The 57,671-nt window shown below is 28.2% G+C and carries 41 protein-coding genes, 2 pseudogenes and 3 riboswitches (1 of these 46 running past the window's edge); of the genes and pseudogenes, 8 read left to right on the forward strand and 35 right to left on the reverse strand.

Annotated elements, in window-relative coordinates; all coding sequences use genetic code 11:
- Positions 1 to 62 precede the first annotated feature (62 nt).
- The 10 genes from CNEONATNEC86_RS14010 to CNEONATNEC86_RS14055 all read right to left on the reverse strand — a co-directional run bounded on the left by CNEONATNEC86_RS14010 (position 63) and on the right by CNEONATNEC86_RS14055 (position 10,492).
- The gene (locus CNEONATNEC86_RS14010) at positions 63 to 1,022 is read right to left on the reverse strand and encodes a tRNA dihydrouridine synthase (RefSeq protein ID WP_125148658.1); all 960 of its coding nucleotides are present in this window, start codon (positions 1,020 to 1,022) and stop codon (positions 63 to 65) included.
- Positions 1,023 to 1,126: 104 nt separating this feature from the next.
- On the reverse strand, positions 1,127 to 1,594 hold the full coding sequence (locus CNEONATNEC86_RS14015) for a GNAT family N-acetyltransferase (protein ID WP_394372073.1): 468 nt from the start codon (positions 1,592 to 1,594) through the stop codon (positions 1,127 to 1,129).
- A gap of 173 nt (positions 1,595 to 1,767) precedes the next feature.
- Positions 1,768 to 2,250: a DUF2798 domain-containing protein gene (locus CNEONATNEC86_RS14020; protein ID WP_058295818.1), complete on the reverse strand. Its 483-nt coding sequence runs from the start codon at positions 2,248 to 2,250 to the stop codon at positions 1,768 to 1,770.
- 348 nt (positions 2,251 to 2,598) lie between these two features.
- A complete protein-coding gene (gene gltA, locus CNEONATNEC86_RS14025) occupies positions 2,599 to 3,993 on the reverse strand; it encodes an NADPH-dependent glutamate synthase (RefSeq protein ID WP_159116536.1) in 1,395 nt (464 codons plus the stop codon).
- Positions 3,993 to 4,883: a sulfide/dihydroorotate dehydrogenase-like FAD/NAD-binding protein gene (locus CNEONATNEC86_RS14030; RefSeq protein WP_159136256.1), complete on the reverse strand. Its 891-nt coding sequence runs from the start codon at positions 4,881 to 4,883 to the stop codon at positions 3,993 to 3,995. The genes gltA and CNEONATNEC86_RS14030 overlap by 1 nt, the downstream gene beginning before the upstream one ends.
- Before the next feature lie 17 nt (positions 4,884 to 4,900).
- The gene (locus CNEONATNEC86_RS14035) at positions 4,901 to 5,974 is read right to left on the reverse strand and encodes a 2,3-butanediol dehydrogenase (RefSeq protein ID WP_058295821.1); all 1,074 of its coding nucleotides are present in this window, start codon (positions 5,972 to 5,974) and stop codon (positions 4,901 to 4,903) included.
- A gap of 231 nt (positions 5,975 to 6,205) precedes the next feature.
- Positions 6,206 to 8,146 (reverse strand): sigma-54-dependent Fis family transcriptional regulator, encoded by a 1,941-nt coding sequence (locus tag CNEONATNEC86_RS14040; RefSeq protein ID WP_125148662.1) that lies wholly within the window; start codon positions 8,144 to 8,146, stop codon positions 6,206 to 6,208.
- A gap of 207 nt (positions 8,147 to 8,353) precedes the next feature.
- Positions 8,354 to 8,749 (reverse strand): hypothetical protein, encoded by a 396-nt coding sequence (locus CNEONATNEC86_RS14045; protein ID WP_125148663.1) that lies wholly within the window; start codon positions 8,747 to 8,749, stop codon positions 8,354 to 8,356.
- 76 nt (positions 8,750 to 8,825) lie between these two features.
- The gene (locus CNEONATNEC86_RS14050; protein WP_058295823.1) at positions 8,826 to 9,371 is read right to left on the reverse strand and encodes a glutathione peroxidase; all 546 of its coding nucleotides are present in this window, start codon (positions 9,369 to 9,371) and stop codon (positions 8,826 to 8,828) included.
- 779 nt (positions 9,372 to 10,150) lie between these two features.
- The gene (locus CNEONATNEC86_RS14055) at positions 10,151 to 10,492 is read right to left on the reverse strand and encodes a winged helix-turn-helix transcriptional regulator (protein ID WP_058295824.1); all 342 of its coding nucleotides are present in this window, start codon (positions 10,490 to 10,492) and stop codon (positions 10,151 to 10,153) included.
- Between the two features lie 126 nt (positions 10,493 to 10,618).
- On the opposite strand from CNEONATNEC86_RS14055, the gene CNEONATNEC86_RS14060 reads away from it, so the two are divergent.
- Positions 10,619 to 11,437 (forward strand): nitroreductase family protein, encoded by an 819-nt coding sequence (locus CNEONATNEC86_RS14060; protein ID WP_159116538.1) that lies wholly within the window; start codon positions 10,619 to 10,621, stop codon positions 11,435 to 11,437.
- A 166-nt stretch (positions 11,438 to 11,603) separates the two neighbouring features.
- Here CNEONATNEC86_RS14060 and CNEONATNEC86_RS14065 read toward each other — a convergent pair whose 3' ends face one another.
- The 3 genes from CNEONATNEC86_RS14065 to CNEONATNEC86_RS14075 form a co-directional block, all read right to left on the reverse strand.
- Positions 11,604 to 12,074, reverse strand: a complete 471-nt coding sequence (locus CNEONATNEC86_RS14065) for a pyridoxamine 5'-phosphate oxidase family protein (RefSeq protein ID WP_125148667.1) — start codon at positions 12,072 to 12,074, stop codon at positions 11,604 to 11,606.
- A 182-nt stretch (positions 12,075 to 12,256) separates the two neighbouring features.
- Complete coding sequence (locus CNEONATNEC86_RS14070) at positions 12,257 to 12,631, reverse strand: hypothetical protein (RefSeq protein WP_125148668.1); 375 nt, start codon at positions 12,629 to 12,631, stop codon at positions 12,257 to 12,259.
- Between the two features lie 42 nt (positions 12,632 to 12,673).
- Positions 12,674 to 13,153 carry an NUDIX domain-containing protein gene (locus CNEONATNEC86_RS14075; RefSeq protein WP_159136257.1) on the reverse strand — a complete coding sequence of 160 codons (480 nt, stop codon included), beginning with the start codon at positions 13,151 to 13,153 and terminating at the stop codon, positions 12,674 to 12,676.
- Between the two features lie 260 nt (positions 13,154 to 13,413).
- Between CNEONATNEC86_RS14075 and CNEONATNEC86_RS14080 the strand changes: the two are divergent.
- Positions 13,414 to 14,882, forward strand: a pseudogene (locus CNEONATNEC86_RS14080) (IS1182 family transposase).
- Between the two features lie 71 nt (positions 14,883 to 14,953).
- Here the strand turns inward: CNEONATNEC86_RS14080 and CNEONATNEC86_RS14085 are convergent.
- Positions 14,954 to 16,429 carry a protein adenylyltransferase SelO gene (locus CNEONATNEC86_RS14085; RefSeq protein ID WP_159136258.1) on the reverse strand — a complete coding sequence of 492 codons (1,476 nt, stop codon included), beginning with the start codon at positions 16,427 to 16,429 and terminating at the stop codon, positions 14,954 to 14,956.
- Positions 16,430 to 16,878: 449 nt separating this feature from the next.
- On the opposite strand from CNEONATNEC86_RS14085, the gene CNEONATNEC86_RS14090 reads away from it, so the two are divergent.
- Entirely contained in the window at positions 16,879 to 17,628 is a 750-nt protein-coding gene (locus tag CNEONATNEC86_RS14090; protein WP_159136259.1) for an acyl-[acyl-carrier-protein] thioesterase, read from the forward strand.
- A 265-nt stretch (positions 17,629 to 17,893) separates the two neighbouring features.
- Here the strand turns inward: CNEONATNEC86_RS14090 and CNEONATNEC86_RS14095 are convergent, their stop codons facing one another.
- Positions 17,894 to 19,066, reverse strand: a complete 1,173-nt coding sequence (locus tag CNEONATNEC86_RS14095) for a phosphoribosylaminoimidazolecarboxamide formyltransferase (RefSeq protein WP_159136260.1) — start codon at positions 19,064 to 19,066, stop codon at positions 17,894 to 17,896.
- Positions 19,067 to 19,111: 45 nt separating this feature from the next.
- Positions 19,112 to 19,191, reverse strand: a riboswitch (ZMP/ZTP riboswitch).
- Positions 19,192 to 19,935: 744 nt separating this feature from the next.
- Between CNEONATNEC86_RS14095 and CNEONATNEC86_RS14100 the strand changes: the two genes are divergently transcribed.
- Both CNEONATNEC86_RS14100 and CNEONATNEC86_RS14105 read left to right on the forward strand, forming a co-directional pair.
- Positions 19,936 to 21,402 (forward strand): DUF4317 domain-containing protein, encoded by a 1,467-nt coding sequence (locus CNEONATNEC86_RS14100; RefSeq protein WP_159136261.1) that lies wholly within the window; start codon positions 19,936 to 19,938, stop codon positions 21,400 to 21,402.
- A gap of 279 nt (positions 21,403 to 21,681) precedes the next feature.
- Positions 21,682 to 22,307: pseudogene (locus CNEONATNEC86_RS14105) on the forward strand (flavodoxin family protein).
- A gap of 130 nt (positions 22,308 to 22,437) precedes the next feature.
- Here the strand turns inward: CNEONATNEC86_RS14105 and CNEONATNEC86_RS14110 are convergent.
- The 7 genes from CNEONATNEC86_RS14110 to CNEONATNEC86_RS14145 form a co-directional block, all read right to left on the reverse strand.
- Positions 22,438 to 23,973, reverse strand: coding sequence for a WD40/YVTN/BNR-like repeat-containing protein (locus CNEONATNEC86_RS14110; RefSeq protein ID WP_159136262.1), 1,536 nt, complete (start codon positions 23,971 to 23,973; stop codon positions 22,438 to 22,440).
- 407 nt (positions 23,974 to 24,380) lie between these two features.
- Positions 24,381 to 25,370, reverse strand: a complete 990-nt coding sequence (locus CNEONATNEC86_RS14120) for a GGDEF domain-containing response regulator (RefSeq protein ID WP_058295834.1) — start codon at positions 25,368 to 25,370, stop codon at positions 24,381 to 24,383.
- Positions 25,354 to 25,938, reverse strand: coding sequence for a chemotaxis protein CheB (locus CNEONATNEC86_RS14125; RefSeq protein WP_058295835.1), 585 nt, complete (start codon positions 25,936 to 25,938; stop codon positions 25,354 to 25,356). Before CNEONATNEC86_RS14125 ends, CNEONATNEC86_RS14120 begins: the two co-directional genes overlap by 17 nt.
- Positions 25,939 to 25,986: 48 nt before the next feature.
- On the reverse strand, positions 25,987 to 26,835 hold the full coding sequence (locus CNEONATNEC86_RS14130) for a CheR family methyltransferase (RefSeq protein ID WP_159136263.1): 849 nt from the start codon (positions 26,833 to 26,835) through the stop codon (positions 25,987 to 25,989).
- The gene (locus CNEONATNEC86_RS14135; protein ID WP_159136264.1) at positions 26,832 to 30,467 is read right to left on the reverse strand and encodes a response regulator; all 3,636 of its coding nucleotides are present in this window, start codon (positions 30,465 to 30,467) and stop codon (positions 26,832 to 26,834) included. The genes CNEONATNEC86_RS14130 and CNEONATNEC86_RS14135 overlap by 4 nt, the downstream gene beginning before the upstream one ends.
- Positions 30,468 to 30,733: 266 nt before the next feature.
- A riboswitch (cyclic di-GMP riboswitch) is annotated at positions 30,734 to 30,816 on the reverse strand.
- Positions 30,817 to 31,009: 193 nt separating this feature from the next.
- Positions 31,010 to 31,468, reverse strand: coding sequence for an ATP-binding protein (locus tag CNEONATNEC86_RS14140; RefSeq protein ID WP_230132061.1), 459 nt, complete (start codon positions 31,466 to 31,468; stop codon positions 31,010 to 31,012).
- 334 nt (positions 31,469 to 31,802) lie between these two features.
- Complete coding sequence (locus CNEONATNEC86_RS14145) at positions 31,803 to 35,606, reverse strand: multicopper oxidase domain-containing protein (RefSeq protein ID WP_159136265.1); 3,804 nt, start codon at positions 35,604 to 35,606, stop codon at positions 31,803 to 31,805.
- Between the two features lie 378 nt (positions 35,607 to 35,984).
- Here CNEONATNEC86_RS14145 and msrB point away from each other — a divergent pair, with 378 nt between their 5' ends.
- Positions 35,985 to 36,941 (forward strand): peptide-methionine (R)-S-oxide reductase MsrB, encoded by a 957-nt coding sequence (msrB, locus tag CNEONATNEC86_RS14150; protein WP_159136266.1) that lies wholly within the window; start codon positions 35,985 to 35,987, stop codon positions 36,939 to 36,941.
- Positions 36,942 to 37,440: 499 nt separating this feature from the next.
- On the opposite strand, the gene CNEONATNEC86_RS14155 is transcribed toward msrB, so the two are convergent.
- Entirely contained in the window at positions 37,441 to 38,319 is an 879-nt protein-coding gene (locus CNEONATNEC86_RS14155) for a VIT1/CCC1 transporter family protein (RefSeq protein WP_159136267.1), read from the reverse strand.
- Positions 38,320 to 38,781: 462 nt separating this feature from the next.
- On the opposite strand from CNEONATNEC86_RS14155, the gene CNEONATNEC86_RS14160 reads away from it, so the two are divergent.
- Complete coding sequence (locus CNEONATNEC86_RS14160) at positions 38,782 to 39,420, forward strand: DUF305 domain-containing protein (protein WP_159136268.1); 639 nt, start codon at positions 38,782 to 38,784, stop codon at positions 39,418 to 39,420.
- Between the two features lie 334 nt (positions 39,421 to 39,754).
- On the opposite strand, the gene CNEONATNEC86_RS14165 is transcribed toward CNEONATNEC86_RS14160, so the two are convergent.
- The gene (locus CNEONATNEC86_RS14165; protein ID WP_058295842.1) at positions 39,755 to 40,090 is read right to left on the reverse strand and encodes a rubredoxin-like domain-containing protein; all 336 of its coding nucleotides are present in this window, start codon (positions 40,088 to 40,090) and stop codon (positions 39,755 to 39,757) included.
- A 386-nt stretch (positions 40,091 to 40,476) separates the two neighbouring features.
- Here CNEONATNEC86_RS14165 and CNEONATNEC86_RS14170 point away from each other — a divergent pair, with 386 nt between their 5' ends.
- Complete coding sequence (locus tag CNEONATNEC86_RS14170; protein ID WP_159136269.1) at positions 40,477 to 42,273, forward strand: urease accessory protein UreH domain-containing protein; 1,797 nt, start codon at positions 40,477 to 40,479, stop codon at positions 42,271 to 42,273.
- 264 nt (positions 42,274 to 42,537) lie between these two features.
- Here CNEONATNEC86_RS14170 and CNEONATNEC86_RS14175 read toward each other — a convergent pair whose 3' ends face one another.
- The 11 genes from CNEONATNEC86_RS14175 to CNEONATNEC86_RS14225 form a co-directional block, all read right to left on the reverse strand.
- A complete protein-coding gene (locus tag CNEONATNEC86_RS14175) occupies positions 42,538 to 43,920 on the reverse strand; it encodes an amino acid permease (RefSeq protein ID WP_159136270.1) in 1,383 nt (460 codons plus the stop codon).
- 108 nt (positions 43,921 to 44,028) lie between these two features.
- Positions 44,029 to 44,118, reverse strand: a riboswitch (glycine riboswitch).
- Positions 44,119 to 44,355: 237 nt separating this feature from the next.
- A complete protein-coding gene (locus CNEONATNEC86_RS14180) occupies positions 44,356 to 45,468 on the reverse strand; it encodes a 5-methyltetrahydropteroyltriglutamate--homocysteine S-methyltransferase (RefSeq protein WP_159136271.1) in 1,113 nt (370 codons plus the stop codon).
- Between the two features lie 186 nt (positions 45,469 to 45,654).
- Positions 45,655 to 46,563 carry a LysR family transcriptional regulator gene (locus CNEONATNEC86_RS14185; protein WP_159136272.1) on the reverse strand — a complete coding sequence of 303 codons (909 nt, stop codon included), beginning with the start codon at positions 46,561 to 46,563 and terminating at the stop codon, positions 45,655 to 45,657.
- A 326-nt stretch (positions 46,564 to 46,889) separates the two neighbouring features.
- A complete protein-coding gene (locus tag CNEONATNEC86_RS14190) occupies positions 46,890 to 48,299 on the reverse strand; it encodes an MATE family efflux transporter (protein WP_058295847.1) in 1,410 nt (469 codons plus the stop codon).
- Positions 48,300 to 48,867: 568 nt separating this feature from the next.
- On the reverse strand, positions 48,868 to 50,997 hold the full coding sequence (locus CNEONATNEC86_RS14195) for a glycoside hydrolase family 3 C-terminal domain-containing protein (RefSeq protein ID WP_159136273.1): 2,130 nt from the start codon (positions 50,995 to 50,997) through the stop codon (positions 48,868 to 48,870).
- Positions 50,998 to 51,024: 27 nt separating this feature from the next.
- A complete protein-coding gene (locus tag CNEONATNEC86_RS14200; RefSeq protein ID WP_159136274.1) occupies positions 51,025 to 52,350 on the reverse strand; it encodes a glycoside hydrolase family 30 protein in 1,326 nt (441 codons plus the stop codon).
- A complete protein-coding gene (locus CNEONATNEC86_RS14205; protein WP_159136275.1) occupies positions 52,347 to 53,909 on the reverse strand; it encodes a response regulator transcription factor in 1,563 nt (520 codons plus the stop codon). The genes CNEONATNEC86_RS14200 and CNEONATNEC86_RS14205 overlap by 4 nt, the downstream gene beginning before the upstream one ends.
- Positions 53,909 to 55,678: a sensor histidine kinase gene (locus CNEONATNEC86_RS14210; RefSeq protein WP_159136276.1), complete on the reverse strand. Its 1,770-nt coding sequence runs from the start codon at positions 55,676 to 55,678 to the stop codon at positions 53,909 to 53,911. Before CNEONATNEC86_RS14210 ends, CNEONATNEC86_RS14205 begins: the two co-directional genes overlap by 1 nt.
- Before the next feature lie 60 nt (positions 55,679 to 55,738).
- Positions 55,739 to 56,581: a carbohydrate ABC transporter permease gene (locus CNEONATNEC86_RS14215; RefSeq protein WP_159136277.1), complete on the reverse strand. Its 843-nt coding sequence runs from the start codon at positions 56,579 to 56,581 to the stop codon at positions 55,739 to 55,741.
- Between the two features lie 5 nt (positions 56,582 to 56,586).
- A complete protein-coding gene (locus tag CNEONATNEC86_RS14220; RefSeq protein WP_159136278.1) occupies positions 56,587 to 57,486 on the reverse strand; it encodes a carbohydrate ABC transporter permease in 900 nt (299 codons plus the stop codon).
- Between the two features lie 131 nt (positions 57,487 to 57,617).
- A protein-coding gene (locus CNEONATNEC86_RS14225; RefSeq protein WP_159136279.1) for an extracellular solute-binding protein crosses the window boundary here: on the reverse strand, positions 57,618 to 57,671 show its 3' end. It continues 1,260 nt past the right edge of the window; the window shows 54 of its 1,314 coding nt (coding positions 1,261-1,314); the start codon falls outside the window, past its right edge; it ends in the stop codon at positions 57,618 to 57,620.

Below are 57,671 nucleotides of genomic sequence, written 5' to 3' on the forward strand. Positions count from 1 at the left end.
CCCTGTTAAAATTATATAATCTATTTAAAATATTTCACATTTATAATATTAATCAATGTTTATTATTTAAATCCTCTTAAATTATTTTCTTCTATATTTAAATCATTAAACATCATGGATACAATAGCTTCATATTCATTTGCCCTATTTACTTTTCTTATCTTCTTTGCATATTTATCACTTTCTGCAAACATATGTATCATATAGAACCAAAATTCCTTCATCTTAAATAGTACATTTTTATCTCCTGAAAGAATTCCTTTATACCCAGTATAAACTGCATCATGAAATGCTTTTAAGGTCGCTTTATCAGCCACTTTATTATTTTTAATTTCTCCTATTAATCCTGGATTTGCAATAATTCCTCTTCCAAGCATAATACATTCTAAATTTGGACATTCTCTTATCAATTCTTTATATTGGCTAAAATTAAAAATATCACCATTATAACAAACTGGATTTTCACTTGAAGATAATGCAGCTTTAAATATTTCCCTATTAGGTTTATTCTTATAAAAATCCTTTTGTATTCTTGGATGAACTATAAGCTCTTCTAAGGGATACTTATTAAATATTTTTATTAATTCATAGAATTCATTTGGATCATCTTTACCTATTCTTGTTTTTATTGATATCTTTGCATCTGACTTTGAAAATATTTCGTCTAAAAATCTATCCAGATCTTCTCTTTCAGAAAGAAATCCTGATCCTTTATGCTTAGCAACAACTGTACCTGATGGACATCCCAAATTTAAATTGATTTCATCATATCCAAAATCCTTTAAGGCATTTACTATGCGAATAAAATACTCAGCATTATTGGTAAGTATTTGAGGTACTATAGGCAGTCCTTCATTATGTGCTGGTAATATATCATTTAATTCCCTTGTCGTAAATCCTTCATTACTAGTTGGTGAAATAAATGGAGTAAAGTATTTATCAATCTGTCCAAATAAATTATGATATGCATTTCTATATATGTATCCAGTAACCCCTTCAAGTGGTGCAAAATAATATTTCATAATTATAAAACTCCTTATTATATCTTGTGTAATAATTCCACATATATTTTATCTATTAATAATAGTTTTGTATAGTATATAAAACTATTACACATAAAAGTAAATTATAATTCCTTTTTTAGATATATCATATCAACCAATTGCTTCCCACCTTCAAATATTGGATGGTCATAATTATCAATGAAAAACTTCTTAACTCTATGTGATTCAATAAATCCACATTTTTTATAAAATGGTAATGTAAGAGGACTATCTCCTGTTCCAACATACATAACATCACATTTTTCCTTATAGTATTCAAATATATATTGAATTATTTTTTTCCCATATCCTTTTCCATGATATTTTTCATATGTTGCAATATTTTTTAATTCATATATTCTATCCTCTTCCTTTGTTACTACACATATACCTTTTAAATCATCATCGTATAAAGCAAACATATCTCCTCTATTTAAATATTTATCAATCATATCTTCCTGTTCATCTGCTAACAATAACAAATCTAAAAATCTTTTTCTATCATCTTTTATATATTCTACTCTCACTACTTTTAACACCTCTTTATTCATGATTATAAATAAAAATTTTTGCTATAAATATAAGTATAACAGGCATCATATCTAATGAACTACAAATATATATAATTTTCAACCTAAATTATAAGTTCTAGCAAATTAAAATAGTGTATATAAATCAGAAATTTATTAACTAATTTATATACACTATTTATAATATCAATATTTTATGCTAAAACTTTTCCTTCTGGAAATACTTTTCTAAATATAAATCTAACAACTGGTCCTGCAACAATAAGTTGCACTGGTAATGCCATTATGAAATTTATTGGAATATTCTTTAACCAAGTAATAAATAGATTACTCCAGTCGCCTGATTGTATTGTTACTTCTAAAGCTCCATACATAGACATAATTATTACCATAGGTATCACCATGCATGAAGAAACTGTAATAATTTTTCTTAAAGTTGAACTATCAGGCTTTAATAAATATTTAAATGCAACCATTTTAGCTACTCCTGAAACAATAAACCAATCACAAAACATTGCAAAAACATAAGCAATGGGCATTCCCATCCACGCAGCCTTTATCACATCAACTGAGATTTCTCCCATATGTAAGCTAATATTATATATACTCATCCAAAGTACCATAAAAAAACACATCATTACTGTATAAATTAAACTTTCTCTTTTATTTTGCGGCATTAAAATTCTCCTTTATAAATAAATAATTTATCTCGAGACAAACCCTATTATACATATTATTTTTTGTTTGTGTAAGTATTTTTTTATTTATATTTAAATTATTTATATTTTAAGACCTATATTTTGTTTTTAAAATTTTAAATTTACATATAATAAGGCCTCTACAACTTACTTTCATAAATTATAGAGGCCATATCTTAATATTATTGAGATTATGGGTAATTTAAATTTTTTATAAGATCTACTATATATGATCTACTTATTCATAAGTAAATCATATATTATATCCTTTAACTTTATAATTAAATTTTATGTTAATATTATCAAAGATATATTTAATAATATTACTTATTTTCCTTGTAAGTATTCATCAATAGCTGTAGCAGCTTTCTTACCAGCACCCATTGCAAGTATAACTGTAGCTGCACCTGTTACAGCATCTCCACCTGCATATACACCTTCTTTACTTGTAAGTCCAGTTTCTTCTTCAGCTATTATACATCTTCTCTTATTTATTTCAAGACCTTCTGTTGTAGAAGATATTAATGGATTTGGTGATGTACCAAGTGACATTATTACAGTATCTACATCCATAGTAAATTCTGCCCCTTCGATTTCAATTGGACTTCTTCTTCCAGAAGCATCTGGTTCACCAAGTTCCATTTTAACGCATTTCATACCTTTAACCCATCCCTTTTCATCAACTAAAATTTCTGTTGGATTAGTTAATGTATCAAAAATTACGCCTTCTTCTTTAGCATGATGTACTTCTTCTGCTCTTGCTGGAAGTTCTGATTCACCTCTTCTATAAACTATATGTCCTTCTGATCCAAGTCTCACTGCAGTTCTTACAGCATCCATAGCAACGTTTCCGCCACCAACTACTGCAACTTTTCTACCTGCCCTAACTGGAGTTGAATACCCCTCTTCGGCAGCCTTCATTAAATTAACTCTTGTTAAGAATTCATTTGCTGAAAGAACTCCATTTGCATTTTCTCCTGGAATTCCCATAAATCTTGGAAGACCTGCACCAGAACCTATAAATACTGCTTTAAATCCTTCATTATCAAATAGTTCATCTATAGTAATAGTTCTACCTACTATTACATTAGTTTCTATCTTAACACCCATTTTTTTAATGTTTTCAACTTGCTTTGCAACAACCTTTTCCTTTGGGAGTCTGAATTCTGGGATACCATATTCTAAAACTCCTCCTGCTTTATGAAGCGCTTCAAATATAGTAACATCATATCCCATTTTAGCTAAGTCTCCAGCGCAAGTTAATCCTGATGGACCTGAACCTATAACTGCAACCTTCATTCCATTTTTAGGTGATGTTTCACTTAAATCTACATTATATTCTGTAGCCCAGTCTGCTGTAAATCTTTCAAGCTTACCAATTGATACTGGATCTCCTTTAATTCCTAAGACACATTTTCCTTCGCATTGTTTTTCTTGAGGACATACTCTACCGCAAACTGCTGGAAGTGAACTATATTGTGCAATTTCTTTTGCAGCACCTTCAAAATCTTCATCTTTAACCTTTGCTATAAATGCTGGAATATCTATAGATACTGGACATCCCTGTCTACACTTAGGATTTTTACAATTTAAACATCTTTCTGCTTCTTTTACTGCTTCTTCTTCATTATATCCAAGACACACTTCTTCAAAGTTAGTAGCTCTAAGCTTAGGATCTTGTTCCCTTACAGGTACTCTTATCATTCTTTCCTTCATCTCCATTACTTATCACCTCCGCATCCGCAACCACCATGGCTATGAGTGTTTCCTTCTTCTTTCTTTAATTGAGCCTTACCTTCTTCTGTCTTATACATTGCTTGTCTTCTCATTGATTCATCATAGTCTACTAAATGTCCATCAAATTCAGGTCCATCAACGCAAGCAAATTTAACCTTTCCGCCAACAGTAACTCTACAAGCTCCGCACATGCCTGTACCATCTACCATTATTGGATTTAAACTTACTGTAGTTGGTATTCCTAATTCTTTAGTAAGAATAGATGTAAATTTCATCATTATCATAGGTCCAATTATTACTGCATGATCATATTTTTTTCCTTGATTATTAACTAATTCTTTAAGCATATCTGATCCTGTTCCTTTAAATCCATATGATCCATCATCAGTTGTTACATATAGATTTCCTGAAACCTTCTTTAATTCTTCTTCATATATTAATAAGTCTTTATTTCTGCTTCCAAGTATTACATCAACCTCTATTCCATTCTCATGCATCCATTTCACTTGTGGATATACTGGTGCAGCGCCAACTCCACCTGCTATAAAAATAATCTTCTTTTTCTTTAGTTCTTCTATATCTTCCTTAATAAATTCACTAGGTTGACCAAGAGGTCCTACAAAATCACAAACATCTTGTCCGACTTCATATGTAGCTAATTCTTTAGTTCCACTACCTACTGTTTGAAAGACTATTGTAACAGTTCCTTTTTCTTTATTATAATCTGCTATTGTTAAAGGAATTCTTTCACCTTTTTCATCATTTTTTATAATAATAAATTGCCCCGGTTTAGCAGACTTTGCTACTCTTGGCGCTTCTATATCCATTAAAAATATATTATTTGTAAGCTCTCTTTTACTAACTATTTTATACATTTATGTTCCTCCTAATTTTATAAAAGCTCTTTTTCTGGAGTTACTAATATCTTAACATGTTTTTTCTTTTCTGGGCCTGTTAATGCACCAAAACCTTCTTCAACTATATCATCTAAATATACTTTTTTAGTTACATATCCTTCTGCTTTTATTCTACCATCGCTCATTTGAGCAATAATTGCTGGGAATTCATGTCTATATGCTAATGTTCCAATAATTTTCTTTTCACTAAATACTAGCTTATTAGGATCTAATTTAGCATCACTTTCCCATATACTTGTTATAACTAAAGTTCCCTCAAATTTTATACTATCAATACCTGTATCAATACCTATTTGAGCTCCTGTAGTTTCAAATGCAACATCAACCCCTACTCCATTTGTAAGTTTCTTAACTTCTTCTACTATATTTACTTCATTTGGATCTAATACTACATCTGCACCGGCTCTTTTAGCATATTCTTGTCTTATGGATTTTCTTTGTAATACTATTATTAATTTTGCACCAGCTGCTTTTAAGCATTCTATAGTTGCAAGTCCTATTGGACCAGAACCTAAAACTAATGCAGTATCTCCAGTTTTAAAGTTTCCTACTCTAACTGAATGTAGTGCTACTGTCATTGGTTCAACTAAAGCAGCTTGTTCATAAGACATTTCATCTGGTATTTTGTGTATGAATTTTTCTGGAAAAACTGTATATTCAGCAAATCCTCCGCCACTTCCACAAAGACCATGGAATCCTAAAGAGGAACATAAATTATATTTTCCTTCTAAACATGCTGGACACTTACCACACGCAACAATTGGCTCAACTATTACTCTATCTCCAGCTTTAAAATTAGTTACATTCTCACCAACTTCTACAACATCTCCTGAAAATTCATGTCCTAAAACTACTGGAGCTGTTGTTCCACTTAACGGATGTGGTTGTCCCACTGGTATAAATATTGGTCCTCCTAAATATTCATGTAAGTCTGATCCACATATTCCACACCATTTTACTTTAATTTTCACACCATCACTTGTAACCTTAGGTTCTTCGATTTCTTCCACTCTAACATCTTTCTTTGCATACCATAAAGCTGCTTTCATATAAAAACTCCTCCTAAAAAATAATTTGTTAATTAATTCACATATATTATTAGCAAAATCCATACCAAAAATATTATAAATTAAAATTTCTTTACGCTAGATTCTCAATATAATTGGTCTTACCTTTATTTTAAAAATAAAATATTATAACTTTATATTCTTTCTGTAAAGAAAAATGTATCAAAACGATACATTTTAAATTATCATTTTGATACACTATTATTATTTTTATCATTTTGATACATATATTTCATATTTTTTTATCTTTCTATACAATGTGGCTCTTCCTATCTTCAATAATTTTGCAGCCAATTGAAGATTACCATTGCATTTTTCTACTGCATATTTTATAGCACTTTTTTCTACTTCCTCAAGTGGAACTATTTTTATTTCTTCATCTATGACTTTTTCCTCATTAATAGTTTCATCTATATGATTATAATTCAAAGTGTTTATGTTCATAAATTCATCTTCACTTAGATAATAATCTCTTTCAACAACATTCTTAAGTTCTCTTATATTTCCCTGCCAATCACATTTTTTTAATTCATTCATGTATGTCTGACTAACTTTTATAGCTTTACCAATATTTTTAGTATTTAAGTTTTGAATAAACTCATTTACAAGTAAATCTATATCATCTTTTCTCTGTCTTAAAGGAATAGTTTTTATCTCTATTACGCTTAATCTATAATATAGATCTTCTCTAAAATTTTTCTTACTTATTTCTTTTTTCAGCATTCTGTTAGTTGCACCAATCACTCTCACATCTAATTGTTTCTCATGTGTTCCACCGACTCTTGTAATCTTCTCATTATCTAAAACTCTAAGAAGCTTACTTTGAATATCTAATGGTAATTCACCAATTTCATCAAGAAAAATTGTTCCTCCATCTGCTAATTCAAATTTTCCTGGATGTCCTTCTTTAGATGCTCCTGTAAACGCCCCTTTTTCATATCCAAATAGTTCACTCTCAACCAATTCACTCGGAATTGATGCACAATTCACAGCAACAAAAGGTCCTTTTGAACGCTCACTATAGTTATGTATTGATTGTGATATTAATTCTTTACCAGTGCCACTTTCTCCTTGAATCAATATATTACAATCACTTTTAGCAGCTTTTTTAGCAATAGTTATCATTTTCTTCATTTCTTCATTATTTGTAATAATGTCTTTAAATTGATATTTAGCTTTATATCCTGCAAATTTATTTACTAATTTATGTATCATTTTAACTTCTGTAAAAGTAATTACCATACCATTATTATTGCCCTTTACATTCAATGGAAATACATCTATAACACATTTTATTATTTCATTATTTATGGAAAAATCACATTCTAGATTATTTAAATATTCACTTTTTTCTTTAAGTATTTTTTCAAAATCAACACCATTTAAAACTTCACCAATATTCATATTCATTGCTTCTTCTAATGATATGTTTAGAATTTTTAGTGCTCTGCCATTTATACGCTTTACTTTCATATATTCATCAGTAACTATCATGCCTTCTGATATTGAATCAAATGTTACATTAAGTAATTTATATGAAATAGCTAATTCCATCTGTTTTTGTATTGATTGAGCTGCTGCAGTAACTATTCCTAATGTATGCGAATTAGCATCGCAATACTTTCCAGACATATTTATACATCCAATTAAATTGTCATCTTCATCATGTATTGGTGCTGCAGAACAAGTCCATGAATGTTGATTTATTCCATAATGTTCTGCCCCTATGGTTTGAATTGGCTTATTGAGATATAAAGATGTTCCTATAGCATTTGTTCCAACTATATTTTCTGCCCATAGCTCACCTTGTAAAAAATTCAATTCTGTTGCCCTTTCCATTATATCTTCGTCACCTATTACATCTAATATATACCCATCTTTATCTGTTAAAAATAAAGCAAAGCCTGACCCTCTAACCATACTATAAATACTTTCCATAATAGGCCTTGCTACTGAAATAAGTTCACTATTTCTATTAATTAATTCATTTATATTAGAATGTTTTACATTTCCTTTCCCGTTATAAGGATCAACACCATGGTTAATGCACCTTATCCATGAATCACCAATCTCATTTCTAACTTTAGGACTTACTTTTTTAGTTAAAATAAAATTTCTCCATGCTTTAGCAATAAAATCTATATAATTCTCCATATTTATTTCTCCAATACTTATATAAATTACTGATTATATTGGGTTAATTATACCATATTACATAAATAACAAACTATATTAAGAACTATATACTATTTTCTTAATAAACGAAAAGGATGCTGAAAAAAATCAACATCCTAATTTTATATTTTATCTGTATTTAATTTCTATATTATAAATGTAATTTGCATGTTAAAGATTGTAACACTAACTATTAATTTTTTCATTAAGCTTATTTTTCATCCAAAATTGTATTGTTACAAATACGCCAACTAATATTGTAACTTCCACTTCTAATAAAAGAATACTAACATAGTTAATATTCGTATTATTAATTAGTAATCCAATAATTGTAAATATTAATGTAACAATTCCTGAGGTAATCCATGTAAGGCTTATCTTCTTATTAGCAAAACTCACATAATTGCTAATATTACTCTCACGCTTATTATCATCAGAAATTCCAGAGAAAAACATTGCTATAGGTATAAATAAATTCAATACTTTATTAATTCTATTAATAGAATTGTATTTATATAATACACCTATATAAACCATTATCATCGGAATACATATATTTAAAATCAAAATAAATATATTCATATAGACACCTCCAAGTAATTATTATAAGTTTTTACTTTATAATACCACTATATGCCTATATATGGAAGTTATTATATTACAATAATCCTTTTATATCTTTTGCTATATCTATAGGTTCTATTCTTGATTCATATCTATTTATAACTTTTCCTTCTTTATCAATCAAAAACTTTGTAAAATTCCACTTTATACTATTGCCAATAAGATATTCTGGATAATTTTCCTGTGTTATTGAATATAGTAATTTATCAGTAGCATTATCTTTATCAAACCCCTTAAATGGACACTCGTTCACTAAATAAGTAAAGATTGGATCTGCATTTTCTCCTCTAACATCAATTTTTTCTGATAAGTTAAAGTTCACACCATAATTTAATTGACAAAATTTATTTAAATCGTTATTGTTTTCAGGTGTTTGGTTATCAAATTGATTGCAAGGAAATCCTATTATCTCAAGCCCTTGATTTTTATATTCATCATATATCTTTTGTAGGCCTTCTAGTTGTGGTGTAAATCCACATTTACTTGCTATGTTTACAATTAATAATACTTTGCCTTTAAATTCTTCAAGTGATCTTTCCTTTCCACTTATATCTTTAAATTTATAATCATATATACTCATACTTCATTCACCTCATCTTAATTTAATTATAAATAATTTATCTAAATTTAATTTAATTCAATTAATTCTTTTAAAAAATACTTAAGTATTTGTAATTAAAGATCTAAATTTGCTAAAAGAGATTATATGGTTTTATTATTTATCTCTATAATATATTTAGAATTAATCATAACTGATTTTCTAATTTTATTTCACCATATATTATAACCTGATCTTTTTTCGCAATTTAATTTTTCTAAATTCAATTTAACTCAACTGATTTATATCTTTATTATATAACATTTTTTTATTTTGTCAATAATATATTTTGCTAACCATATATAAATCTCTTTGAATATTTTAATCAAATTCCTACAATATTTATCTATAGAATACTCAACTTCATTAGAAATTTTTTCTAACTATTAGCTTATATTCTTTCAATTCTCAATTGCTAAATAAGAGTTTTTTCAATATATACTTTATAATAATTTTTACTTCTTAAAACCTTTTTGTTCAATTTGATAAACTATATAACATTCTTAATTTCCACAACTAAATCCGTATATATCAATAAAATTAAAATATTATTCTTTTAATTTTTAACTGACATAATTTTGTCACATATTATATATATAATTTAAATCATAAAGAGGTAATAAATATATAAATAATCCCCTTTATTTATATAATTTCATTTTCATTATTATTCCCTTATAATAATTTTTTATATCAGCTTATGTCCCCCTACATAAGCTGATATTATATTTTAAAATAAAATATAATATTAAATAATTCATCTAACTGTTAATTTGTATATTATTATCCTTAGCATATTTTATTGACCATATACAAATCTCTTTGAATATAGGGAGTAAATCAGTGCAATATTCAGCCATAGAATATTCAACTCTAGGCGGAACTTCATTATATACTGTTCTAATTATCAGCTTATCTTGCTCAAGCTCTCTTAATTGCTGAGTAAGTGTTTTTTCAGTTATACTACCTAATAATTTTTTTAATTCTCCAAATCGCTTAGTTCCATTTGATAAATGATATAAAATTCTTAGTTTCCATTTTCCACCTATCAGATCCATATATATGTCAAGAGAATAAGAATACTCCTCTTTTAATTTACTCATATAAAAGCCTCCTAAATATCAATACTGTCTTTAATGATAGTATATATCAAAAATGTGCGTACTTGTAATAAATAATATCACATCCTAAAATAAATTCATAAATATATTTTAAAGGAGCAGGTGTGCATGTATAAAGTAGATATTGAAAAATGCATTGGTTGTGGACTTTGCATAAAAGATTGTTTTGTTAAAGATATTGAATTAATTGATAATAAAGCAAATATAAAAAATGAAAGATGCATGAAGTGTGGACATTGTGTTGCAATTTGTCCAAAAGGAGTTGTATCAACAGATACATATAATATGGATGACGTTAAAGAATATAGTGAAATTGACTTTGATATAAAGCCAGATACTCTTTTAAACTTTATAAAATTCAGAAGAAGTACTCGAAACTTTAAAGAAAAAGATGTTGAAGATGAAAAAATCCTTAAAATAATAGAAGCTGGAAGATTTACTCAAACATCAACTAATAGCCAAGATGTATCATATATAGTGGTTAAAGAAAACATTGATAAATTAAAAGAAATGGTATTTGTTACACTTAATAATCTTGGAGAAAATATTATTAAAAATTTAAATGAAGAAACAATAGTGTTTAAACGCTATGCCGAAATGTGGATAAATATGTACGACGCATTTAAGAAAAATCCTAAAAATGATAGCATATTTTTCAATGCACCAAGTGTAATTTTAGTTGTTTCAAATAATCCAATTAATGGAGCATTAGCTTCTTCTAATATGGAGCTTGTAACAAATGCTTTAGGTCTTGGTACATTTTTTAGCGGATTTTTTGTAAAAGCATCTGAAGAAAATCCTGAAATTAGAAACTTTATTGGATTAAAAGAAAATCAAAAAGTAGTTTCTTGTATGGTAATTGGCTACCCAAATGTAACATATAAAAGAACTGCCCCAAGAAAAGATGCTGAAATTTCTTGGAAATAAAATTTTTCTAAAATTTATATGTTATTAGCAGATTACTATTTAAACTGCTTCTTAAAAATGTTTCTAAAAATCATTTTCTAATAAGCAAGCATTTTGAAACTGCTTTAGCAAAAAATGTGTAAATCATTTTTTGATTTACACATTACTATTACTCTAAATCTTTACTTTAATTGTTTTGCTTACATGACATTTCTTCTACTTCAAGTTTTATAACTGCTGTAGCATCAACAATTCTTTCATTAAATTCCCAATCTGATTTTCCTGAATAACGTTTCATCATAAGATTAAATATCTTTATCTTTTCATCTATATCTGTAATTAATGAAATCTCACCTGTTCCAATTACACTTTTATATTTAAAAGAATGATTACATGGGTTTTCACTTGGCTTAAACATCCCATCAGTATCCAGCTCAAAACCCGCATACTTATTTTTATTAATTAAAGTTATTTTTCTTCCTACTTTAGCCCCATGAAAATAAAAAAACTGCTTGTCTCCTTCATGTACATAAGCAAAATTCAAAGGTACTATATATGGCTTATCTCCATCTATAAGAGCTATTCTACAGCACTCACATTTTTCAATTATTTCATCTATTTTTACTGGATCTGTAACTTGTCTATCCTTCTTTCTCATGTTCTTCTTCCTTTCTAATTATTGGTATTATATTTATAACATTATAACATATATTGTAAGAATTCTATTGGCATTTTTCTATTATTGCTTTTAATTATTTAGCTTAATAAAATTACATAATACCAATTTTCATCTATTTCATTATGTTATTCTTTCTATTTATTAAAAATTGAAGAATAATGCTAAACCAAAAAACTAATAATCATGCATACTATTCCTGAAAACAATAATGAGAGCCTGCCTATCCCATTATTCACAATTATTTTAACATCATTCTTAGTTTTTTCATTTTCCATTCTAGTAATTTCAAGATTTGCATTACCTGAATATTGAGCATTACTTTGTCCCATTGATTTTATGGATAACCCTTTAGGATTTCCACTAATAGAAGCAAATCCACCCAATACTACAAATATTATTGATTCTATTAATAATACATCTTTTAGAATATAGCCTTTAACATTTACTAATATAAACGCAATAATAAATAAAAAAGCACTCAATAACATAGATAAAATAATAAATGTTCCTATTGATTTTAATAAAGATTTACTCATACTCTCCCCCTTTCATTAAATTTATATTGTCTCCTAGTATAATTAAGCATGGCCATATAATATATGATCTGAACCATAGAACATGCTATTATGATTATTTATCATATTTACAATATTATTATTTAAAAATTCTGGCATTAATCTTATTTTACTTAACTTATCTATATTAATCCATTCACTATCAATTTGCATATCATCTATTTCTGTTGGTTTTATCAATATATTATCCTTCAATTTGCAGACAAAAATATGATACATCTTATGTGCATATTCTGGATATATTTCTCTTATTTTTGGATCATCACATATTTCTTCATATAATCCTGAAAATCTTAATGGAACAATATTATATCCTGTTTCTTCAAGACATTCTCTTATAATCGCATCATGTAAGGTTTCATATTGGTTTTGTCCTCCACCTGGAAGAGAGTAATAATATCCATTATTCTCATCAAAACATCTATTTAATAAAACTTTATTGTCATTTATGATGATAGCTTTTACTGTACTCCTAATACTCATTTTTTCTCCTAACATAAAATACAAAATTCTTTCTAGATATAGAATACCAATATTTTACCCAAAATTCAAAATTCTTTTATTCATGTAACTTTCTATATAAAGTATATTTTTAAATACTATTACTAATAAATATTGTGAAACATAAAATAAGGCTGCTAAATTAAAGCAGCCTTCAGACTGTTGACAACTAACTTCAAAATGAAGCTAGTTGTTTATTTTTATGTTAAAATATGATAGTAAAAGTAAGGTGGTGTTTCATTATGATGGGAATTAAAAAGAAAGCAGATAGAACACAAATTGAAATGTTAAGTTTAGATGATCTTGTTCCTAAAAATCATTTAGTTAGAAAAATAGATGCAACAATAGATTTAAGTTTTATTTACGATGAAGTAAAAGATCTATACAAGCCTTACGGGCGCGAAAGCATTGATCCAGTAGTTTTAATAAAAATAGTAATGATTCAATATCTTTTTGGTATCCGTTCAATGAGACAAACACTTAAAGAAATTGAGGTTAATTTTGCATATCGTTGGTATTTGGGATATAACATGCATGAACAATTACCTCATTTCTCAACATTTAGTAAAAACTATTCAAGAAGATTTAAAGATTCCGATTTATTTGAAACTATCTTTGCAAGAATATTGTGCGAAGTTAATAAATACGGTTTTATTGATGATGAGAATATCTTTATAGATGGAACACATATAAAAGCTAATGCTAATACTCATAAATATAGAAATGAAGTTATTGAAGAATCTGCAAGAGTATATGAAAAATCATTGAAAGAAGAAATTAATAAAGACAGAGAATTACATAATAAAAAACCACTTAAAGAAAAAGAAACTTCAGAAGAATTAAAAAAAACATTAAAGTAAGCACTACCGATCCTGAAAGTGGATTATTTCATAAAGGTGAACATAAAAAAGTATTTGCATATACTGCTAACACAGCTTGCGATAAGAATAACTATATTTTAGGCTTTGAATTGACACCTGGGAATGTCCATGATTCAGTTTCATTTTGGGGAATATATGAAAAAGTTAAGAAAGAACATAGCAATGTGAATGGTATTGTTGTAGATTCGGGATATAAAATCCCTGCGATTGCGAAGCAAATAATTGATGATGGAAAGACACCAATAATGCCTTATAAACGCCCTATGACTAAACAAGGATTCTTCAAAAAATATGACTATGCTTATGATGAATACTATGATTGTTACATTTGCCCTAATAACCAAATATTAAAATATTCTACAACTAATAGAGACGGTTATAAAGAATATAAAAGTAACAAAAAGACTTGCGCTAATTGTCCATTTCTTAATCAATGTACTCAAAGTAAAAATCATGTAAAAGTAATATGCAGGCATGTTTGGGAAGAATACATGGAGCAAGTAGAAGATATAAGACATATAAAAGGTATGAAAGAAATCTATATGTTACGAAGTCAAACAATTGAACGTGTATTTGCGGATGCAAAAGAAAAGCATGGTATGAGATATACACAATATCGTGGAATAAAAAAGGTTAAGATGGAGCTTAACCTCTTATTTGCATGCATGAATTTAAAAAAATTAGCCACATGGCTGGATCGGAATGGACTATTGCCTATCGGTTCGGACAATTTATTGGCCAATTTAATGAAAAATATAGAAAAAATTCTATTAATAATAACAAAAGGGGTAAATGCAAATTTCATTTACCCTCTTTTGTCTACAAACTGAAGGCTGCTAAATTAAAGCAGCCTTATTTGTGTGTGTTAAATTAATTAATTTATTTAATTTTTCATTCACTTTTATGTTCCACAGTAAGTTTTATAAGGACAGCTTGTAGGCTTAGGTAACTCAGAATAATATTCACTTACATTAGAGTAATCGTAAGGACTATTAATAGCCTCTAAAAGTTTATTCATAACTGTATAATTATTATTATTCACTGCCGCAGATAAAGATTCCTCGACTCTATGGTTACGTGGTATTACAACTGGATTATTCTTTTTCATTAATTCTATCGAGTCTTCCATTGATTCATTTTGTCTCTTTAATCTTTCCTGCCATAACTTATACCAGTCTTTAAAATCTTCTTTACGAAACATTTCAATATTATTTATATTACCTAATGTTAAATTAAGAAAAGTATTTGTATAATCAGCTTTGTATTTCTTCATAAGATTTAAAAGAGTTTCAATTATATGTTCATCTTTGTCTTCTTCATTAAATAATCCAAGCTTTTTCCTCATTCCAGAAAGCCAATTATTTTTATATAAGATTTCAAATCTTGATAATGATTTTTCAGCAATTTTTACAGCTTCATCCGCATCATCATCTAATAATGGTAGTAATGTTTCTGCAAATCGTGCTAAATTCCAAACAGCAATTTTGGGCTGATTACCATATGCATATCTACCATAAGTATCAATAGAACTAAATACGGTGTTTGGATCATAAATATCCATAAATGCACAAGGACCGTAATCAATTGTTTCTCCGCTAATAACCATATTATCAGTATTCATAACTCCATGAATAAAACCAACAAGCTGCCATTTTGAAATAAGCTCTGCCTGCCTTTTTATTACTTCATTAAGCAAATATAAGTATTGGTTTTCACTGTTTGATGCTTTTTTAAAATGTCTGTTTAATGTATAATCTGCTAAAGCTTTAACATCTTCTATGCTTCCATAATTTGCAGCAAATTGAAATGTTCCAACACGTATATGGCTTTTTGCTATACGCGTTAATACTGCACCTTCAAGCTCTGTTTCTCTTATTACACTCTCACCTGTAGTTACAACTGCTAAACTACGAGTTGTTGGAATACCTAGACCATTCATGCCTTCACTTATAATATATTCTCTGAGCATTGGTCCTAAAGCTGCTTTTCCATCTCCTCCTCTTGAATACGGTGTTCTTCCAGATCCCTTAAGCTGAATATCAAATCGCTGTCCATCTTTTGATATATATTCCCCCAAAAGAACTGCTCTTCCATCACCAAGCATTGTAAAGTATCCAAATTGGTGTCCAGCATAAGATTGTGAAATTGGAGTTGTTCCTTCTAAAACTTTATTTCCAGAAAGTATGTCTATCCCATCTTTTCCCTTTAAAAAATCTGCATCTAATCCCAAAACATCAGCAAGTGAATCATTGAATATAATAAGCTTTGGAGATGATATATCATTTGGATTTTGAATAGAAAACATTTTTTTCGGAAGGTTTGCATAAGTATTTTCTAATTTTAAATATTTATTTTGAACTGTATTTTTATTTTCCATTTATCCTCCTTCTATATTTTTATAAATTTATCTTTAGTTTCTTCTTTTAACCTATTATTATTCTAATTTAATATAATTTTTGCATTAGAATAAAATCATCTTTAAACAATCAATAAACTTTTTATTAATATTAATTATTAATTACTATTTATTCTATTATAGTTATTATAACATATTTACCAATACAAACTATCCAATTTTTAAACAACATTATTTTATTAATCAATAACTCTTAATTCATTTTGATATAAATAACATGTCTACTATAAACGGTAGAATAAAAAGTAATACAGCTAAAAAAGTTTAGAATATAAACTTTTGGGGAATAATGTTATTGCTTATTATTTGTATAAATTATCATTTTTTCCAAGAACAATATATAAACTTTTAAATTATGATACAATATTTAATATAAAATATACGAGCTTTATAAAAGGAGGAAATATATATTGAATGATATTTTTAAAAAAGAATACAAAATAAATATTTTTAATGTTGATTCTGAGCATAAATGTAAATTTTCATCTTTAGTGGATTTCTTATGGGATGTAGTTATATCCCAATCTGATTATTTAGGAGAAACTAAAGAAGGCTTTGTTCATAATCAATGTATATGGGTACTTTTAAAATACGATATAACTATATATGAATATCCTAAATTTAGAGATACAATAACTGTTGACACTAAGGTCCTAGGTACAAAAAAGTTCTATGGTTATAGACAAAATACTATAAAAAACTCTGAAGGAAAAGTTATAGGTGAAGTTTTTTCAACAGCTATATTAATAGATTTTGAAAAAAGACGTCCTATGAGAATATCCCCTGCCCAAAGCGAAATATATGGACTTGATGGAGAATTAGATGAGGCACCTCCTTTAGATGATATTCCTAAAATTCAAAAAGAGGACTATATAAAAGACTACCCTGTTAGATATAGTGATATAGACTCTAATGGACATGTTAATAATGTAAAGTATATGGAGATGGCAATAGATACTTTACCAAGGTCTATTTTAAATGAATATAAATTATATAATATTAAAGTACTATTTAAAAAAGAAACAACTGATGGAGATATATTACATATTTCTTCTGAAGTAATTGATAATGATAGCGACAATATTATTACCATTCATAATATCACACGTAATAATGTAACTCTTCTTACAAATTTACAATTTATATGGAAGAAAAAATAGTCTAGTCTTATGTGGTAAATTAAAAATAGTCATGTTTTATGAATTATTATCAATAACATGACCCTATTTAAATTGTTAAACATGTCACTCATACTTGTGGATTCTTTTATGGATTAATGTTAAGTAAGGTTTTTATTCTAAAATATTATTATTTATAGCAATTATATTTTTTACAAAAAATAATTATCGATGAACTAATTAAATGGATATATTATTAATTAAAACTTCAAAATCAAATCAAAATATAACTCATATCAGCATGTTTTTAATGATGAAACAATCGTATTTCCGTAAATGTCATAACTATATTGTATTTATCACATGTTTCTATTACATTATCATCTCTTATTGATCCTCCTGTTTGAGCTATATAAGAAACCCCGCTTTTTTTAGCACTTTCTATATTATCTCCAAATGGAAAAAATGCATCTGATCCTAAAGAAACGCCTTTAAGATTCTTTAGCCATTCTTTCTTTTCATCCCTAGTAAACGGATATGGTTTTTCAGTAAAAATATTTTTCCATGAGCCATCACATAGCATATCCATATAATCATCTGAAATATATGCATCTATTGCATTATCTTTATCTGCTCTTTTTATTCCTTGTTTAAAAGGAAGGTTAAAAACTTTAGGACTTTGTCTTAAAAACCATGCATTTGCTTTGTTTCCTGCAAGTCTTGTGCAATGAATTCTAGATTGCTGTCCTGCACCAATACCAATTGCCTGCCCATCTTTCACATAACACACAGAATTAGATTGGGTATATTTCAATATAATTAAAGATATAATCAAATCTCTTTTTGCACTGTCTGGTAATATTTTATTTTTAGTTGGAATATTATTTAGTAGCTCTTCGCATATTTTTATATTATTTCGCTGTTGTTCAAAAGTTATCCCATACACCTCTTTTTTCTCTATTTCATTTGGAATATAATTCTCATGGATTTGTATTATTAAATAATTGCCTTTACGCTTATTTTTTAATATTTCTAATGCTTCCTTTGAATATGATGGCGCTATTATTCCATCTGAAACTTCACATGATAAAATTTTTGCTGTTATCTCATCACATTCATCTGATAAAGCTACAAAATCACCATAAGATGACATTCTATCTGCACCTCTTGCCCTTACATATGCAGTAGCAATATCTGATAAATTTACATCATCAATAAAGTATGCTTTTTTTAAGCTTTTACTTAGTGGAACTGCTACAGCTGCTCCTGCAGGACTAACATGTTTAAATGAAGCTGCTGCTGCAAGGCCAGTAGCAGTCTTTAATTCTTTTACAAGCTGCCAGCTATTTAATGCATCCAATAAATTAATATAGCCAGCACTACCATTAAGTATTTTTATAGGTAATTCGCCATCTTTTGAAAAAATTCTAGCTTGCTTTTGATTTGGATTACATCCATACTTTAATTTTAATTCCTTCATAATCTTTGTTACACTCCTTTTAAAACAATAAAAGCCCACTACCTGGACTTTTGCCCAGACGGTCGGCTTTTTATTTGTTATACTTCATGTGGTTTATTCCACTTCCGTCAGTCGTATAACCTATATGTAAAAAATATCATTTTAATTTATCCTTGTCAATAAATGTTCATTTCCAAAAATGTTACTACGCCACCTCATTTAATATATGCTGTAACTTTATTAAGAAACTCCTTTTCATTTCTTGATAGTTTCATGTAAAATTCTATTTTTAGATTTCTCCTTTTTAAAATTATTTTATTATATTTTGCAAAAAATATAACGTGATACCATTCACATTATCTCATTCTGACCAATTATGTACACCAATATTTATCTTTGTTAGCATCATAAAATAATCTTTAAATTTTTTCAAATATCTTTTTACAAGTGCCTTTAACCCGCTATAAATAAGCAAATTCTTAAGAATATACATATGAATCTTTATTAATTTATTCATTCAAATATTTAAAAAATACTTTCTTTATAATATTTTCTATTTATAAAAATTAAAAATATATTAATTTTATAAATTTTTCTTTTAAAGTTCAAAGACTCTGTGATCCTCAATTTTGATCCATATATTATGTAATAAATATTTTTATAATACCACCTTCTTTTATATTTTTGAAACATCCTATATACTTTTGAAAACTTTCAATCATTATTTTCATATATGATTCATTTTTTAACTTATTTAGCTTTTATGTTTCCAAAAATTTAATATATATTTTTACTTACTTGAAGATATGCTAATTGAATAATATACTTATATTTGGTAACATGTTCTTTACTATGTACTAATAAAAACTCATGAAATGAGAGGTCATTATATGAAAAAGAAAGATATATTAGAATTAAAAAAACGTCTAAAGAAAGATTACTGCACCTTCACAAAAATGTGTGGTTGTTATGTTAGCGGAGAAAAACATATTATCTTAAAATTTAGAGAAACCTTTTTAAATTTAGACGAGGATGAATACTTTAAATACTTAGAAATTGCTAAAAAAGTACTGTCTGGTTCCATTGGAAATAACATTTTGGAGCTTAACTTTCCAGTTGGTGAAGACCTTATAAATGAAAAGCAAGTTTCCCTTATGCAGCTAAAAAGAAGTCAATTAAAGGATGATGCTCTACTTGACAGTTTTTACAAATCCATTATAGATAATTATGATTATACAGGTAATTTTTTGATCCTTATTTTTCATGATGCTTACGATGTTATTACTAAAACTAATGATAATGCAAAGTTAGATGAATCTGAAGAAGTATATGAATATGTATTATGTGCAATATGTCCTGTTTCACTTTCAGCTCCTGGTCTTAGATACTTTGAAGAAGAAAATAAAATAAAAGCACGTATTAGAGATTGGATAGTTGAAGCACCAATTAATGGCTTTGTTTTTCCTGCTTTTATTGATCGTAGTTCAGATGTTAACTCCATTATGTATTACACAAAAAATGCAAAGGATACACATCCTGAATTAATGGAAAATGTATTAGGTTGTTATTCAAAACAAACTGCTACTATACAAAAAGAAACGTTCCAATCAATTATTAAAGATTCGTTTAGCGCTGATGAAACCAAGGCTGAGAAAATTTTTATGGAAGTACAAGAAAATCTAAATACTATGATAGATGAATACAATGAAATGTATGATGATACAGATTCTGAGCCTAAAAGCTTAACAAAGAAGGATATACAAAACCTTTTAATAGAAAGTGGAGTTCCAGAAGAAATTACTACTAAGATTGAAAAATCATATGAAGAAAACTTTGGTGATGATCTTCCTTTAGCAGAACATTTAATTGATCCAAAGATACTTAAAGCGAATGAACAAAGAAGAAGAGAACAAATACTTGAAAAACAAGTAGAAATATTACAAAATAAGCTTGAAAGAACAAAAATAAATGTTGAAACCAATTCTGAAAAAGAAGAAAAACACGAAATTGAATCGGTACAAAATTCAGATAAAGAGACTTTAGATACAATATCAAACTCACTAGATGAATCTTTTCCACAATCAGACAATATGCTTGAAGAATCAAATTCTGATATAGATTTAGAAACAGCCTCTGACTTAGATTTAGAAAAGAATTCTGATATAGCTTTAAACTCAGTATCAACTGAAATAAAACCAGAAAAACATTCTGATCCAAACTATGATATTATTCTTCAAGTAAAACCTGAAAAATTAGATCAAATAAAATCACAGATAATTGATGGTAAAAAATATCTTGTTATTCCTGTTGATGAAGATGAACAAGCAAATGTCAATGGTATTGATACTTTGATTTAATTTATTATAAATTATATTTTCTTATTATTTATAATAAGAACTTCACTAAAAAACAATATATATAATTATTATAATAATTTAATAGTTTCTTTATAAGACCTACGATTATTCTCGTAGGTTTTATAATAAATATCCTACCTCCTTATACATCTTTAACTACTAACTCTCCTTTTAGATAGTATCTAACTTTTAAGTTAGTTCTATATTTTTTTATTACATTGTTATATATTAGTAATATAAAGACTATAAATAACTATATAAATTTGTGAGGTGTTAAAAATGAAAGTATTGCTTATTAATGGCAGTCCTAAAGCTAACGGCTGTACTTATACAGCTTTAAGTGAAATTGCTAATGAATTAGAAAAGGAAAACATAGAAACAGAAATCTTTCATATTGGAAATAAGCCTATAAGAGGATGCATAGGATGTGGTGGCTGTTATACTACTAACAAGTGTGTATTTAATGATGATGTCGTAAATGATGGGATTGAAAAAGTAAAAAAAGCTGATGGAATCATATTGGGCTCTCCTGTACATTATGCAGCAGCTTCAGGTGCTATAACATCATTTTTGGACAGGCTGTTTTATGCTTATGGCGGTAAATTTCTTGCACATAAACCTGGAGCAGCAATTGTAAGCTGTCGTAGAGGAGGTTCAACTGCGGCTTTTGAACAGTTAAATAAATATTTTACTATTTCTAATATGCCAATTGTATCTTCTCAATATTGGAATATGGTTCATGGAAATACCCCTGAAGAAGTAAAACAAGATTTAGAAGGAATGCAAACAATGAGAGTTTTAGGTCAAAATATGGCATGGCTTTTAAAATCTATTCAATCTGGTAAAGAAGCTGGAATAAAGTTACAGAAAAAGAACCTAGAGCAATGACTAATTTTATACGCTAATATACAAAACTATGGTAATATTTAAACTTCGCTTAAAGAAGGCTCAGTGTTAATATGACTAAGCCTTCCCATTTATATATTGATTTTTTTAGTTAGATACTATCAAAAAGGAGAGTAAAGAAATGGATAATCATTCTCCTTTAACTTCTTTTACATACTCCCATGTGTTCCCTTCATCTTTTGATTCATACAAAGCTTTGCATCCTCCATTATAATCTCCATCAGATCCTTGTCCAATTAAAATTTCACTCTTTCCATCTTTAATGTAAGGCATTTCTGGCAAGTCAAAAGGCTCATAACTTTCTCCATTATTTAATGTTACTTTTATACTTTGAAAATCCACTTTCTTATATGATAAGCCGCCATCTTCTGTTCTATATAGTTCTCCATTACTACCGCCGCTATGAGATAAGCATAAAAATCCAAGTTTTTCATTTAAAAAAGTTATTCCTGATGCTACTCCGATTGCCCCTTCAAATGGATCTTCATTTATTACTTTCCATGTAGCTCCACCATCAGCAGTGGTATTTAATGAATAAGATCTACTTCCTGCTGCAGCAGCAGTTACTTCTAAACGATAACCAACCTTATCTGATAAATAAAATTCATCTATACCATTACTTAATTTTTTAGTACTCTTTTCATTGTCTTTCACTGCCAAAGAATCTGATTTAATATTATTTAAATCATCAGCCAAAATATATCGAACAGGAATATATACATCTTCTTTACCTGGTACAAATACAGAAACAGCATTTCCTATTATCTCTGATGAAGGATTTGAAGCCTCTTTTGTATTTCCATTTCCATTAATATAAACAATTCCATCTGTATTATATCCAAAGTTTCGCTTACCATAATAAAGTATGCCATATTTATTTTCATTCCATTTTCTCACTGTTTCTTTAAGTGGAATAACCTTCATTGTGTTGATTAATGGCTGCAAGCTTTTGTCTTTATTATAATCTGCATTCACATAGCCATTTGAAATTATTATTATATTCTTTGATTTATTTTTATCATACGTAATTAAATAACTTTCTTCTTTGCCATCATCATCTTTTCCATATAGATACGCATTAAAAGCTGTAATTGTTCCATTAGATTTAAATTCAAGACTAACACTATCAGAAACATATAGCTCTTTAGGCAACTGTATTTTTTTATTAATATCTATAAAAATGCCTTCTATTCCACTTTCATATATATTGTTATTTTCAAAACTTATAGTCTTTTTATTCTTCAAATCATTTAAAAACCAAGAAAGTTTTCCATTATAATTTATTGCACTATTATATATTTTTGCTCCATAAAATAATGTTATAACAATCATAATAATTATAGCTATATAATGCCATATAACTTTATAAATCGAATTACCTTTTACGCCTGACTTCAATGTACCACTTTCATCAAACTCATTTTCCTCTACAATCTGTTCTGAAACAGTTCTATTCCTTTTCACAATTTTAATAATAAAAATCACAAGATATGCCAAAAAGAATATCATACAACCAAGTAACACAATAATATTCTTACGTATTCTTCCATATTTACATAAAGTATATAATTCATAAAAGAAAATCCCATATATAGCTATAAATATTGGGTTGCTCAACATTGATATAAATACTTGTCTTTTCATAATTTGTTTATATTCTTTCATTTCAGTCTCCTTCCCATTTTCCTTTTCTAATATATATGAATTATACAACAAATTTACAAGGAAAAATTAAAAAATAGCCTTACCAAATAAATTTATTTGGTAAGGCTATTTTCTTAATGACTATTCTATAATTATTTGACATTTCTTCTCTTAAAAAACTTTTCTAATCCCATTCTTACTTCCTCATCATCAATATTAGGAACTTGAACATTCTCTTCAAATCCATCCATTTCTACCCCATCAAAACAATATAATTTAATCAACAAATTTCATAAAGTTTCTATTTCTTCCTCTATAAAATTTTTAAAAATATCAGCCATAAAATTAACAGTGCCATCTCCTTCCGCACTTAACCATGATATCCATTCCTATATCACTTACATGCACATTAAATAATTATTTAAGTTTTATATAGTGCAAACACTTACTTGATTACGTCCATTGGATTTGGAATTGTACAAAGCCTTATCAGCATGTTCAATAAGTTCGTTTTTTGAGTACTGTATTGAAGATGATTTTGTTGTAATTCCTAAACTTAAAGTGACATAAGCTGATACATCAGAAGATTTATGTGCTATCTCTAGTTCTTCTACATTTTTTCTAATAATCTCTGCTATGATTTTTGCGCCCTCTTCATCCGTTTCAGGTAAAATTACAGCAAACTCTTCGCCACCATATCTTGTTACAAAATCTAATGGACGTTTGACACTTAAAGAAATAGATTTCGCAACATTAATTAGGCAGTCATCCCCTTTAAGATGTCCATAATTATCATTGTAACCTTTAAAGAAATCTATGTCAGCCATTATTAATGAGATTGGCTTATTTAATCTAGTACAACTTTTTATACTCATTTCTATATAATCATCAAAGCTTCTTCTATTTGGTATTCCAGTAAGGCCATCTAAGGTTGAAAGACTCTCTAATTTAAAATTAGCTTCCTGCAGTTCTGATAATTCCTTTACTTTCATCTCTAGTAATCTAGCTTGTTCTTCTATCATTTTCTTTTGGTTGTAAAGTTCTAGAAATACCTTAACTTTGCTTTGTAACATTATTGGCTCTATGGGCTTAAAAAGATAATCAACAGCTCCTATTTCATATCCTTTAAATATACATTTCTGTTCTTTACTTATTGCTGTCACAAATATTATAGGTACATAGCGAGTTTTTGAGTTCATTCTAATATATTCTGCTGTTTCAAATCCATCCATATCTGGCATTTGAACATCAAGTAATACTAATGCAAATTCATAATATAACATTAAACTTAAAGCTTCATTTCCTGATGTTGCTTTTATAATATTACAATCTATATTCTCAAGTAAGCTTTCTAAGACAAGCAAATTTTCTGTCCTATCATCAACAATTAAAATATTAACATCATTTTTGTTTTTCATTTATATTCACCACTAATTCAATTAATTTATTTCTGATTTCATCTAAAGTAAGTATATAATCCACTTCTACAGCCTTTATAGCAGTATTTGGCATAAAAATTGACTCTGCTGTACCTGGATCTTGTACTATTATGATTCCACCAAAATCTTTTATCTTTTTTAGCCCTTTACTACCATCACTACTTGCTCCTGTTAATATAATCCCAATCAGTTCATCTCTATAGACTTCAGCTGCAGATTCAAAAAGAACATCAATGGCAGGCCTAGAGTGATTTACTTTTGGATCAACTGTAAAGGACATAGTTTCATCTTTTTCTACTAATAAATGATAATTAGCTGGGGCAACATATACATTTCCTAAAAGTATTTTTTCCTTTTCATCAGCTTCTTTTACATTTATATTACATACATCATTAAGATGTTTAATCATATAACCACTAGAATAATTACTTAAATGCTGAACAATCAATACTGCTGCTGGAAATCCTTTTTTTAAAGGCTTTAATATTTTTTCTATTGCATCTATGCCTCCTGCTGAAGATCCTATAACTATTGTTCTATACTTCATTTTATCCTCTCCAATATGTAATCATATTTTATAAATATAAAATTTCAATTAAACAATATATTTTTTACGATAAATCTTTTCACTTTCACTAATAACATCAAAGTTATGACGATTTTCTGAAAATATAATACTTTCTTTTATACCTAAACAGAGAAAACATCCATTACATAAACTATCATAAAACAAATTAATTACAGAATTTTGCAAATCCTTATTAAAGTATATAAGCACATTACGACAAATTATAACATGTATTTCACCAAATACTCCATCAGTTACTAAATTATGTTCTGCAAAAGTAATTTTCTTTTTAAGTTCCTTATTTATAATAATTGAGTCATATTTTTCTGTATAATATTCTGATAAAGATACATTTCCTCCAGCTTTTTGATAATTTTGTGAATATTCATCAATAAGATCAATATCATAAATACCCTCTTTAGCTTTTTGTAAAGCTGTAGCATTAAAATCAGTAGCATAAATTTGTGTTCTTTCATATATGCCTTCTTCCTTCAGCAAAATTGCCATAGAATATACTTCTTCTCCAGTAGAACATCCAGCATGCCAAATTCTGATAAATGGGTAAGTTTTTAATATAGGAATAACATTTTTTCTAAAATTTTTATAAAAACTTGGATCTCTAAACATTTCAGTCACATTAATTGAGAAATCGGCTAATACTGATTTAAAAAAATCTCTGTCATAAAGAATTTTATATTGTAACTCAGAAATATTACTTAGTCCAGATTTAGATAGACTTCTAATGATTCTTCTTTTCATATGAGCAGTGGAATATTTTCTAAAGTCATACCCATATTTTAAATAAATTCCCTCCAATAATAAAGATACTTCAATATCTTCACTCTCAATTTTTTCTTTCACTTGATCACTATTCATTTATACAACCACACCTTTAAAAGTGAAATTAGTTTATTAATATCTACTGGTTTTGTCAAATAATCATTGGATCCAGCCTCAATACATTTTTGTCTATCTTCTTTCATTGATTTGGCCGTTATAGCAATAATAGGTATATTATCAAATTGTTTTTCTTTTCTTATTTCTTTCATTGCAGTATATCCATCCATTTCAGGCATCATTACATCCATTAAGATTAAATCTATATTATTTTTTTCATAAAGTTTTTTTATTCCCTCTGATCCATTACGTCCAACAACTACATTCATTCCTTTTTCTTCAAGAGCACTTGTTAATGAAAAAACATTTCTCATATCATCATCAACAATAAGTATATTTTTATTATTTAATAAATTTTCTTTTTCTTCACTAAATTTAATATTTTTAAAGTTTTTATTATCAATATTAGAATCTACACTATGAAAAAATAAACTCACTTCATCAAGAAGTCTGTCAATTGAATTATTACCTTTTATGATAATACTCTCAGTATATTTATTTAATTTATCTTCCTCTTCTTGCGTGATATTACCTTCTGTATAAATTAAAATAGGGAAATTCACTAAATTTTCTTCTTTCAATTTATTAACAAGATCAATTCCATTCATATCTTTCAGATTTAAATCTAATATCATACAATCAAATTGCTCATCTTTTAATAATTTATATGCATCTAATCCACTTTCTAAGGTAGTGATCTTGAATCCTCTTTCATTTAAATTATTATATATCATATTACTTTGACTTTTATCTTCGTCAACAATAAGTAGTTTCTTAGAATCGTTAGATAAGCTTGTCTCTATTTTATCAAACAAATTATAAAGTTCTTCTAAGTTATATGGCTTTTTAATATGCCAAACCAAATTTTTCATTTTATCATATGAATTTTTATCTTCTTTCCATGAAATTATGTGAATTGGAATGTTTTTTGTATATTCTAAGTTCTGCAATTTATCAACTACTCTCACCCCGCTATTGTTTGCTAACCCAATATCCAATAAAATCGCATATGGTTTGTATTTTACTGCTAATTTTATAGCTTCATCACTATTTTTCTCAATTAAAACCTTATAATTTTTTTTATAAGCTAATTCGGATAATAAAGTAGAAAACTGCTCATCATCTTCAATTATTAAAAGAAGCTTTTCATCTTCTTTTTTACTTTCGTAATGCTCATCTTTGGTGAACTCATTAATATCATTTTCTGATATTATTTTTTCTTCCAAATTGTCATGATAATTTTTATCAATACTCGAATATTCCTCTTTATTTAACTTAACTTGTTCCATATTATCATTATCTAAAAATACTAAGGTAAATTTACTTCCTTTTCCTTCCTCACTTTTCAAATAAATGTTTCCTCCAAGTAAACGAGCAAGTTCTCTTGAAATAGATAACCCGAGTCCTGTCCCTCCATATTTTCTACTAATTGTTCCATCCACTTGCTTAAAAGCCTCAAAAATTAAAGTTTGTTTATCAGCAGGTATACCTATGCCTGTATCTATGATTTCTATACTTATTAATTTATTAACATTTTCCTCAATTTTATAATTTTTAATATCTTCTTCTTTAGGTCTGCATATATTCATTTTTACATAACCAGTCTCAGTAAATTTAAATGCATTAGACAATAAATTATTTATTATTTGTTGAAGTCTTTGCTCATCAGATATTATTTTCTCAGGTAATCCATCTTCAATTTCTATCTTAAAATCTATGTTTTTTTGCAAAATTATTGGAGTAAATAAACTTTTTGTATTCTCAGCTAATTCTGCTAAATTCACTTGGTCAAAATTTATATCTATTTTACCAGATTCAACTTTAGACAAATCCAAGATATCATCAATAAGCCTAAGAAGATTTTTACCAGAAGAATGAATAGTTTTTGAATATTCTAATTGTTTTTCTGTTAATGGCTCATTAGCTTTTTTATTTTCTAGTAATTGAGAAAGAACTATAATACTATTTAAAGGAGTTCTTAATTCATGAGACATATTAGCTAAAAACTCAGATTTGTATTTATTAGCAATCTCTAACTCCTTAGCCTTTCCTTCAATTTCATGGTTTGCTTTCCTTAAAAGTTTATTATTTTCACTTATATCTCTCTTTTGCTGTTCTAATTTTTTAGTTTGCTCTTCAAGCTCCTCATTTGATACTCTTAACTCTTCCTGCTGAGTTTGCAGATTCATTTCAGACTGTTTTAGAATCTTAGCTTGCTCTTCTAATTCTTCATTATTTTGTCTTAATTCCTCTTGCTGTACTTGTAATTCTTCTGCCTGTACTAAAGTCTTATTAAGAAGTACCTCCATTTTTGTTTGTGCTTTTGTTAAATTTATACTTGTAGCTATGTTTTCACTAACTTGTTCAATAAATTTTAATTGTACATCCGTAAATTGATTAAATGATCCTAGCTCTATTATGCATTCTATTTCCTCGTGATACATACAAGGAGCAATTAATATGTTCTTGGGAACTGCCTCTCCAAGGCCAGAAATAATTTTCATATAATCAGCTGGTACATCTTGTACTAAAACAATCTTGTCTTCTAGAGTAGCTTGTCCAACTAATCCTTCACCTATATTAAATTCATCAGGTGAACCTTCTGAACTATTATAAGAATAGCTTCCAAATACTTTAAAAGTGTTGCTATCCGTTTTAACATAAAATCTTCCAATTTGCATATTTAAATATCTACATATGTATGTAATTATACGAGAACTTAATGTGTTAATTTCTCGTACACCTCGCATTTCTTCATTTAGCTCTGCTCTACCAGTTGTCAGCCAGCTTTGGTTTCTATTCTCAGAAATTAATTCCTTAAGCTTAGTCATAAATATATTAAAATATCTAGCCATCTTGCCAATCTCATCTTCTGAATTACTCATTAGCCTAGCTTCTAAATTAACTTCTCCTTCTGCTATTTCTCTAAAAGTATTTGTAACAACTTTTACAGGATTAACAATCATCCTAATAGATAAACTTGCTATAATAATTGCTGCTATAGTCGCTAAAGCTCCTCCTGTTAGCATAATAACTCTTGTTTCTTTCTCCATTTTAATGAGATCCGCATTTCTGTTCTGCAGTAGCCTTTCTTCTTCATTATTAATATCTCCAAGTATTGAACGTAATTCATCCATCATGTTTTTTCCATAACCTGATTGAACAATAGCAATCAAATCTTCTAATTTTAACTTTCCTGAAGAAACTTCTTTTCTCTTAGCTATTATTATGTTTTTTTCCCATTCAACCCATTCTTTATATTTATTATTAATATTATATAACCTTTGTTGTTGTTCAGAGTTATCTTCTGTAAGTTGCTTGAGTTTATCATAGTGATTTTCATAAGAAGAATTTCCTTTATTAAATGGTTCGAGAAAACTTTCATTCCCAGTAATAACGTATCCTCTTGCTCCTGTTTCCATATCTAATAAACTCATAAGAAGGCAATCTGACTCTTGAATAACTTTATATGTATGACCATTCCATTTGACTGCTTCGGATTCTTTAACAAAATTTATATAGGTATTGCCAATAACCGCCAACATTATTAAAATAATGATTCCAAAGCCTATGAACATTTTTTGGCCTATACTTAACCGCCTTATAATCAATATATCACCCCCTTTTAATAATTTATTTAATTTTTATAATAAGTTTATTTGTATTTATATAAGTTCCAATAAAATTACTTCATATGAGCCATATATCCTTTTTGGGTTTAGGGCAGATTTTAATGAAGATTCTTAATTAGAACATATATATCAGTAATTTCATTAATATATAAATAAATACTTATGTATAATTAAAATCTAGTATATATTTCCTTATTCATAAATTTTCACATATTTTCTATCATCAAAAACGCCAACAATCTTGATTAATTGTTGGCGGGTTGCACTACTAGTTCAAAATCCTCAAAGTGCCCAAATAAAGAGAATTTATCATTACTTCCAGATTTATTATGTTTTCATAGAATTTATATATATAATATTCTAATAACTCCATATATTCAAGCATATTTTGATAAAAAATATAATTATTTGCATTAAAATATGCATCTAAGAATTTCATTAGCAATTAACTTTAGCACTTGTATTAATTATCAATTAAAAGAATTCTTATTTGTTTTTTGGTGAAAATAAATGAGAATTCTTTATTTATTTATATATGGATTTAGCTGTATTTGAATATCTATATTATTTTCATTCAAAAAAGCATTAATTTTTCCATTCATTTGTTCTGTTAGTAATTTTACAATTGATAATCCAAGTCCTGTTGATTTACCTCGTGATTTCTCAGCAACATAAAATTTATCAAATAAATTGTCAATATTAATTTCATTACTATCTGAAATAGGATTTTTAAAAGATAAAATTATACTTTCATCTTTAATGAAAATATCAATAACAACATCTCCATCGGAATAATTCAAGGCATTTTTCATAAGATTTTGGATAATACGATTTATCTTTTCTTCATTACCAAGCACATATATGGGGTCTTCTGTATTAAGTTCCACTTCCATATGTTTTTTTTCAAATTGCTGTACATAATCAACAACATTATTTGCTATACTATTTGTCAAATTAATCTTTGTGAGATTAATTTCCAATCTAGATATCTCAAGATAATACAGATTAAGTAAAATTATTTTTTACTTAATCTGTATCCCATTCCCCATACTGTTTCTATGTATTCTTCAGTTTCATTTATACTTCTTTTACTCCTTATTGGTAGACCAGTCTATATGCTTTTTGACGTCAAAATAAAAATGCATTGTGCCTATGACAAGTGGTATGACCATAGGTACAACGCATTGCTTATTTAAAGTATAGCATAAATTTTTTTATTGGTGTAATACCAAAATTTATTTTTTTCTTATAACTGGAATTTCACATTACAAAAATAGAGTTTAATAAAAACTTTGTATATTCATTCTTAGGATTTTATAATTCTGATGTATTCTTATCTTTAATTCTAAAAATTCCCCACATACCTGATTCTATATCCCATTTTATAATTCCTGACCTATATAAATAGTCACCTGGTATCATAGATGCTCCATTTATTAACTCAAGATTAAATACGTTTCCTACACTCATGGCTCCTTGAGCTGATATAATATTTGTAAATGGATCATCTGGCTGAGCTTTCCATTTATGACCATGAAGCACGAAACAAGTATTTCTTGGTTTGTCTGCTGGCATTAGTAGTCTTATAATAACTCTTTCTCCTGGTGATGCTTCAAATATTGGTGTAGCTGGATCTTCATGAACTACAGAACTAAATACATTTGCTATATCTGATTCATCTGGGTTATCTCCTAATCTATTAAAAAATCTTTCTGATCTATAGTTAAATCCTTTTTCTCCTCTATCTTCAAAATCCACTGGTTCTGGCTGCCCATCTTCACCAATTTCTCGATTAGTCTCTATTAAATTACCATCTACGTCTAAAAGCCTTATACCATTGTGCATAAAAATTACAAATTCTCTAAATGCGTTACGTCCATCTTCAGATATAGTTGCTTGATCTCCATAAATATCATCATTCTCTATTTGTGCTTCTTCTGGTTCTATTATTATTGCTCCAAATAAACCATGATATCTGTGATTCCTTATATCTGTAAAAGATGACAATAAGCAAGTTCCGTATTCCTCATCTGCATACCATAAATAGGTTTTACTATCTCCTGGCTTTACAGTTTGTTCTAAATTATTATACCCTACATTTACGCCACTATCAGCTATTGGATTAAATCCTAAAAATTGCGGACTAATTCCTACTCTCATAGATGGTGTAACTACTTTATCAACTGGTACTCCAGGAAAAACTTGATATGGTATTGGTTTAGTGAAACAATTAGTTAATTTTACTTTTATATATTCACCCTTATTTGCCCTTAATATCAATGGTTTTGGTTCCATCTTTCCACTTAGTATATCATCCTTGTACTCATATGGCACAAATAATAACCCATCAGGATCATGGTCTTCAAAACAATTGTATAAGATATCTTTTTGTATTGCCGCTATATGAAACTCTCTAACCTTTTTTTCTTTAGAATCATCTATTTTATTTGAACATTCTTCAGATGAGTTTATAGGCAATAAATTTTTAGTTTTATTTTTATAGGCTCTTATTATTCCCCATAAACCTAGCCATAAATCATCTTGACCTCCAAAGTAGTAAAGATAATCTCCTCCTTCATAATCATCTTTTATTCTTATATTGAATGCTTCTGATATTCCTATTGTTTGCGCTTGAACTAATGGAGATCTTATGTCTGTTATTTCTTTTCTCCACTTCATTCCATTTATATTAAATGCATGTTGTTCTTCTTGAGCTCCATCTAATAATCTTATTACAATTTCATCTCCAGGATAGGTTTCTAGTATTGGTGTCACTGGATCATCATGAATTCTAGAGCTGAATACATAAGCTGAATCCTCACCATTTAATTTTTCCTTTGTTAATCTTTCTCTTAATGGCTCACACTTATAATTTATGCCCATAACACCTGGGTCATCATGTGATCCTGGAAATGGAGGTTTGTTTAATGGATTCCCTTTTTTATCAAATAATAATGCAAAATCATGGACAAATAGTCCAAACTCTCTGAATTTTCTTCCTGAAGGTGTTTCTATCACAGCTTTTGTTCCATATTTTATTCGTTTGCCTGTCTTTGGATCATAATATTTTGATCCTTTTGGTTCTATTATAACTGCTCCAAACACTCCATGTTGTTGATGTGAATTTGGATTGAAATGATCATGGAAAAAACACGCATTTAATTCTTCATTAGCATAATATCTTTCTACTAAGGTTTCTCCATAAAAAACAGAAGCTATATTATTATATCCATTTGCACCACCATCTGAAGCTATAACATCAAATTTCACTAAGTGAATGTGAAATCCTACATTATCAGTTAAAGTTTCTAATTGAAAAGCTGTTTTTGGTAGTGTTTCTGGTAAAAAATTGGTGGTTCTAACTTCTATACAATCGCCTTTATTAGCTCTTATAACTAAAGGTTCTACATCAATACATCTATTTTCTACTCCTGCTACATATTTCTTAGCTAATTCCTCTTTATTTTCATTTGTTACCTTGCACTCTGTGTATTCTTCTATTTGCTCTTTTGTAACATAAAATCTTCCATATGGGTCATTCCATCCTGATTTGTTGTATACTAATTTTGCTTGTAATACAAATAGTTCAAAAATAACATCTGCCTTTTTACATCCACACTTATCTTTTTTATTAGGACAAGGTTGGGTGTATAAAGCTCCTTTAGTAAAATTATCTGAAAAATTATCAGACTCCAACTCAGTTGGACATATTTTATTTCCTCCCTTTTGGTTTATTATCCCTAAAGGTGGCTGCTTTGGTCTTTCTCTAAATTTTCCGTTTATAAAATTAGGATACCCTGGATGATCTAAATCCTTTGCAGGAGGTGGAGTTCTATCTGGAAGTGGTTTTAACTCTTTTATAATAGTTCCATCTGGATACAATTGACTTATTACTTGGCCATTTTCAAGTAATACATTTTCACCAGTTTCCAATCTATCAAATACTCTCCATAATGACCACATTCCTTCATGAAAATGAGGATATAAATGACAATGCCATATATGATCTCCTATAGATCCGACTAAACTTCCTGCACCATATAATATATCCAGAGTATAACTTTCTTGAGGTCCTACTGATATAGAGTCTATTATTATTGAATCAGGATTATCCGGCTCTAACCTCCATTGGTGTGTGTGAAGATGGAATACATGTGTTTCTTGTACCCCTCCGTGTATAAGTCTAAACTTAGAAGGGTCACCTTTATATGCTCTTGGTATAAACGTTGATGGATCACCATAAGTCCAAGAACTCATAGAAACATCTTCTCCATCTACTACATGATGCTCCATTGGCTTTTTTATATCTATTATATTGATGTTATCCTTAGGATTACATGGATTACAGAACTTAAAACCTACATCTTTATCTGGTATAAAAGCAGCTCTATTTACCATAGGCTCTGATCTGTAACTTATGGCAGTTACAGCAATTCGCATTCCAGTATGAGGATCTATAATTGGTTTTCCAAATCTATTTACAGCTTCAAGTTCATCATGAAAATACACTGCATACTCTCTAAAACTCGGCTTAGATGGATTGTGAATATCAGCAAATATACCGCTTTTCAGCTCATTTCCATCTACAGGATCTGTCCAACTAGTTCCCTTTGCTTGAACTATTAGTGCTCCAAACAAGCCGTGTATATTAGTTCCTTTTTCGCTAAATCTAGTATCACCCATATCACTAAAGTAAAATATTCCTTCTCTATCTGCGTACCATTCATAAGTTATCTTTTCACCTGGACCAACTGTAGAATCGACATTATAGCCTGCATTAGCGCCATCAGATAATATATTTTTGTACTTAAGTCCTTGCATGTGAATAGATAATCTTCTCTCTTCGTTATGCTCAAATTCTATTCTTATAGTATCTCCAACATTTGCTCTTATTGTAAGAGGCTGAACTTCTTCTGTAGGTCTTGGAAGAGGAAGCCCATTTTCATCTTTATTATAAAAATTTGCTATAGCTTTATTCTTTACTTCATCTTTATATTCTTTTAGTATATACATAATTCCATCTGGATCATGGTCACCGAAGAAATCATATACAATTGGTATAGATAGTACAGTAACATTAAAATCTCTAAAAATAGAATCAATATTATCGTTATCCATTCTAATTACTCCTTTGTTTACATTTTTTATAATATATAATATTACATAACAATATAAACTGTTACATTTTTGGGCATTAAAATTATTATTTTTACAAAAAAGATTCACCGAAAATTGACTATAATCATATAATAGACACTTAAAATGCGAAATATGACCATTAAAATTCCCTATTTTTTATCATGAAAAATGAGTTTCTTATAAAATTTCATTTTTACTAAATTAATATTGAATACGTATTTTTGGCATTTTGCAACTATATGAATAAAAATTAATGTATTAAATAGAATAAGCGTATATTGTATTTAAATTATTGAAATTATAGTTATAATATTAATAAAGATATATACAAAAAAATGTACAAGGAGGTATATACAAATGAGTAAATTAAAGAAAGCTATTTTTGCTGGCGGATGCTTTTGGTGCATGGTAAAGCCATTTGATTCATATGATGGTGTACAAAAAATAGTTGTAGGTTATACTGGTGGTCATGTAAAAAATCCTACATATGAAGAAGTATGTACAAAAGAAACAGGGCATTATGAAGCTGTAGAAATTCTATATGACGAAGAAATAATAAAGTATGTGGAATTAGTTGAAGCATTTTTTATGAGTATTGATCCAACAGATGAAGGTGGTCAATTTAATGATCGAGGAAAGAGTTATGAAACAGCTGTCTTTTATACTGATAATGAACAAAAGCTCATAACTGAAGAATATAAGATGAATTTAGATAAGAGTGGAATATTTGGTAAACCCATAGCAGTAAAAATATTAAAAGCAGAGGAATTCTATCCTGCCGATGAATATCATCAAGATTACTATAAGAAAAATCCTTTTAGATATAAAGCATATTATGAAGGTTCTGGTAGAAAAAATTTTATAGAAAATACATGGAAAATATCAACTTTAAAAAAAGAAGAACTCAAAAATAAATTAACACCTATTCAATATAAAGTTACCCAAGAAAATGGAACAGAACCACCTTTTGATAATGAATATAATGAAAATTTTGATGAAGGAATTTATGTAGATGTAGTCACAGGGAAACCTCTATTTTCTTCAAAAGACAAGTTCAACTCAGGTTGTGGATGGCCAGCTTTTTCTAAACCTATAAATAAAGGATATGTAAAAGAACATTCAGATTTTAGTCATGGAATGTTTAGAACAGAAGTAAGAAGTACAAATGGAGATTCTCACTTAGGTCATGTCTTTAATGATGGTCCTGATGAATTAGGAGGATTAAGATATTGTATAAATTCAGCTTCATTAAAATTCATTCCAAAAAATAAAATGGATGAACTAGGATATGGTGAATATTTAGATAAATTATAAAACTAAAAAATTGCAAAGAAATTATTACTAATCGCTTTGCACAAATAGAAGAAATAAAGCAAATTTAAAATATGCTATTCTAAGTTTTTAAGGATAGTATATTTTATTTTGTCTTTATTAATGATGTAGATTTATTTTCATATGCTTTAATAGCTTTTATAAATAAATATATACTTGCTCCAGTCCGCAATAAATAAGCAAATTCTTACACATAAACACATATTAATTCTATAATTCTTTTCTTTTAAAATCTAAAAAACTCTAAAATCATACTTTTAAACTATATATATTATATAATAGATAATTTCATACAAAAGGATTGATATATGTGGCTAATAAAAAATCTCCTCATATTCCCAAAAGTGATTTTGATATTAATGAAAGAAAATAAGCCTTTTTAATTTTATACTAAAATTCATAATGCACTTAAAAGACAGTAGAATTTTGTTTTTATACAAAATCTCTACTGTCTTTTATTTTTCTTCTTCCATTAGGCTAATTAAATATCTATTCCTAGAAATCTTTTTACTAATAATCCAATAATAAAGGATACTCCGGCTACTGAAAGGCTAACAATAGACATTTCTTTGAATTTTTCTTTGAATGATAAATCCTTAGCAATTGAGATGTAATAATTAAATGCTGCAATTATTACTATAACTGCAATTAACATAACCCCTAATGACATCATGTACATATTATCTGGTAATAATAAATATGGAAGAATTAATATTACCACTGTAATCAAATATGCAACTCCTGTATAAATTGCTGATCTTGCCGCATTTTTATTGCCTTCATTTTTAGCTGATAAATATTCTGAAGAAGCCATAGATAGTGTAGCAGATATTCCTGTAATAAGTCCTGCTAAAGAAATTAATTTATTACTTTGCATAGCAAACGACCATCCTGCTAAACATCCAGTAAATTCTACCAATGCGTCATTTAATCCCAAAACCATAGACCCTACATATTTTAATCTATCTTCATCTATCATTCCTAATAATTTCTGTTCATGCACCTGTTCCTCTGTAAATACTATCACTGATTCTGGTATATTTTTTTCTAATAATATCTTTATTGATTTATTAATATATTTGTTTTGTCTTATTTCCATTATTTTGACTGCAAATGTATATCCTAATATTTTAGATAACAATGTATACCAAAATACAAGTGCTCGATTAGGCTTTACATCACGCTTTGTGTATCTTTTCCAAACATCATAATGCTTTTGTTCTTCACTAGCTATTAATCTCAAAGTCTTCTTATCCTCAACATTATTAGTATCTTCAGCAATTCTCATATATATTAGTTTTTCAGTCAATTCATCTGACTGTAATTTTTTTACTAGTTTTATAAAATCATCATCATTCATTTCTATTACTCCTTAACTTAATTATATGAAAATGAATTTTATTTATGTTATATATGTTAAATTTAGAATTCTATATTACATATGTTCTCTAAATAATATAATCTAATAACTTTCTCACTGAATTTCTTGATTCAGCATATATATTTTTGCAATCTCATCAATTACAAATAAAATAACTCTTACGTTAAAATAAATCTTTCTTCTTTGTTTTATCCACTTCACATTTCCCCTTATATTATAATATTAATAATAAGTTAATAATAATTATTGTTTTTATAAATCTCTATTTTTTTATTATTGTACAACTATTGGATATAATTATCAATATTGTTAATATATATACACACATTCCTGTCTACATATAATCTACATATTTATTTGTTAAAATACAATTAATTTAAAGTTTACAGATCATATGTTAACTTCATAAATTAAAATTTATAAATTAAGGAGTATAAAAAAATGATAAAACAAAGTGAATTTTTGATTAGTGGTATTCTAATTTGTATAATATTAGTATCAGGAGGTATCTTTATATATCATAATAACAATAATATTCAAGATCCAAATATGATAAATTATTTAGATAAAGATAATAAATTAATGGATACCATGATGAGTGAAATGGATGGAATACCTCATACTGGTGATGCATCTATTGACTTTCTTTACGGTATGATCCCACACCATGAATCTGCTGTTAGTATGTCTGAAAACTTTTTACAACATGGTGGAGAAAATGAAGAACTAAAAAAAATTGCTAATGATATAATCAATGTTCAAGTTTCAGAAATTGAAGATATGAAACAATTAATTCAAGAACTTAAAAAAAATATTCAAATAGATACTGATAAAGAAACTGATTATTTCAAGGAGTATAATAAAACGGCTAACCATACTATGTCTCATCAAACATTTAAAAACGTAGATGAAGCATTTGCTAAAGGAATGATTACTCATCATCAAATGGCAATAGATATGTCAGAAACAATTTTAAAATATACTGATAATAACACAATAAAAAATATGGCTGAAAATATAATTGATACACAGACAAAAGAAATACAACAAATGGAAAGCATAATCCAAACTATTAAATAACCACCTGAAAAAGATGAATTGATATTAAAAGCCAAATCTAAAATTGAGTAGTACTCTTTTCTTATAGATTGGACAAAAATTAATTGAATATTTTAGAATGGTATTTAAAGAATACTCATTTTATGAGTATAATCAGAAGCTTTTCATAATATTACTTGAGCTATGTAATAAACAGATTAATTTCATAATATATGTTATAGAATTTGTTGACTTATACATTAGAATTCATAGCCTGTCCATTGTTCAAATAAGAAACATATGGATAGACTATGGATTTACGTAGAATTTATAATAATTTAGTTTTTATGTTTTCTATATTAGAATAAATCTCGTTTTACCACTTTCCTTTGTTCATGTGTCCTGCTAATTCAGCTTTTGATCTTTGCTTTATTGTCCAAACCTCATTTTTTGCTTTTTCAAATGCTGCTACGCACATAGGATCTAATTTTATTTCTATGCCTTCATTGCAAAGTTTAGCAATTTTATCAGCTAAAACTATGATTTCTGCATGAATATCATTAGTTCTGTCAGATTGATAGATCTTATCTGCATCTTCCTTGCTTAATTCAACAAATTTTTCTTTACCCATGTTGCATTTTGGACATTTTTCAGGAGCTTCTTCACCTTCACTTATAAATCCACATACTGTACATTTAAATAATTTTTTCATAATAATACCTCCATTTATTTTAAAAGTTAAATATATAATAAATATTTCATTACTATATATTTAACTATAATTATAGATTTTTATTTTACTTTATTCAAAGTTCAAATAATAATTATTTTTAAAGAAAAATACTGATTTAACAGAGTTATCTTAATGTTTCTTTAAAATTCTAACAATTCATCAAATTATAATCTTAAAATGGATAAAAACTCATTATCGTTATAAATTTAAAGCTTCTTATATGTAATTACATAATTAAATATATTTTCTATTTCTTTAATCCTCATAAAATCTTCACAACTTTTTACTAAAATTAATATATCTAAAGATAAATTACTATTTAAATATATTTTGAAATAAAATAAAGTAATTTGATGGAGGCAAATATGAAGATCAAAAGAGAGATTATTAAGGTTTATGACATGACATGTACTTCATGTGAAGGCAAAGTAGAGAGTGCATTAAAGAAAGTTAATGGAGTTGTAAATGTAATTGCTAGCTATAGTGCTCAGCAAGTAACTGTTGAATATGATAGTGTGATTTGCAATATTGAACAATTAAAAGAAGCTATTAAGAAAGCTGGTTATAGTACAAAAAATTCAAATAATATTAAATTCGCAGGCTTTTTTGTTGTGGTTGCTGCTATTTTACTAATTGGTAATTCTACTGCGGGATTTGATATGAGCTCTGCTCTAAATAATGCATCTTATATGGTATTATTTATTGTTGGTATGCTTACATCAATTCATTGTGTTGGTATGTGTGGCGGTATAATGCTTACACAAAGTATTTTAAAAGAAGAAAAAAGTAAGTTTCAGACTTTAATGCCTGCAATTTTATATAATGCAGGAAGAGTAACTTCTTATACAATTATTGGTGCTATTGTAGGTGCTTTAGGTTCTGTCCTATCATTATCACTTAATGTGAAAGCAGGGCTTCAAATATTTGCAGGAGTATTTATGGTTATAATGGGATTAAACATGGCAGGATTCTCTATTTTTAGAAAGCTTAATATTAAGTTACCCTGGTCTTCATGTTCTACAAAAAAGAAACCTAAAACTCCTTTCTTAGTTGGAATGTTAAATGGATTAATGCCTTGTGGCCCTTTGCAAACAATGCAGCTTTATGCATTAGGTACTGGTAGTGCAATGAATGGAGCATTATCAATGTTTGTATTTTCTTTAGGAACAGTTCCTTTAATGTTAGGCTTTGGGGCTATATCTGGATTTTTAAGCAAAGGTTATACAAAACAATTATTAAAGTTTAGTGGATTTTTAGTAATAATACTTGGATTAATAATGGGAAATAGAGGCCTTGCACTTGCAGGTTTTGGCCTTCCTAATATAAGAACATTAGCACAAGGTACTTCAGCAAATGCATCTCAAACTAATATAGCTAAACCAACTATTGAAAATGGAGTTCAAATAATAAATATGACAGCAGATAATAATGGGTATACACCTAATGTATTTTATGTACAAAAAGGAATGCCTGTTAAGTGGATAATAACAGGAAGTAAGTTAAATTCCTGTAATAATGCTGTGGTAATACCATCTTTAAATATACAGAAAACTCTAAATTCTGGTGAAAACATAATTGAATTTACTCCAGAAGATAAAGATATAAATTTCAGTTGTTGGATGGGAATGATAAGAGGAGTTATTAAGGTTACTGATAATCTTGATTCTGTGGATACATCTAAGGCAGATCCATCATTGCCACAACCAAGTAGTGGAATGAGTTGCTGCACAGGTAATACAGTAACTGATGCTGAGCAAACTCCAAGTATATATGGTGATGATTTAAGTAAGGTTTCAACTGATAGATTGATTAAAAAGGCTAATATTTCTGGAGATACACAGAGTTTAAATATTAAGGGAACCGGTTATGAATTTGAACCACTTGTAGTAGTATTAGAAAAAGGCATAAAAACAAACCTTTCATTAGATCTTGATTCATATGATAATCCAGATAGCACTTTCACCTTATATGATGGAGAAACTGGTGATGTTGTAACTACATTTACAGGTAAGAAAGGTATTATAGACGTAGATTTTAATATAGATAAAAGTGGATCATATGTAGTAGTCAATAACAATATAGCTGCAATTGGAATCGAAGTAACAGATTCTTTGGAAAATGTAAATTTAGAAGATGTTCGTAAAAATTTTTTAGATAATTAAATTCATTAATTTTTACTGGTATATTCGTATATTCTATATTAACATATTATTCCAGTTAAAATTTAATAACAAAATTGCCAAGGCGACTATGATATAATCACCTATAAAACATAAATCCAATAGAATAAAAAAAGGCTCTAGCATTTTTACCATATTAATATTAGATGATAAAAATGCTAGAGTTCACTAATGAATTTAAAAATAATTTATTAAATTTTCCGGATTTCCTAAGTACGCTAAAGTAATATATCTATAATTTGAATTCTATACTAAATCTCCTTTGACAGCTTCCTCATTTTTCGTCTTTAATTTAAGTATATTATAAATCCCCCCAAGCATTATAAACCATACTGGTGTTACAAATAAAGCCACACGAGTTTCTTTATTAAGTGCTAATATACCTATAACAAAAATTAAAAATGCTAAAATTATATAATTAGCAATTGGGTACAGTGGCATTTTGAATTTGCTCCTAGATGCAAGTTCAGGATTAGTTTTGCGATATCTTAAATGACAAATAACTATAATTGTCCAAATAAAGATAAAGCAGAATGTTGATATGCTTGTAATTAGCACAAATACCCCTTCTGGCATAATATAATTCAGAATAACTGAAATAAAAATCACAGCTGCAGAGAATATTATAGCATTAGAAGGTACTTGATTAGGTGTTAATTTTTTCATTGACTCAGGTGCATTATTTTCTTTAGCAAGAGAATAAACCATACGGCTTGTACTGAAAATACCACTATTACAAGCAGATGCAGCTGATGTTAGTACAACGAAATTTACAATACTTGCTGCTGCTGTAATTCCTACTGCGCTAAATACCTGTACAAATGGACTTTTATCTGGATTAATTGAATTCCATGGGTATATACTCATAATAACAATAAGCGCCCCAATATAGAAAATAATAATTCTAATTGGAATATTATTAATGGCTTTTGGAATAACATGTTCTGGATTTTCAGTTTCACCAGCTGTTAATCCAACTAATTCAATTCCAGTAAAAGCAAATACAACCATTTGAAATGAAAGTACAAAACCTTTTATTCCATTTGGGAGCCAACCACCATTATTCCAAAGGTTTGTAAAGCTAGATGTACCAGCATCTGTAGAGAATCCTTTTATTATCATAAATGTACCAATTATAATTAATGCTAAAATTGCAACAATTTTAATTAATGCAAACCAGAATTCCATTTCTCCAAACAACTTCACTGTTGTAAGATTCATAATTAGTAAAACTATAAGAACTATAAGGCTTGGAACCCACTGAGCTATATTGGGAAACCAGTATTGTATATAAAGTCCAGCAGCAGTTAAGTCAGCCATGGCAAGTGAAATCCAGCAGAACCAATATGTCCATCCAGTAATAAATGCTGATCCGTTTCCTAAATAATCATGTACAAAATCTACAAATGAATGATAGTTTAAGTTAGAAAGTAATAGTTCTCCAAGGGCGCGCATAATAAAAAAACAAACTGTTCCTGTTATGGCATACGCAAATAAAATAGATGGGCCAGCCAAGCTAATAGACCTGCCTGATCCAAGGAATAAGCCTGTACCAATTGCACCTCCAATTGCAAGTAATTGAACATGACGATTTTTAAGGCCTCTAGACAAGTTTTCATTTTCTGACATATTATTCTCCGCCTTTCAAAATTATGAATATTTATTAGTTGGAGATACAAATTATGAATAGATAAGGTCTAAATAAAGTAATTAAATATAAATTACTTTTTAATATATGTTAACTACCCTGTCCTTTTACCTGAGAGTTTCGCTATACAGCTTTCTCCTTCGGTGCTCATTATAAAGAGTCTCTCCAAGGATTCATCCAATAGCGGTCATCTCTAATATGTTATTAGGTACCTGAAAGATTTACTTCTTCGGTGTATAGCCATAGCCATAACTCTCCCGCTATCTTCATCTGAATTATTAAATTTCTTATTATATACTAATACTTTTTTGTAAAATTTACAAGTTTTTTATTTTAATTTAGAAAAACATTTTTCATAAAAATAGCAGACTATATTTCAAGTCCGCTTAAATAATATTCTTTTTAAATCAATAATTTTATTTCCATACCTCTTTTGCAACTTCCTGAACCAGTTTCAATTTTGCCCATTGTTCTTCTTCTGTAAGTTTATTACCTTCTTCCGTAGATGCAAATCCACACTGAGGACTTAAACATAAGCGTTCCAATGGAATGTATTTTGAAGCTTCTTTGATACGTTTAATTATATCATCGTTATTCTCAAGTACAGGAGATTTTGTTGTAATGAGTCCTAATACAACTTTCTTATCTTTACCTACATATTTAAGTGATTCAAAATCACCAGAACGTTCATCATCAAATTCCAAATAAAAGGCCTGTACATTTTCTTTTGCAAAGAGATCTTTTGCTACACTGTCATAACCTCCCTGGCACGCCCATGTAGAATGAAAATTTCCTCTACATATATGAGTGTTAATTACAAGGTCTTCTGGCTTACCTTCAATAGCAAGATTATTGATTCTTATTAATTTTTCAATATTATCTTGAAGGCCATCTTCATCAGTACCAAAAATTAAGCAAGCATTAGGATCAACGCATACTCCCCATGTACAATCATCAAACTGGATGTTCCTGCATCCTGCTGCATATAAGTCTTTAATAACTTTTTTGTATCCATCTGCAATATCTAAAATCAACTCTTCTTCGTTTGGATAAATGGCTTTTGTTTTTTCCAAATTTTCAGGGATAATCATCTGAAATAAAAACTGTGCTGGTGCAGGAATTGTCTGTCTAGCAACAGTATTATCATCTTCAAATTGTTTTACAAATTTAAAATGTTCAACAAAAGGATGACTGTTAACAAATACTTTTCCAATAAGGAATGTGTCATCAATTAATGCTGCCTCTCCATCAAACGGAATTCCATCCTTTGTCTTCTCATGTCCAACACCATTAAATGCCCACATAAAATCAAGATGCCATGAACTCCTCCTAAACTCTCCATCTGTTATAACTCTAAGTCCAGCTGCTTTCTGTTTTGTAATTAAATCTGTAATTGCTACATTTTCAACTTTTTTTAGCTCTTCTGCTGTAATTTTTCCATTTGCATATTCACTTCTTGCCTTCTTTAAATAATCAGGTCTTAAAAAACTTCCTACAATATCATATTTAAACGGTGCATTGTTATTCATAATTATTCCTCCTATAAAAATTGTTAATCTAATTTTAAAAACAATCTTTTATCAAAAATTTTTATTGAAGTAATCATATCATATAAATTTAATTATAGTGTAACTCCAAAAAACTATTACTTGTTATAGTTTTATACTATAGCTGAAATATGTAAATCTTGTTTTTAAAAGCACTAGAAATAAATCTTATATAAATTCTGAAATAATTTCATTTAATGCATCAATGTAAATATTCGCAAGTTTGCTAAGCTTAATACTTTTATGTGAAATCCAACCAACTATTATTTCTTCATTGACATCTAGAGGTACAGCAATAATATCATTTCCATTTAAATCAGAACTTAGAACTCCCGTTGATATAGTGTACCCATTTAATCCAATTAATAGATTAAAAAGAGTTGCTCTATCACTAACTTTTATGTTTTTTTTATGAGAAAGAGTACTTAGTATTTCTTCAGAAAAATGAAATGAATTATATTCTCCCTGCTCAAAACATAAATATGGATAATCCTTCAAATCTTCAATAGTTACTACTTTTTGCTTTGAAAGAGGGTTATTTATACTAATAAATACATGTGGTTTTGCCACAAATAACTTTGTAAACTTTAAGTTGTTTTCCTTAAAGAGTTTATTAAGAATTTTTGAGTTAAACTCATTTAAATATAAAACTCCTATTTCACTTCGAAGATTTTTTACATCGTCAATAATTTCATAGGTTTTCGTTTCTCTTAGACTAAATTCATATTCGTTATTTCCATATTCTTTTATTAAGTTAACGAAAGCATTGACAGAAAAGGCATAATGCTGAGTTGATACAGAAAAATGTTGTGCTGAAGGCTTTGTATTAAAATATCGTTTTTCTAACAGTTCTGTTTGCTCAACTACTTGTCGTGCATAACCTAAAAATTCTGCTCCATCAACTGAAACACTAATTCCTCTGTTTGTACGCTGAAAAATACTTATATTTAGTTCAGTTTCAAGTTCTCTAATTGCATTAGAAAGACTTGGCTGAGTAATAAAAAGCTTTCTAGCAGCAATATTAATTGATCCACATTTTGCAATTTCAATTGCATATTTTAATTGCTGTAATGTCATTTTATCACCACCTTAAAAATAAAAAAATCGCCAAGGCGACTATGATATAGTCTTCTATAAAAATACAAATCCAATAGAATACAATAGCTTTTATAAAACGTAATCCTTTAAGCCGTCGATTTTTTTCAGCGCACTCTGGATTTTCTGAGCTTGCCGAAGAAAAGACCAGGCGCATATAATTTATTTTTTATTCTTTAGGAACTATGCATTTAGTTTATTGCAATATTTTTAAAAATGAATTATCCACAGATTATCCATGAATATAATTTCCTAAAGAATAAAAAAGTCCTTCTAACTGATATGCTAGAAGGTATCAATTTTACAAGTTATATTTCTATATTCTCTTTTACAACCTCTCCTTCTAACATTTGTTCTTCATGTATTGTTATATCAATCTCTTTCTTTAAATCCTTTAATACAGCACCATATGCTGGTATCAAAAATGCATCTGCACATATCCATGCAACTGGACTAGCAAAACATACTGCTATATATCCAAATATAGGAACTAAAACAAATCCACACACTGTTCTTGCTATCATCTCACATACTCCAGCAAGTATTGCAAACATTGAATATCCCATTCCCTGAATAGTAAAACGTACTACATTTACAAAACATAATGGAATATAAAAAGTTGCTGTCATTATTAAATATTTAATTACTTGTGAAAGTATTTGTGCTTCACTACTATCTATAAATATTAATGCTATGCTCTTTCCAAAGAAAATTGATACAATAAGAGCTATTATTGAATATGCTGATCCTATAATTATACTGCTCTTTATTCCTTGACTTATACGCTCTAACTTTCTAGCCCCAACATTTTGTCCAGCATATACCGCCATTGTTGAACCAAGTGCATCAAATGGACAACATAAAAATGCAGATATTTTAGACCCAGCAGCAACTGAAGCTACCACATCTGAACCAAGATTATTTACTGATGTCTGTAGTATTACACTACCTATAGCTGTAATAGAATATTGTAATCCCATTGGTATTCCCATATAACATAACTTTTTAATACATCTTACATCAATTTTTAATTCATCTTTTTCAAATTTAAGAATTTCATATTTTTTTCTCATAAATATTAAGCAACATACTCCTGATATTCCCTGTGATATAACCGTAGCCAAAGCTGATCCTTCTACTCCCATATGCACAAATATTATTAAATATAAGCCCAAAATAACATTAATCACTGAAGATATAATTAAAAAAATAAGTGGTGTCTTACTATCTCCAAGTGAACGAATAATACCTGCTAACAAATTATAAAGAAATGTTACTGGTATTCCTAAAAATATTACAAATATATAATCATATGCACCATCAATAATATTTTCTGGTGTCCTCATCAAAACTAAAATATCTCTGCAAAATACACATACTATAACTGTCATTATAGCTGAAATTATAATTGATAACCATGCACTATTAGCTACATATTTACGTAAAAGTTTATAATCAGATGCTCCAAATTTTTGTGCTACTGGTATTGCAAATCCATTACAAATCCCCATGCAAAATCCAATTATCATAAAATTTATTGAACTTGTTGACCCTACTGCCGCTAAAGAATCAACGCCCAAATATTTCCCTACTATAATTGTATCTGCCATACTATAAAACTGTTGAAATAGCATTCCAAACAATAATGGAATTGAAAATCCCAAAATAATTTTAAATGGATTACCTGTAGTCATATCTTTTGTTTCATTCTTTGCCATAGCCTTTATCCTCTTTCTAAAGCTAATATATTTAAAATATTATATTGCTCTTTTATACTCGTAAAATTTCTTCCTTATTATAGCTTAAGATTTGTTGTTCTTTCAATGACTTATAAGAAAATTATTTCATTTTAATGTATTTTTGTAATTTTTCATAAATAATGTTTAATAACTCTAAAATTAACAATCCCAAGGCTAAAAATTCATTAAAATTAGTTTTGAAATTTTGTGATTTATTAAGTGAATATAATACCATTTAAGAACTTAATAATGTTACTTACTAATTTTCATTAAAAAGGGTAAGTAAATTCCCGTATATTGTGTTGGATTTAGAGCTTTAAAATATTTAAAATACTTCTTTTAATTTTGGTTCTTCATAACTTATCCTAAATCACCTCTATCAATTTTTCATCAAGAGAACATTTAGTTTTTCTTGACATTAAAATACCCCTTTATAGAAACAGTTTTATTATTTTAACTGTCTACTATAAAGGGAGCATATTAAAATTAGATTTTTGTGGGGTTCATGGTGGAAGTAAGGCATAACCTTTGAAATCCACCATAAATTTTATATTAATTTTATTGTAGTTTCTAAAGGTTGTACACCAGTGAGTTGTACACTTCTTTTATCTGGTTGAGATATACCAATAAACAATTTAAAGTTTTTGCTATCAAGTATTCTTTCTCCCTCATCATTTACTACTTCAAAGGATGATTTTTTAACCTTCATAGTTACAACTTTACTTTCTCCTTTCTTTAGTTCAACGCGTTTAAATCCTGCTAAGCTATAATTTAGAACTGCATATTTAGAATCGAGATCTTTAATATAGCATTGTACTACTTCTTCGATATCAAACTCTCCTGTATTTGTGATTTTTATGCTTACATCTACATCTTCGAATTCATCCTTAATATTTGATACATTTAACTCTGATAATTCTACAGTAGAATAAGTTAATCCATATCCAAATGGATATAAGCTTTCTCCTGTAATATAACGATATGTTCTACCCTTCATTGAATAATCAGTAAATTCCGGTATATAATTAAGATCCTTATAAAAAGTTACAGGTAATTTACCGCTTGGTGAGCATTTTCCAAATAATAAATCAGCTACAGCTCTACCACCACGACTTCCTGGATACCATGCATCTAATATAGCAGCACATTTTTCTTCTGCTCCATTAAATGTTAATGCACTTCCTGTACCAATTACTAATATAACTGGTGTTCCAGTTTCAATTATTTTTTCTAGTAGTTCTTGTTGCTTTCTTGGTAAATTTAAGTTTGGTTTATCACCAGCCCCTTCACTATTACCTGCATCACCTTGCTCTCCTTCAATAGTAGAATCTAAGCCTAAGCAAAGAATTGCAACATCTGATCTTTCTGCTATTGAAATTGCTTCTGCTAATCTGTCATCTTGTTCTGCTAATTCTTCAACTCTATCTTTATATAAATGACACCCTTCTGAATAATATACCCTCACATCATCCTGAACAGCTTCATGTATTCCATCTAATACAGTAATATATCTAGATGCAGTTCCTGAATAATTACCCTTAAGCATTATTTTACTATCAGCATTAGGTCCAATCACTGCAATTGCTTTTAGTTTTTCTTTATTTAAAGGCAATATTCCATTGTTTCTTAATAGTACCATTGATTTTCTTGCTGCTTTTAAAGATAATTCATTATGCTTTTTACAATCATTTAATTCATAAGGTATTTTGTTATATTCACATTCTTCATCAAACATTCCAAGCCTTATTCTTGTTGCCATTAATCTTTCTGCTGCTGTTGTTATATCCTCTTCTGTAACCAATCCTTCTTTATATGCTAGTAATATCTGAAGATATATATTTCCACAATTTAAATCACATCCATTTTTAATGGCTAATGCTGCTGATTCAGTGGCAGTACTTGTTACATTGTGATGTAAATGAAAATCTGCAATTGCCCAGCAGTCTGATACTACATGTCCTTTAAAATTCCACTTACCTCTTAATATATCTTTTAATAAAGTTTTACTACCGCAGCAAGGTTCCCCATTTGTACGATTATAAGCTCCCATTACTGCTTCAACATCACCTTCCTTTACACAAGCTTCAAAGGCTGGCAGATAAGTTTCATACAAATCCTTTTTACCTACAATTGCATTGAATTCATGTCTTAATCCTTCTGGTCCACTATGAACAGCAAAGTGCTTAGCACAGGCAGCTATTTTTAAATATTTTCTTTTTCCCTGCAATCCTTTTACAAAAGCTACACCTAATCTAGATGTTAAATATGGATCTTCTCCATAAGTTTCATGTCCTCGACCCCATCTAGGATCTCTAAAAATATTAACATTTGGTGACCAAAAAGTTATCCCTTTATAAATATCTCTATCATCTTTTTTACTACTTTCATTGTATTTTGCACGTCCTTCTGTTGAAATAACTTCTGCAATCTCATGCAATAGCTCATCATCAAACATAGCAGCTAGTCCAATTGCTTGTGGAAATACTGTTGCTGTACCTGCTCTTGCCACTCCATGCAAGCCTTCATTCCACCAATTATATCTAGGAATCCCCAATCTTTTTATAGAGGCTGATTTATAAGTTAGCTGCTCTGCTCTTTCTTGTAAAGTCATCTTTCCTACTATTTCCTTTGCTTTTTCTAAAGCATATTCATGAGTAATTCTTTTCTCTTCCGCCATTTTTCACATCTCCTAAAAATAAATTTATTAAAGTATCAAAGTATTAAATGAATGTGGTTTTACAGTAAAATTGTAATTTATTTCATTAAGATTAAAAGTTATTTCTTGATCTTCATCAAATGGATTTAATAATTCTAATACTATACTTCCATCTGGGTTCTCAAATGCTAAAGCATTTCCAGCAAAATCTCCCTTTAATCCCTTCATTACTGCTCCTGGTCTTATATATTTTGAGAAATGCCTCATTAGATAATATTCTGGATTATAGTAAATGCTATTGTCTTTTGTTATTGTAATAAGAGAGTTTTGTTTCCATCCCCATGTGCTTATTCCACCTTCTTCAAGGACCATATTCCAATATACATATGCACATGCACCATTCATTAGGTATGTCCACATCAAATTAAATACGTATTCAGCATACTCCCAGCTATTTTTTCCTTCCCCGCACTCATTTTCTGTTTGTATTATTTTAATTTCTGGATAAGCTATTTTAGTTTGCAATAAAGCATGTTTTCCTCCCCATTGATAACCAACTCCGCTTACATACTTTCTTGCATTTTTATCACTTAATATCATATTCGCAAAATTATTATATTGCCCAAACTGCCAATTATCATCACCATAATCATCATAAGGTGAATTTAATGTTCCAAGCCATATTTCTGTATCCATATTACTTTCTTCAAATAATGGTCCAATGTAATCTTTTATAAAATCGCGAATCTTTTTCCCTGACCATACACAAGATGGAAACTTCTGATCTGCTATTGGCTCATTTTGTATGTGTACTTGATTAATTATAATATCTTCCTTTTCATACTCCTTAACAAATTTTTTAAAATAAAGAGCATAGGCCTTTAAGTTTTTTTCTTCCCAAATTAAGGTTCCAAAGTTATAGACTTCAGGGAACTTCATCCATGTAGGAGGGCTCCAAGGCGAAGCAAATAAAGTAAGCTTTTCACTATATTTTTCTGCCTCCTTAATATAAGGAATCAGGCATTCTTTATCTCTTTCTATACTAAAATTCTTCATTTCATAATCGCCTTTAGTTTCATTTAAACTATACCAGCTTGCTGCATAATCATTAGCTCCAATTGGTAATCTACAATAAGTGAAATTACATTCTTGTTTATCAAATAGATTCTTTAGTACCTCTTCTTTTTTATCTTTAGACACTTTATTTAAACCTATATATCCAAGCTCGTTGAAACATCCTCCAAATCCCTCAATAGTTTGATATGACTCTCCATTTAACTCTAATGTATGATATGATTTTTCATCATTTATCTTAACATTTCCATTTATAAAGCTTTTATTTTTAGTTGTCGAAATTAAAACTGCTTGCTTCATTTTACCATTCCTCCATTTTCTCTAAATTCTGTTGGTGACATTCCAGTTTGTTTTTTAAATGCCAATGAAAAATAATTTGTATCTTTATATCCTACTAAGGCCGCTATTTTGCCCGTTTTCATACTAGTTGTTTCTAATAATAATTTTGCTTTTTCTATTCTTTTCCTTATTATATAGCTATTACAGCCTTCACCTGCACTGTTCTTAAATAGCTTTGAAAAATACGTTGGAGTTAAATAAAGCATTTCTGCAATACTATAAACTGAAATTTCTTCATTTAAATGTTCTTTAATATATGCTTTTGCTTTTCCGATAATCTCATAGCTTTCCCTAATATCTGCTTTAAGAATTTGCATTATAAAATCTCTAGTAATTTTTATTGCATCATCACAATTACAATTTTTCAGGGAAATTATTAATGAATCTATTTTATTATCTCCTGCTTCTCCCTTCTCAATCATGTAAGAAAAATATACTCCACTTCCAACATCAAAGCATGTTTTTTTTACTAATGAAGCTGATACGTTATAAAACTCTATAGCGTCAACATAAGCTTCGTACGCCATAATAACGTTTTCTAAATTATCAATATTATCCATCATAGTTCTTCTTAAATTTTGTACTTTTTCACTAAATAATAGTAAACGCTTCTCCATAGGTTCTTTTGTAATAATTCCATCATATATATTTTTATTATTGAGTAAAGAATAAGCATCATTATATGAAATATTAATTTTATTAAAGCCTTTTACAATGCTTCCCATAACTATTTTAGGATTAATATCATACTCGTTTTTTAAATAATTAATTAAATACTTTATTCTATCTGTAACATCTTCAAATTCTTCTCTTACAAATGTTGCAATTACAATATTTTTATTTTTATCTTCAAATGTAATACCTTCTTTTTTTGAATCAAATAATTCAATACACGTATTCTTTATATATAGATTTAATAATTCAAAATGTTGTTTCCATGATAAATTATCATCTATAACTGGACATACTAATGCAATTTGCAATACTTCTTCCTTATCAATAGAATAATCAACTAATACTTTTTCAATTTCCTCTGCCTTCATTGATTCATGAATCATATTTTGCATAATCTGTTCAAGCTTTAATTGTTCGGTTAATCCCTGTATTCTGCTATTTATCTTCTGCCTATGACTTATAATTTTCTCATTTTCTAAATCTTTTACTAGCCTTCCAATAGTATTTTCAAGTTCTATTTCATCTACTGGCTTTAAAAGATAATCATCAACTTGCATTTTGCAACATTTTTGAGCGTATTCAAAATTATCATATCCTGTCAATACAATAATTTTTAGTCTTGGATTTAAGAAATTAATTTTCTCAACTAAAGATAATCCATCCATCTCAGTCATGCATATATCTGTAATCAAAATATCAATAGTTTCATCTTCCATAATCTTTAGCGCTCCAATACCTGAAGATGCAATTTTAACTGTATCTATTTTGAGCTTTTCCCAAGGAATTACATTGCATATTCCTTTTCGAATCATCTCTTCGTCATCTACAACCATAGCTTTATACATTAATCCCTCTCCCCTTTAGGTAATAAAATATCTACTGTAGTTCCATCATGATCATTTTTCCTGTAGAATAACCCATACCCACTGCCAAACAGCATTTCTATTCTTTTATGAACATTTCTTAATCCATATCCTGCTTTTTCATCAAATACTGATATAGAATTATTAATCTCATCAATTTGCTCCTGCTTCATTCCAACACCATTATCAGCAACTGATATAATTATCTTATTGTGATTTTCTTTTGCAGTAATTATTATTTTTCCCTTATAACCATCCTTAACTCTTATTCCATGATAAATTGAATTCTCAATTAAAGGCTGTAATGTAAGCTTAGGTATCAATACGTTTTCAAAACTTTTATCTATATTTATTTCACATTTTGCTATATCACTATACCTCATATTCTGAATAATTAAGTAATTTTCTATATTCTCTAATTCTTGTATAAGAGGTATTATATCTTTACCCTTACTTAAGCACAAACGATAGTAATTCGCTAATGCCTTAACCATCTGTGATACTTCTTTATTTCCATCTGATAAAGCCTGCCAGTGAATACATTCTAATGTATTATATAAAAAATGTGGTTTTATTTGAGATTGTAATTTATTTAGTTCAATTTGTTTAATCTCAGATTGTTCCTTTTTTATTCTATACATAAGTATATTGATTTCCTCAATCATAATATTAAACCCACTTGCCAGCTGCTTAAAATCTTTTCCCTGATACTTGTACTCCATCCGTGCCTCAAAATTTCCTGTAGAGACTTCCTTCATTTTCTTTACAAGAGTATCCATTGGCTTATATAAGTTTTTACTAAATTTATAAAATCCTATACTTATTATTACACCAGTTACTATTATCCACAGTATTATAAAAGATATAACTGTCCTAGTATCTTTAAGAAGAGATTCTCTAGGTATTTCTCCTACAATGTACCAATCTAAGTTATTAAGTTTCTCATAAATAACTACTTTATTATCAATTTTCTCTTTTCCACTTTTTTGTTTCAATATTTGTGCATAAGAACTTCTTATTCCTATTAAATCTTTATCTTCATTAGATATAATAGTTCCAGTCTTATCAGTCAAATAAGTTTGTACTTTTAATTCGCTACCCAAATTTGTATAAAACTCTTTAATGTGCTTTTCTCCGATTCCAATAACTAAAAAGCCTGTATATTTATTGAAAATATATTTATCACTTATAGGCTGATAAATATTTAAAACATATTCATCTGGATAAAATACTTTTTTATCCATACTAATTTTACAATTAATAAATTTAGTAGATATAGAATTTTCATAATCTTTTAGTATTTCATCTCTAAAATCACTGTTTGTCCATGTCTCTCCAACATATACTAATTCTGGCCCATTGAATTTAACTAGTGCAATATAATCAATATAATTATTTGAATCTAAAATATATCTTATTGAGGAATACGCCTCACTTGTATCCTTGTTATAATTTTTTGAAGTTTCTTTGTTATTCATTAAAAACTCTTTTGCGCGGCTGTCTGAAGATATCATGCTTGATATTTCAACAAAATTTTTTAATGTTGAATCTAAATTATCATTTATAGTCTCAAACTGTCCTTCCATAAGTCCGCTAGATTTTTCAGTGATTTGTTTTCCTGCTAACTGATATACTGCTAGAACTATAAAAATATTTGTAATTAAAATAGAGAGAATAAAAAAGATCGTAACCTTTTGATTAAATTTCATTTTACACAATTTATCTTTAAATTTTATTAATATCTTATACATATCTTTATCCACCACTATTCTTCTCTATATTAATTTTTTTAAGTTAAAACAATGCTTATTCTAGCCTTTAACAGCACCTGCCATCATACCTTTAATTAATTTATCTTGTCCAAAAATAAATGCTATAATCATTGGCAGCATTGAAATAGTAAGAACTGCCATAATCATTGGAACATTCATTGTATATTGTCCTTGATATTCCCAAATAGCAAGTGGCAATGTTCTATTAGGTAAGGTTTGAGTTAAAACTAATGCAAAACTAAATTCATTCCATATAGCAACGCCATTATATATGGCTAAAGTTGCAAGGCCTGGCTTTACTAATGGAAGCATAAGGTTAAAGAAAATTTTATATTTATTACACCCATCTATTTCAGCTGCTTCTTCTAATTCCCTGGGGATAGCATGCATAAATGTAACTAATATAAATACTGAAATTGGCAGATTAAAAGCTACATATGGGCCTATTAATGCCCAAGGTGTATCATACAATCCCATATTAGTTGTCATTAAAAATATTGGAAGCAACGTTACATGAACTGGCACTGACATACACGCTACTATTATACCATATATTGGTTTGTTCAATTTGAATTTAAATCTAGATAATGGATAAGATGCACATGCACTTAAGAATAATAAAATTACCAATGAAACAATAAGTACTAATATGCTATTTTTGAAGTAAATGAATATGTTACCTTTAAATACATCTATAAAATTCTTTAAATATAAACTTTTAGGTAAATCAAATACACTTCCCATAAGCATTTCAAATTGTTGCTTAAATCCTGCAAGTAACATAAATATAAAAGGAACTATTGTAATTAAAAGCCATGCTATTGCTAATATTGCAATTATAGTTTTGGTAGATATTTTTTTTATCGAGAAATTCTCCTTCATAACAATCACTCTTCCTTTCTATTTAATGCTTTAATTGTAATCAATGATATTATTGTTATAATAATAAACATTCCTGAAGCAATTGCAGAACCATATCCCATTCTTTGAGATAAAAATGCATTTTTATACATATAAGTTGCCATGAGTTCAGATGCATTGCCTGGTCCTCCACCTGTCATAACATATATAAGATCAAAATATTTTAATGATCCAACCATAGATAATACAATTGCACTTTTAATGGCTGGTTTCATTAGTGGAAGTGCTATCTTCCAAAAATATTGACTTTTTTTAGCTCCATCGATAATTGCTGCTTCATACAAATCTGCTGGTATATTGCTATAGCCTGCTAAGAAATACACCATATAAAAAGGTATAAACTGCCAGCATATTGCTACTGTAATAGTTAATAATGCTGTCTTAGGATTTCCTAATAAATCTATTGAGTTTCCACCAAATAACTTTGATATTCCAGATATTATACCTGAATTTGCATCTAATGCATACTTGAATAAATATCCAATTGCAACAGATGACATTAACATTGGTATAAACCAAATTACTTTAAATATATTCAACTTTTTCCCACCAAAGTCTAAGAATGTTGCAAGAGCAATACCAATTGGTAATTGAACAATTATAGATAAAACCATAATAATATTATTATTTAAAAATGCTTTTCTAAAAACTACATCAGTCATAAGTTCTTTCCAGTTATTTAAACCCACAAACACCTTATTTGATGCAAATCCATTCCAATCATAGCAACTTAAATTGAAAGAATATACAATTGGATATGCTATATATATTATTAGGAATAAAAATGCTGGCACAAGAAATATAATTGCTGCATTTCTTGTTGACGCGGCACGCCTTTTAGCTAAACTATTAGTTTGTAATTGCACTTTTTCTCTCTCCTTCATATAATTATTGAGCTGTTGCAAAACTAAGTCATATAATTAGCTTCAGAAATTAATTATATTTATTATAAAAGCTTTATTTTGTAACAGCTTTAATTTTTTAATTATTGCTATAGTTATTTGTTTTTAGCTTTATATGCATCCATAGCAGCCTGTAATTCCTTATCTGC

Origin of the sequence: Clostridium neonatale, from assembly GCF_900465025.1 — a bacterium.
GTDB lineage: Bacteria > Bacillota > Clostridia > Clostridiales > Clostridiaceae > Clostridium > Clostridium neonatale.

Excerpts from the sequence above, each read along its gene's own strand:
- CNEONATNEC86_RS14120 (WP_058295834.1), bottom strand. The coding sequence starts at position 25,370 with ATGAAAAACAAAAATGATGTTAATATTTTAATTGTTGATGATAGGACA.
- CNEONATNEC86_RS14190 (WP_058295847.1), bottom strand. The coding sequence starts at position 48,299 with ATGGCAAAGAATGAAACAAAAGATATGACTACAGGTAATCCATTTAAA.
- CNEONATNEC86_RS14165 (WP_058295842.1), bottom strand. The coding sequence starts at position 40,090 with ATGAAAAAATTATTTAAATGTACAGTATGTGGATTTATAAGTGAAGGT.
- CNEONATNEC86_RS14040 (WP_125148662.1), bottom strand. The coding sequence starts at position 8,146 with ATGGAGAATTATATAGATTTTATTGCTAAAGCATGGAGAAATTTTATT.
- CNEONATNEC86_RS14145 (WP_159136265.1), bottom strand. The coding sequence starts at position 35,606 with ATGGATAACGATAATATTGATTCTATTTTTAGAGATTTTAATGTTACT.
- CNEONATNEC86_RS14060 (WP_159116538.1), top strand. The coding sequence starts at position 10,619 with ATGTATAAAGTAGATATTGAAAAATGCATTGGTTGTGGACTTTGCATA.
- CNEONATNEC86_RS14175 (WP_159136270.1), bottom strand. The coding sequence starts at position 43,920 with ATGTCAGAAAATGAAAACTTGTCTAGAGGCCTTAAAAATCGTCATGTT.
- CNEONATNEC86_RS14010 (WP_125148658.1), bottom strand. The coding sequence starts at position 1,022 with ATGAAATATTATTTTGCACCACTTGAAGGGGTTACTGGATACATATAT.
- CNEONATNEC86_RS14125 (WP_058295835.1), bottom strand. The coding sequence starts at position 25,938 with ATGAAGTATAGAACAATAGTTATAGGATCTTCAGCAGGAGGCATAGAT.
- CNEONATNEC86_RS14110 (WP_159136262.1), bottom strand. The coding sequence starts at position 23,973 with ATGAAAGAATATAAACAAATTATGAAAAGACAAGTATTTATATCAATG.
- CNEONATNEC86_RS14200 (WP_159136274.1), bottom strand. The coding sequence starts at position 52,350 with ATGAAGCAAGCAGTTTTAATTTCGACAACTAAAAATAAAAGCTTTATA.
- CNEONATNEC86_RS14170 (WP_159136269.1), top strand. The coding sequence starts at position 40,477 with ATGAAGATCAAAAGAGAGATTATTAAGGTTTATGACATGACATGTACT.
- CNEONATNEC86_RS14215 (WP_159136277.1), bottom strand. The coding sequence starts at position 56,581 with ATGAAGGAGAATTTCTCGATAAAAAAAATATCTACCAAAACTATAATT.
- CNEONATNEC86_RS14045 (WP_125148663.1), bottom strand. The coding sequence starts at position 8,749 with ATGAATATATTTATTTTGATTTTAAATATATGTATTCCGATGATAATG.
- CNEONATNEC86_RS14055 (WP_058295824.1), bottom strand. The coding sequence starts at position 10,492 with ATGAGTAAATTAAAAGAGGAGTATTCTTATTCTCTTGACATATATATG.
- CNEONATNEC86_RS14075 (WP_159136257.1), bottom strand. The coding sequence starts at position 13,153 with ATGAGTATTAGGAGTACAGTAAAAGCTATCATCATAAATGACAATAAA.
- CNEONATNEC86_RS14015 (WP_394372073.1), bottom strand. The coding sequence starts at position 1,594 with ATGAATAAAGAGGTGTTAAAAGTAGTGAGAGTAGAATATATAAAAGAT.
- msrB (WP_159136266.1), top strand. The coding sequence starts at position 35,985 with ATGAGTAAATTAAAGAAAGCTATTTTTGCTGGCGGATGCTTTTGGTGC.
- CNEONATNEC86_RS14195 (WP_159136273.1), bottom strand. The coding sequence starts at position 50,997 with ATGGCGGAAGAGAAAAGAATTACTCATGAATATGCTTTAGAAAAAGCA.
- CNEONATNEC86_RS14155 (WP_159136267.1), bottom strand. The coding sequence starts at position 38,319 with ATGAATGATGATGATTTTATAAAACTAGTAAAAAAATTACAGTCAGAT.
- CNEONATNEC86_RS14050 (WP_058295823.1), bottom strand. The coding sequence starts at position 9,371 with ATGAGTATATATGATTATAAATTTAAAGATATAAGTGGAAAGGAAAGA.
- CNEONATNEC86_RS14095 (WP_159136260.1), bottom strand. The coding sequence starts at position 19,066 with ATGAAGGAATTAAAATTAAAGTATGGATGTAATCCAAATCAAAAGCAA.
- CNEONATNEC86_RS14035 (WP_058295821.1), bottom strand. The coding sequence starts at position 5,974 with ATGAAAGCAGCTTTATGGTATGCAAAGAAAGATGTTAGAGTGGAAGAA.
- CNEONATNEC86_RS14085 (WP_159136258.1), bottom strand. The coding sequence starts at position 16,429 with ATGGAAAATAAAAATACAGTTCAAAATAAATATTTAAAATTAGAAAAT.
- CNEONATNEC86_RS14070 (WP_125148668.1), bottom strand. The coding sequence starts at position 12,631 with ATGAGTAAATCTTTATTAAAATCAATAGGAACATTTATTATTTTATCT.
- CNEONATNEC86_RS14160 (WP_159136268.1), top strand. The coding sequence starts at position 38,782 with ATGATAAAACAAAGTGAATTTTTGATTAGTGGTATTCTAATTTGTATA.
- CNEONATNEC86_RS14020 (WP_058295818.1), bottom strand. The coding sequence starts at position 2,250 with ATGCCGCAAAATAAAAGAGAAAGTTTAATTTATACAGTAATGATGTGT.
- CNEONATNEC86_RS14065 (WP_125148667.1), bottom strand. The coding sequence starts at position 12,074 with ATGAGAAAGAAGGATAGACAAGTTACAGATCCAGTAAAAATAGATGAA.
- CNEONATNEC86_RS14030 (WP_159136256.1), bottom strand. The coding sequence starts at position 4,883 with ATGTATAAAATAGTTAGTAAAAGAGAGCTTACAAATAATATATTTTTA.
- CNEONATNEC86_RS14210 (WP_159136276.1), bottom strand. The coding sequence starts at position 55,678 with ATGTATAAGATATTAATAAAATTTAAAGATAAATTGTGTAAAATGAAA.
- CNEONATNEC86_RS14100 (WP_159136261.1), top strand. The coding sequence starts at position 19,936 with ATGAAAAAGAAAGATATATTAGAATTAAAAAAACGTCTAAAGAAAGAT.
- CNEONATNEC86_RS14205 (WP_159136275.1), bottom strand. The coding sequence starts at position 53,909 with ATGTATAAAGCTATGGTTGTAGATGACGAAGAGATGATTCGAAAAGGA.
- CNEONATNEC86_RS14130 (WP_159136263.1), bottom strand. The coding sequence starts at position 26,835 with ATGAATAGTGATCAAGTGAAAGAAAAAATTGAGAGTGAAGATATTGAA.
- CNEONATNEC86_RS14180 (WP_159136271.1), bottom strand. The coding sequence starts at position 45,468 with ATGAATAACAATGCACCGTTTAAATATGATATTGTAGGAAGTTTTTTA.
- gltA (WP_159116536.1), bottom strand. The coding sequence starts at position 3,993 with ATGGAGATGAAGGAAAGAATGATAAGAGTACCTGTAAGGGAACAAGAT.
- CNEONATNEC86_RS14185 (WP_159136272.1), bottom strand. The coding sequence starts at position 46,563 with ATGACATTACAGCAATTAAAATATGCAATTGAAATTGCAAAATGTGGA.